This window comes from uncultured Ferrovibrio sp. (genome assembly GCF_937960835.1).
Lineage (GTDB): Bacteria > Pseudomonadota > Alphaproteobacteria > Ferrovibrionales > Ferrovibrionaceae > Ferrovibrio.
Genome location: NZ_CALGPC010000020.1, coordinates 168481 through 210640, shown reverse-complemented (window position 1 = coordinate 210640; position 42160 = coordinate 168481). Strand labels below are relative to the sequence as shown.

The 42160-nt window shown below is 62.9% G+C and carries 43 protein-coding genes (1 of these 43 cut by a window edge); 12 read left to right on the top strand and 31 right to left on the bottom strand.

From position 1 onward, the window contains the following. A partial coding sequence (locus Q0603_RS19290) for an IS1595 family transposase (RefSeq protein ID WP_298728777.1) occupies window positions 1-780 on the top strand: 780 nt, incomplete at its 5' end. Between the two features lie 81 nt (window positions 781-861). Next, window positions 862-1020 carry a hypothetical protein gene (locus Q0603_RS19285; protein ID WP_298728775.1) on the top strand — a complete coding sequence of 53 codons (159 nt, stop codon included), beginning with the start codon at window positions 862-864 and terminating at the stop codon, window positions 1018-1020. Here Q0603_RS19285 and Q0603_RS19280 read toward each other — a convergent pair. Both Q0603_RS19280 and Q0603_RS19275 read right to left on the bottom strand, forming a co-directional pair. Then, complete coding sequence (locus Q0603_RS19280) at window positions 1006-1686, bottom strand: hypothetical protein (RefSeq protein WP_298728773.1); 681 nt, start codon at window positions 1684-1686, stop codon at window positions 1006-1008. The genes Q0603_RS19285 and Q0603_RS19280 overlap by 15 nt on opposite strands. Before the next feature lie 132 nt (window positions 1687-1818). Then, window positions 1819-3366 (bottom strand): helicase HerA-like domain-containing protein, encoded by a 1548-nt coding sequence (locus tag Q0603_RS19275; RefSeq protein WP_298728772.1) that lies wholly within the window; start codon window positions 3364-3366, stop codon window positions 1819-1821. A 64-nt stretch (window positions 3367-3430) separates the two neighbouring features. On the opposite strand from Q0603_RS19275, the gene Q0603_RS19270 reads away from it, so the two are divergent. Continuing rightward, a complete protein-coding gene (locus Q0603_RS19270) occupies window positions 3431-5389 on the top strand; it encodes a hypothetical protein (RefSeq protein WP_298728770.1) in 1959 nt (652 codons plus the stop codon). 101 nt (window positions 5390-5490) lie between these two features. Here the strand turns inward: Q0603_RS19270 and Q0603_RS19265 are convergent, their stop codons facing one another. Together Q0603_RS19265 and phaZ are read right to left on the bottom strand one after the other, a co-directional pair. Further along, window positions 5491-6423, bottom strand: coding sequence for an NADPH:quinone reductase (locus Q0603_RS19265; RefSeq protein WP_298728769.1), 933 nt, complete (start codon window positions 6421-6423; stop codon window positions 5491-5493). A 411-nt stretch (window positions 6424-6834) separates the two neighbouring features. Continuing rightward, on the bottom strand, window positions 6835-8055 hold the full coding sequence (gene phaZ, locus Q0603_RS19260; RefSeq protein ID WP_298728768.1) for a polyhydroxyalkanoate depolymerase: 1221 nt from the start codon (window positions 8053-8055) through the stop codon (window positions 6835-6837). Between the two features lie 184 nt (window positions 8056-8239). On the opposite strand from phaZ, the gene Q0603_RS19255 reads away from it, so the two are divergent. Continuing rightward, on the top strand, window positions 8240-8896 hold the full coding sequence (locus Q0603_RS19255) for a glutathione S-transferase family protein (protein WP_298728766.1): 657 nt from the start codon (window positions 8240-8242) through the stop codon (window positions 8894-8896). Window positions 8897-8899: 3 nt separating this feature from the next. On the opposite strand, the gene Q0603_RS19250 is transcribed toward Q0603_RS19255, so the two are convergent. The 3 genes from Q0603_RS19250 to Q0603_RS19240 form a co-directional block, all read right to left on the bottom strand. Then, on the bottom strand, window positions 8900-9739 hold the full coding sequence (locus Q0603_RS19250; protein ID WP_298728762.1) for a hypothetical protein: 840 nt from the start codon (window positions 9737-9739) through the stop codon (window positions 8900-8902). A gap of 121 nt (window positions 9740-9860) precedes the next feature. Then, window positions 9861-11108, bottom strand: coding sequence for a Glu/Leu/Phe/Val dehydrogenase (locus Q0603_RS19245; protein ID WP_298728761.1), 1248 nt, complete (start codon window positions 11106-11108; stop codon window positions 9861-9863). Between the two features lie 197 nt (window positions 11109-11305). Beyond that, window positions 11306-11968: a hypothetical protein gene (locus tag Q0603_RS19240; RefSeq protein ID WP_298728759.1), complete on the bottom strand. Its 663-nt coding sequence runs from the start codon at window positions 11966-11968 to the stop codon at window positions 11306-11308. Window positions 11969-12017: 49 nt separating this feature from the next. Between Q0603_RS19240 and nth the strand changes: the two genes are divergently transcribed. Continuing rightward, entirely contained in the window at window positions 12018-12659 is a 642-nt protein-coding gene (gene nth / locus Q0603_RS19235) for an endonuclease III (RefSeq protein WP_298728758.1), read from the top strand. A gap of 18 nt (window positions 12660-12677) precedes the next feature. Beyond that, the gene (locus Q0603_RS19230) at window positions 12678-13070 is read left to right on the top strand and encodes a hypothetical protein (protein ID WP_298728757.1); all 393 of its coding nucleotides are present in this window, start codon (window positions 12678-12680) and stop codon (window positions 13068-13070) included. On the opposite strand, the gene Q0603_RS19225 is transcribed toward Q0603_RS19230, so the two are convergent. The 4 genes from Q0603_RS19225 to Q0603_RS19210 all read right to left on the bottom strand — a co-directional run bounded on the left by Q0603_RS19225 (window position 13067) and on the right by Q0603_RS19210 (window position 16426). Beyond that, window positions 13067-13555, bottom strand: coding sequence for a hypothetical protein (locus Q0603_RS19225; RefSeq protein WP_298728756.1), 489 nt, complete (start codon window positions 13553-13555; stop codon window positions 13067-13069). The two genes, Q0603_RS19230 and Q0603_RS19225, sit on opposite strands and share 4 nt — an antisense overlap. Before the next feature lie 12 nt (window positions 13556-13567). Then, window positions 13568-14062, bottom strand: a complete 495-nt coding sequence (locus tag Q0603_RS19220; protein WP_298728755.1) for a polymer-forming cytoskeletal protein — start codon at window positions 14060-14062, stop codon at window positions 13568-13570. 221 nt (window positions 14063-14283) lie between these two features. Then, complete coding sequence (locus tag Q0603_RS19215) at window positions 14284-14961, bottom strand: EI24 domain-containing protein (RefSeq protein WP_298728751.1); 678 nt, start codon at window positions 14959-14961, stop codon at window positions 14284-14286. A gap of 16 nt (window positions 14962-14977) precedes the next feature. Continuing rightward, complete coding sequence (locus Q0603_RS19210; RefSeq protein ID WP_298728749.1) at window positions 14978-16426, bottom strand: amidase family protein; 1449 nt, start codon at window positions 16424-16426, stop codon at window positions 14978-14980. Window positions 16427-16540: 114 nt separating this feature from the next. On the opposite strand from Q0603_RS19210, the gene Q0603_RS19205 reads away from it, so the two are divergent. Beyond that, a complete protein-coding gene (locus Q0603_RS19205; protein ID WP_298728748.1) occupies window positions 16541-17536 on the top strand; it encodes an adenosine kinase in 996 nt (331 codons plus the stop codon). A 9-nt stretch (window positions 17537-17545) separates the two neighbouring features. Here Q0603_RS19205 and Q0603_RS19200 read toward each other — a convergent pair whose 3' ends face one another. The 4 genes from Q0603_RS19200 to Q0603_RS19185 form a co-directional block, all read right to left on the bottom strand. Continuing rightward, window positions 17546-18049, bottom strand: a complete 504-nt coding sequence (locus tag Q0603_RS19200) for a HutD family protein (RefSeq protein WP_298728746.1) — start codon at window positions 18047-18049, stop codon at window positions 17546-17548. Then, complete coding sequence (locus tag Q0603_RS19195; RefSeq protein WP_298728781.1) at window positions 18046-19707, bottom strand: heparinase II/III family protein; 1662 nt, start codon at window positions 19705-19707, stop codon at window positions 18046-18048. Before Q0603_RS19195 ends, Q0603_RS19200 begins: the two co-directional genes overlap by 4 nt. Window positions 19708-19727: 20 nt before the next feature. Further along, window positions 19728-20405: a ribulose-phosphate 3-epimerase gene (rpe, locus tag Q0603_RS19190; RefSeq protein WP_298728779.1), complete on the bottom strand. Its 678-nt coding sequence runs from the start codon at window positions 20403-20405 to the stop codon at window positions 19728-19730. Between the two features lie 116 nt (window positions 20406-20521). Beyond that, window positions 20522-20944 carry a PaaI family thioesterase gene (locus Q0603_RS19185; protein ID WP_298728744.1) on the bottom strand — a complete coding sequence of 141 codons (423 nt, stop codon included), beginning with the start codon at window positions 20942-20944 and terminating at the stop codon, window positions 20522-20524. 56 nt (window positions 20945-21000) lie between these two features. Between Q0603_RS19185 and Q0603_RS19180 the strand changes: the two genes are divergently transcribed. After that, window positions 21001-22278, top strand: coding sequence for a transcription antitermination factor NusB (locus Q0603_RS19180; protein ID WP_298728743.1), 1278 nt, complete (start codon window positions 21001-21003; stop codon window positions 22276-22278). Between the two features lie 9 nt (window positions 22279-22287). After that, window positions 22288-22812: a GNAT family N-acetyltransferase gene (locus Q0603_RS19175; protein ID WP_298728741.1), complete on the top strand. Its 525-nt coding sequence runs from the start codon at window positions 22288-22290 to the stop codon at window positions 22810-22812. A gap of 20 nt (window positions 22813-22832) precedes the next feature. On the opposite strand, the gene Q0603_RS19170 is transcribed toward Q0603_RS19175, so the two are convergent. From Q0603_RS19170 to Q0603_RS19140, 7 genes are all read right to left on the bottom strand, one after another. Further along, window positions 22833-23102, bottom strand: a complete 270-nt coding sequence (locus Q0603_RS19170; protein WP_298728739.1) for a DUF2798 domain-containing protein — start codon at window positions 23100-23102, stop codon at window positions 22833-22835. Window positions 23103-23196: 94 nt separating this feature from the next. Then, window positions 23197-24051, bottom strand: coding sequence for an N-acetylmuramoyl-L-alanine amidase (locus tag Q0603_RS19165; protein ID WP_298728737.1), 855 nt, complete (start codon window positions 24049-24051; stop codon window positions 23197-23199). 195 nt (window positions 24052-24246) lie between these two features. Continuing rightward, a complete protein-coding gene (locus tag Q0603_RS19160) occupies window positions 24247-25224 on the bottom strand; it encodes a J domain-containing protein (protein ID WP_298728735.1) in 978 nt (325 codons plus the stop codon). 15 nt (window positions 25225-25239) lie between these two features. Beyond that, window positions 25240-26238 (bottom strand): tetratricopeptide repeat protein, encoded by a 999-nt coding sequence (locus Q0603_RS19155; RefSeq protein ID WP_298728734.1) that lies wholly within the window; start codon window positions 26236-26238, stop codon window positions 25240-25242. A gap of 22 nt (window positions 26239-26260) precedes the next feature. Continuing rightward, entirely contained in the window at window positions 26261-26758 is a 498-nt protein-coding gene (locus Q0603_RS19150) for an RT0821/Lpp0805 family surface protein (protein ID WP_298728730.1), read from the bottom strand. Window positions 26759-26964: 206 nt separating this feature from the next. Next, window positions 26965-28203, bottom strand: coding sequence for a glucosaminidase domain-containing protein (locus tag Q0603_RS19145; RefSeq protein ID WP_298728728.1), 1239 nt, complete (start codon window positions 28201-28203; stop codon window positions 26965-26967). 146 nt (window positions 28204-28349) lie between these two features. Beyond that, window positions 28350-28931 (bottom strand): NifU family protein, encoded by a 582-nt coding sequence (locus Q0603_RS19140; RefSeq protein ID WP_298728726.1) that lies wholly within the window; start codon window positions 28929-28931, stop codon window positions 28350-28352. A 193-nt stretch (window positions 28932-29124) separates the two neighbouring features. Here Q0603_RS19140 and Q0603_RS19135 point away from each other — a divergent pair, with 193 nt between their 5' ends. After that, window positions 29125-30393 (top strand): adenylate/guanylate cyclase domain-containing protein, encoded by a 1269-nt coding sequence (locus Q0603_RS19135; protein ID WP_298728724.1) that lies wholly within the window; start codon window positions 29125-29127, stop codon window positions 30391-30393. A 36-nt stretch (window positions 30394-30429) separates the two neighbouring features. On the opposite strand, the gene Q0603_RS19130 is transcribed toward Q0603_RS19135, so the two are convergent. From Q0603_RS19130 to Q0603_RS19105, 6 genes are all read right to left on the bottom strand, one after another. Then, on the bottom strand, window positions 30430-30927 hold the full coding sequence (locus Q0603_RS19130; protein WP_298728722.1) for a universal stress protein: 498 nt from the start codon (window positions 30925-30927) through the stop codon (window positions 30430-30432). Between the two features lie 64 nt (window positions 30928-30991). After that, window positions 30992-31963, bottom strand: a complete 972-nt coding sequence (locus Q0603_RS19125; RefSeq protein ID WP_298728721.1) for a DUF2333 family protein — start codon at window positions 31961-31963, stop codon at window positions 30992-30994. A gap of 161 nt (window positions 31964-32124) precedes the next feature. Then, a complete protein-coding gene (trpS, locus tag Q0603_RS19120) occupies window positions 32125-33135 on the bottom strand; it encodes a tryptophan--tRNA ligase (protein WP_298728719.1) in 1011 nt (336 codons plus the stop codon). Between the two features lie 85 nt (window positions 33136-33220). Then, window positions 33221-34792, bottom strand: a complete 1572-nt coding sequence (murJ, locus tag Q0603_RS19115) for a murein biosynthesis integral membrane protein MurJ (RefSeq protein WP_298728717.1) — start codon at window positions 34790-34792, stop codon at window positions 33221-33223. A 152-nt stretch (window positions 34793-34944) separates the two neighbouring features. Further along, entirely contained in the window at window positions 34945-37716 is a 2772-nt protein-coding gene (locus Q0603_RS19110) for a [protein-PII] uridylyltransferase (protein ID WP_298728715.1), read from the bottom strand. An 80-nt stretch (window positions 37717-37796) separates the two neighbouring features. Then, entirely contained in the window at window positions 37797-38585 is a 789-nt protein-coding gene (locus Q0603_RS19105) for an SDR family oxidoreductase (RefSeq protein ID WP_298728713.1), read from the bottom strand. Between the two features lie 102 nt (window positions 38586-38687). Here Q0603_RS19105 and Q0603_RS19100 point away from each other — a divergent pair, with 102 nt between their 5' ends. Then, window positions 38688-39182 (top strand): hypothetical protein, encoded by a 495-nt coding sequence (locus tag Q0603_RS19100; RefSeq protein WP_298728711.1) that lies wholly within the window; start codon window positions 38688-38690, stop codon window positions 39180-39182. 179 nt (window positions 39183-39361) lie between these two features. Further along, entirely contained in the window at window positions 39362-39859 is a 498-nt protein-coding gene (locus Q0603_RS19095) for a hypothetical protein (protein ID WP_298728708.1), read from the top strand. Between the two features lie 257 nt (window positions 39860-40116). Here Q0603_RS19095 and Q0603_RS19090 read toward each other — a convergent pair whose 3' ends face one another. The 3 genes from Q0603_RS19090 to Q0603_RS19080 form a co-directional block, all read right to left on the bottom strand. After that, window positions 40117-40746 (bottom strand): LysE family translocator, encoded by a 630-nt coding sequence (locus Q0603_RS19090; RefSeq protein ID WP_298728705.1) that lies wholly within the window; start codon window positions 40744-40746, stop codon window positions 40117-40119. A gap of 36 nt (window positions 40747-40782) precedes the next feature. After that, window positions 40783-42015, bottom strand: coding sequence for a nuclease-related domain-containing protein (locus tag Q0603_RS19085; protein ID WP_298728703.1), 1233 nt, complete (start codon window positions 42013-42015; stop codon window positions 40783-40785). Window positions 42016-42120: 105 nt separating this feature from the next. Further along, window positions 42121-42160, bottom strand: the 3' portion of a protein-coding gene (locus tag Q0603_RS19080; protein ID WP_298728701.1) for an intradiol ring-cleavage dioxygenase. It continues 641 nt past the right edge of the window; only the last 40 of its 681 coding nucleotides appear in the window; its start codon lies beyond the right edge, outside the window; the stop codon is at window positions 42121-42123.

Sequence of the window (42160 nt, the reverse complement as noted above, 5' to 3'; positions counted from 1 at the left end):
AAGTGCTACGGCTGCCGGAAGCCCTTTACCGTGAAGATCGGCACCATCTTTGAAGCCAGCCACGTCAAGATGAACCTGTGGCTTCAGGCCATCTACCTGATGTGCTCCAGCAAGAAGGGCATCAGCAGCAACCAGCTTCACCGGACCTTGGGCGTTACCCTCAAGACCGCGTGGTTTATGTCGCACCGCATCCGCGAGGCGATGAAGGTTGACCCCTCGGAAGGCCCGCTTGGTGGCGAGGGTGAAGTGATCGAAGCCGACGAAACCTTCCTCGGCCCTGGTCGCGCCATCTTCAAGACTAGTCGCGGTTGGGTTGGCGAAAGCGGCACCGGCGGCAAGATTAAGGTTCTGACCCTTGTGGAGCGCAATGGCCGCGCCCGCTCGATGAAGGCCGAACACATCACCGCGAAGCAGGCCCGCGAGTTTATCACCCAGAACGCAGATACCGCGTCGCGCCTTGTGACCGATGAAGCCCGCATGTATCCGCGCATCGGCAAGGAGTTTGCCAGCCACGAGACTGTGAACCACAGCCGCAAGGGATATGCTCGCGGTGACGTAACCACCAACACCGTTGAGGGTTATTTCTCGGTGTTCAAGCGCGGGATGCGCGGCACCTATCAGCATTGCGGGGAGAACCATTTACAGCGGTACCTCGCGGAGTTTGATTTCCGCTACTCCAACCGCTCTGGCCTTGGCGTTGATGATGTAGAGCGCACCAAGCTTGCGATCCGGGGCGTGGTTGGCAAGCGGCTCACCTATCAAACAACTCGTGGGGCGTAAGAAGAAGCGGAAGAAATACACTGAGCGCCAGATTCGCCGGTTCAAACGACTGGCGATGATCAAGCGCATGGAGAATAAGAGATGACCGATAAACCTAAGCCAAAAGAGCCGGACAAAAACCAGATAGAGCGCTTCAAGGAAGCCGCGAGAGCGGTGGAAGCAGATGAGTCTGATGGCGCGCTGGATAAGGCATTTGACCGCGTTCGGGTTAAGCGTCCAAGCACATTAGCTAAACGCTAAGTTATGGGCCGTCACGAAGTATGGGCGCAACTCTACAGTAACTATCGCTCTAACCCAGTTGTCATCAATTTCGCCGGGCTTTGGTGGGTCTAAAAGCACATCCGCTTCAGCGTCGATGTGGGAAATTAACCGGTCATCTTCGAGTAGGCAGTAGAACGGGTCTTCCCCCGCTTGGGGGACATTGTTGCCGAACTGATTTGGAACGCCCGGCATCGTCAGCCCGTCTATCAGGGTCTTAATCCGGTTGTCGATATCCCCTTTGTGAAACACGCTGCCAACCTGGTTGTCGCGTCGGAGAAAGAGTATCGAAATCGAGCAAAGAGTCTGAAGGCGTTCAGTCACCAGAGGTATGAAGTTGAAATCATTCCTCCTGTACTGACCGTACAGGGAATCGTGCAGGGTGATGAGCGATCCCTCATCCACGCCAAACATATCGTCGGACGAGAGTTTCGGCACCGCTGGGTGTCGCAGGGTGTCGGCAGTTTTCTTTGGGTCAACCATATACGATGTCAGAATCCGGTTGGTTTCCCACAACCGCTTAAGCTGCCCGTGGAACTGACGCCTCACCTTAAATTTGTGCTCTGAAAGAGGCTCCGGCTTTGGGGAGTTGGCGGGGTGTGTTTGTGACGGGCGTAAAGGCCCCTCGTAAGTAAGCCGGAAACGCATGGCCGCCTCCCCCCAGTCGGAGTCGTCTTCTGGACCACTCCTGAGAATAACCTTCCGGGGGATCATAGCCGAATACTCATCGGCCGGGTACGCGAAATATAATATGCCCATTAGCAAGAAGCGTCTCGCCCCCTACCTCTTCCACGACCCCAGCAGTCCCCGCACGATGCTGCGGGTGATTTCGCGGCCGGCGGTGCGCAGCACGCTTTTCATCGTCGTTTCCACCATGGAGTCTGAGCGCGGGCGCGCCGGCGCGCGGCTGCCTCTTTTGGCGGCCGCGCCGCTGCTGCGCTTTTCTTCCGCGTCCTTCTGACGCCCCCATGGCCCGGATGGCGGCACCGAACTGCTGCGTGAAAGCTGGGCAGCCGTCGACGTCTGCGCGCCGCTTTCCACCCGCGCCTGCAGCATCTCATAGGCTGAGTGGCTGTCGATGCTGCGGTCATATTTCCCGGCCATGGCGCTGCCAGCCAGCGCCGCCGCGCGTTCGACTGCGCTCAGCGGCTCCAGCCGCGAGGATGGCGGGCGGATCAGCGTGCGCTCCACGATGCCGGGCACGCCCTTGTCCAGCAGGGTGGAAACCAGCGCCTCGCCCACGGCGAGTTCAGTGATCGCATCCTCGGTCTTGAAAGCCGGATTGGGACGGAAGCTTTCGGCGGCGGCACGGATCGCCTTGCGTTCGGCCGGCGTATAGGCGCGTAAGGCATGCTGGATGCGGTTGCCAAGCTGCGCCAGCACCGGCTCGGGGATATCGGCCGGGTTTTGGGTCACGAAATACACGCCAACGCCTTTGGAACGCACCAGCCGCACCACCTGCGTTACTTTCTCCAGCAGCGCCTTCGGCGCATCATTGAACAGAAGATGCGCCTCGTCGAAGAAGAAGACGAGCTTCGGCTTGTCCAGATCGCCCACCTCGGGCAGCGTCTCGAACAGTTCCGACAGCAGCCAGAGCAGGAAGGTGGCATAAAGCTTAGGGGACGCCATGAGTTGATCGGCGGCCAGCAGGTTGATCACGCCGCGGCCGTCAGAATCCACGCGCATGAAATCGCTCAGCTCCAATGCCGGCTCGCCGAAGAAATGCGCTGCGCCCTCGTTTTCCAAGGTCAGCAGCTTCCGCTGGATCGCGCCCACCGATGCCGCAGAGATATTGCCATAAGTGGTGCGCAAGGCCTCGGCCTGCTCGGCGATGAAGGTCAGCATCGCGCGGAGGTCCTTCAGATCGAGCAGCAGCAGCTTCTGCTCGTCGGCCAGATTGAAGGCGACATTGATCACGCCTTCCTGCGTGTCGTTCAGATCAAGCAACCGCGACAGCAGCAGCGGCCCCATCTCCGAAATCGTCGTGCGTACCGGGTGACCCTGCCGGCCAAACAGATCCCAGTAGGCCACGGGAAAGCCTTCGAAGTGATAGGCCTGCGCAAAGCCGATCTCTTCGGCGCGTTTGGCAAGAAAGGCTTTGCCCTCGGCCGATCCGGCCAGGCCGACGCCGCTTAAATCCCCCTTGATGTCGGCGGCGAAGACCGGCACGCCGGCCGCGGAAAAACTCTCCGCCATGATGCGCAAGGTGATCGTCTTGCCGGTGCCTGTCGCGCCCGCCACCAGGCCATGACGGTTGGCATAGCGCAGTTCCAGCCATTGCGGCCCGTTCGCGCCGGCGCCGAGAAAGATCCTGCCGTCTTCAATCATGGCCGCCTCTCGTTTTACACTCTCCCTACCCCGCTGCCTGCCGCGGCAACGGCAGCCACATATTGTGACCATCCTGCCAATTGATAACTTACAGAACGTTAGTGGTGACATTAAAATGGCACAGAAGATTTGCAACGCACTTGAACTTATACGACGCAAATTGAAAGGTCGTGACCTACCGAAAATGCCGAAGAACACCAATGCATCAGATGGGCACAAGAGCCCACTCGCTGACTACCTTGAATATTTTTGCAGTCTTTCGGAACCACGATTTGCCGTTTTGGTAACAGGTGATTGGGGCACAGGCAAAACCTACCAAGTGCGCCAAGCCCTGGGCCCAAACAAGTACTATTACGTTAGCCTCTTCGGACTAAACTCCCCCGAGCGCATAACCGCCGCGGTTTATGCAGCCATGTTTCCGACTAAGGGATTTATCAAACACGTTTCGGAAACGGCAAAAGATTCGGGCGCGGAGCTGGGAGTATTTGGCATCAACTTAGGCGGCCTTCCTTCTGCACTTATGGATGCAATACTAGGAGAGAAAGTAAAAAATGATCGCCCAATAATTTTTGATGATCTGGAGCGCTGCAAAGTTGGGATGGAGGAACTGCTTGGCGTAATAAATCGTTACGTTGAGCACTTTGGCTGTCGCGTCATTATTATTGCCCACGACGAAAAAATCGCTGACCATCTGATTTCTCAAAAAGAAAAAGTTATTGGACAAACCATCCGCATAGAACCGCAAACTGAGGCCGCTTTTGATACTTTCGTTACTGAGGTACCAGATGGTGTCGCTCGAAATCTCCTGATAGAACAACGCAAAAATATTCTAGAAATATTTTTGGCTTCGGAGGTTCACTCTCTGCGCATTTTGCGGCAGGTCGTGAAAGATTTAGTGCGCCTGTTTAACTTGCTAACGCCAGAGCAGGTCGCGCATCCGGCAGCTATATCAGAGCTCACGAAACTATTTTGCGCATTTAGCTTCGAAATTCGCTGCGGCCGCCTTCAGGAGAAGGACCTTCGCAATCGTTCCTCACGACTACTTCGTTATTTTGCGAGGAAAATAGAAAGAGCTGGAGAGAAGGCAAAAGAAGATGCTGACGATAAGCCACAGCATATGATTGCTCAGGAGCGATATACCACGATCCAGCTAGATAGCGAGCTCCTTCCAGAAGAACTTTTAATTTCGATGCTGATACGCGGCCATTTCAACGGCGCTGATATACAGTCAGCGCTGCAGATCAGCCGATATTTTATTAAACAGACCTCCGGCCCGCCGTGGCGGATCGTGATGAACTTTGAAGAATTAGAAGATGACATCGTTCAAAAAGGCATCCAAGACATGGAGCGCCAATTCGAAAATCGCGAAGTCACCGATCCAGGCGAATTACTTCATATCTTTGCGCTACGAATGCTCTTAGCCACCAACGGCATCCTCGCCAAGGATGTTGATGGCGTTGTTGAAGAATGCCGCAACTATATCGACGATATCTTGGAGACTGGAAGATTGCCCCCTCGTGAAATGACCTATCGCTGGCGCGAAGAGGTTCGAGATGGCGCCCATGGATACACGTTTTGGATCCAAGAGGAGTATAAAGAACGATTCGAAATGTTGCGGAAATATCTTCTAAAGGCCCGCACTGCGGAACGCGATAGGCTGTTACCGGAATGTGGCGAAGCAGTACTCGCTGCAATGATGGAGGACGGACAGCAATTTTTCGAGGTCCTATGCCACACTCGAACAGGCAACAACACATATGCTGACGTGCCGGTCCTAGTTACGATTAATCCGGAGAAATTCGTTCAGCAATGGAAACTATCCCCGGTCCGGAATTGGCACTGGATTAGTTCTGCACTTAAGCAGCGCTATACTGTATCTATTCGAGATCCGGATTTGGCGCCCGAACAACAATGGATCCGGCAGGTCGCACAGTTATGGTCCCGAGAGGCTCACAAAACTTCAGGGATAGCGGGACTTCGCATGCGGCGGCGGATTCCTGATATACCTCTGGACGACAATTAGATAATCCTAAGTTTCTCTCAACCATACATTTGTCTGCGATCTTCCAGCACCACATTTCCATCGGCGCCCTGCTCCACCAGCTCATGCGCTTCGGCAATCTTCTACAGTGGCAGGCGGGCGGCGATGCGGGTGCTAAGCAGCCCGGTTTTGAGCAGCGCATCGAGATCGTTCAGCACTGCCTGCCGGTCCGGCTGCGTCAGTTCATAGACGACGAAGAATTTCAAGGTCAGGCTGCGGAACAGCAGGTCGCGGAACGGCACCGGCTGATCGCCCATCGCATTCGAGCCATAGCAGACCAGCGTGCCATGCGGCGTCAGCGCGCCCCTGGCCAGCAACGGCGCGGTGGTGGACAGATCCATGTCGATGATTGCATCCACGCCGCGGTTCTCGGTCAGCGCCAGCACACGCGCGGCAACGTCTTCGCTCCTGTAATCGATTACCTCCGCCGCGCCGGCTTCGCGCGCGATGGCTGCGCGTTTCGCAGATGCCGTGCCGATCACGCGCCAGCCTTCATGCCGGGCTGCGATCTGCGTCACGTAATGCCCCACGGCGGAAGCAGCACCAGTGACCAGCACGCTTGGCGGCTTGGGCCGCGCCGGTATGCCGGCAAGCGCCTGCTCGGCCAGGCGCACGGCCTGGATCGCGGTCAGCGCAGGAATGCCGAAGCAGGATGCGACGGCGAAATCAATCCCCTCCTGCAGCGGCACGGCCTGCATCGCCGGCAGCGCGATATATTCCGCCGCCGTGCCGAATGGCCGCTGCCACTGGCCGTTCCAGATCCAGACACGCTCGCCCACACGCGAAGCCGCCACGCCCTCGCCCACCGCTTCGATCACGCCGGCGCCGTCGCTATGCGGAATGACGATGGGCCCGACCAAGGGCCGGCCGCGGCGGCTTTTCACATCCGATGGATTGACGCCCGATGCATGCAGCCGCACCAGCACTTCGCCGGCCTGTGGCGCGGGCTTGGGCTGCTCGCCGACGATCAGGACATCCCGGGCGGCGCCGTTCTGCGTGTACCAAGCGGCTTGCATTGCGTTTCCTCGTGTTTGTTGTTGATGATCCGGTTGGCGTGACTCGCTGCCCATAGCTAACGGCGAATTAGGCTGACCGGAAGCGTCGGCGCGATATTCTCATCTTGTTTCATCCACCTTGCCGCTGTCGTCCATCGTGAAACGCAGCGGCCACACCGACCTGCTCCTGACTGCAGAGGGGCGGTAGGCAATCGACTGCTCAACGTCTCAATGGGATAGCTGGCGGGACTGAACCGACGGAACTGGCCCCGCTTGGACTTTGTCTTGGCGCGTCTTGGCATCCCCTTGGCGTCGAAGGGACGCATTGGCTGCAATGGCTCGCAACTGCTCTCAGCCAGTCTCTTTCCAGTATTATCAATGATTTAAGAAATTCAGATGCCTTAAGCCGCCGGAAACCGGCCTTAAACGGCTTTAATCGCTGGCCAGGATCACGTTGCGCAGGATCGGATAGATCTGGTTCTGCCATTTGCGGCCACTGAACACGCCGTAATGGCCGACGCCGGCCTGCAGGTGATGCCGCTTCATGTAGGGGCGGATGTTGCGGCACAGGTCATGCGCCGCCATGGTCTGGCCGATGGCGCAGATATCGTCGCGCTCGCCTTCCACGGTCAGCAAAGCCGTGCGGCGGATGGCGGACGGGTCCACCTTGCGGCCCTTGTATTCCAGCTCGCCCTTGGCCAGGCGGTATTCCTGGAACACCCACTGCACCGTCTCGAGATAGAATTCCGCGGTCAGGTCCAGCACGGCGAAATATTCGTCGTAGAATTCCTTGGTGGTCGCCGCCTTCTCGATATCGCCGCATGCCAGATCATTGAACAGCGCCGCATGCGCCTTCACATGGCGATCAAGGTTCATGCTCATGAAGGCCGTGAGCTGCAAAAAGCCCGGATAGACCTGCCTTCCTGCGCCCGGCAGGCCGAAGGGTACCGTCGAGATCATGTTGTGGCGGAACCATTCGATCGAGCGGTCAGTGGCGAGCTCGTTCACCTTGGTCGGATTGATGCGGCAGTCGATCGGCCCGGCCATCAATGTCATCGAGCGCGGCACGGCCTTGTTGCCGTCCTGCGACATCAGCGAGGTCGCGACCAGAGCCTGCACGCAGGGCTGGCAGACCGCCACCAGATGCGCGCCGGGGCCGATTGTTTCCAGGAAACGGATCAGATGCTCGACATATTCGTCGAAGCCGAAGCGGCCTTCATGCAGCGGAATGTCGCGCGCATTGTGCCAGTCGGTGATGTAGACGTCGTGTTCCGACAGCAGCACGCGCACGGTGTCGCGCAACAGCGTCGCGAAATGGCCCGAAAGCGGCGCGACGACCAGCACGCGCGGCTGCGCCTGGCTGGTATCCTTCCTGAAATGCAGCAGCGTGCCGAACGGCGTCTTCAGCACCGCTTCTTCCGTCACCGCCACCTCGCGGTTGCCGACCGGCACCGTTTTGATGCCGAAATCCGGCCTTCCATGCGACAGGCCCGCGCGGGCGATCATCTCCAGCGCCGCCGCCGTGCCGCGCACCAGCGGGTTGTGCTTCTGCCCGTTCGTCGCCGCATGGCTCCAGGCCGGCAGCGCATGGCGCGCCAGCGCCCGGAACGGGGCCATCATGTTGGCGTGGGTCTGATAGGCCAGATACAGCATGCGGTTCGGGCGGAACCTTGGGTGAAGACGATCCTGCAGGCGCAGGCGTCGGACGGCCGGGCACCGGCCACCCACCCCACACCGCATTGCAAAAAGGCTAGATTAATTTTTGCTGCAATGCGAGATATAAGTGCAGTAACCTGTGGCGGTCATCTGCCGCCCGGAAACGCCCAGGAAGCCCGCCATGGCCCAGGCCACGCTGACCATCAGCAGCAAGAATTATTCATCCTGGAGCCTCCGGGGCTGGCTGCTCTGCCGCATGGCAGGCTTGGATTTCGAAGAAAAAATGATGCCCAGCGACGATCCGTCCACGCGGGCGGAACTGCTGCTGCTCTCCCCCAGCTTCCTGGTGCCCCGGCTTACCCATGGCGCCGTCTCGGTCTGGGATACGCTGGCCATTGCCGAATACCTGCGCGAGCTGCATCCGGAAGCCGGGCTGCTGCCCGCCGATCAGGTCGCCCGCGCCCATTGCCGCTCGGTCAGCGGCGAGATGCATTCGGGCTTCTCGAATCTGCGCTCGGCGCTGCCGATGAACCTCAAGGCGCATTATCCGGGCTTCAAGGTCTGGGCCGGCGCGCAGGCCGATATCGACCGCGTCATCGCGATCTGGCGCGACTGCTTCGCGGCCTATGGCGGACCATGGCTGTTCGGCAAGGCGCCGACGCTCGCCGATGCGATGTATGCGCCGGTCTGCACGCGCTTTCTGACTTACGACGTGCCGCTGGATCGCGATTGCGCCGAATATTGCCGGCACGTCATGGCCTGGCCGCTGATGCAGGAATGGGTCGCGGCCGCGAAGGCCGAGCCGGAAGAGCTCGACGAGCTCGACGTCGAATTCTAGCGATTAAGCCAGCGCCTGCTGCGTCACGAAACCGCGCAGCTGCTCGACCATCGTGTTCGACATCGGATCGGTGCCGTTCAGAATCAGCACCAGCGCCGGCCGGCTGATGCCGAGCTTCACCGCCAGCTGATCCATGCTGACCTGCGCCACGCGGCAGGCATCGGCCACGGCAACGATCGCGTCGCGGTCGGCGTAATAGCGCCCGGCCATTTCCTTGATGCGGAAGACCGCGCGCGGCTTCGTCGGCAGAGCCGGCGCAGGCGCCGGCAGTTTGCGGCGGCGGCGCGGAATGGCTGGCGTGGCGGAAATCTCCGCCATCGCGGCATCGGCAGTGAAGTCTTCCAGGCCCGGCGCGCGGGCGATCTGCGACTTCAGCAGCTCGGTCACAGCCGTTAGCAGTTCCTCACCCAGAGCCGGCAGCTGATACCGCTCGCCATACTGGTTGTAGAATTCGGCAATCTCGCCAAGCCGCACCAGGCGGCGCTGGAGGAATTCGCGGCTGCCCAGCGGCCAGGGCTGCCTGCTCTGGCCGATGCACAGCAGAAAGACCTGGGTGGTATCGACCTCGACGATGACGATGCGCCAGCGGATCTCGGCCAGATGCTTGGCCAGGGCTTCCTGCTTGTCCGGGTCGAATTGCGGCAGGCGCTCCTCGACCAGGTCGATGAAGACGTAGAAATGGTCGACCTTCTCGACGAAGCGGCGGAAATCCTGATAGCGCGCCCGCCCCAGGTCGCGGCCGTTCTGGTAGCGATCGACGATGTCGATGCCTTCCTTCTCGACCTCGGCCAGAAGACGCAGCGTTTCCCGGCGAACCCTGGCTTGCTCCGTGGTACGCGCCAATTCACTACCCTGAGGTGATTTGCCCAACTCAGGATAGTATAGCGATGCCGGTAGAAAGAAGCTAGGTCAATTCTCTCACTGCAAGAATTCGCAAGAATTGGACCCGCCCGCTGTTTCCCCCTTAGGCGGTGAAGAATTGCTGGGTGCCGTGCGCCTCAATCGCCTGGGCCAGCCTTGCCAGGGCATGGACATAAGCGGCGCTGCGCATGGTGATGCCCAGTTCCTTGGACCGCTGCCAGATCGCCCAGCCTTCCGTCTCCATCACCGCCTTCAGACGCTGATGCACCTCTTCCACCGTCCAGTAATAGCCCTGGCGGTTCTGCACCCACTCGAAATAGGAGACGGTGACACCGCCGGCATTGGCGAGAATGTCGGGCAGCACCACGATGCCGCGCTGGGCCAGCAGCTTGTCGGCCTCGGGCGTGATCGGGCCGTTGGCCAGTTCCAGCACGATCTTCGCCTTCACCTCTTCCGCATTGTCCTTGTGGATCATGTCCTCCAGCGCGGCCGGCACCAGCACGTCGCAATCGATGCCGATCGCCGCTTCCGGCGGCAGCCATTCATTGCCCTTGACCTGGCCCAGCGCGGCCAGGCCGCCTTCCTTCTTGGCCGCAATCGCCGCCGCCACATCGAGGCCGGCCGGATTATGCAGGCAGCCGCGCGAATCCGAGACCGCCACGACGCGGTAGCCGTCGCCGGCCATCAGGCGGGCGATATGCTGGCCGGCATTGCCAAAGCCCTGCACGGCGACGCGGGCGCCAAGCTCAAGGCCCAGTTCCTTGGCCAGCCGGCGGATGAGGTAGAAGCCGCCGCGCGCCGTCGCATCCTCGCGGCCCAGCGAGCCGCCGAGCGCAATCGGCTTGCCGGTGATCACCGCCGGGGTGGTGGCGCCGACGATCGAGGAATATTCGTCGGCCATCCAGCCCATGATCATCGAATTGGTGTAGACGTCCGGCGCCGGGATATCGCGATCCGGCCCGATGATCCGCGAAAAGGCCTGGATATAGGCGCGCGACAGGCGCTCCAGCTCGGCTTTCGACAGGGCATGCGGATCGACCTTGATGGCGCCCTTGCCGCCGCCATAGGGCAGGTTCATCACCGCGCATTTGAAAGTCATCCAGAAAGCCAGCGTCTCAACCTCGTCGGCGGAGGCGTCGGGATGGAAACGGATGCCGCCCTTGGTCGGGCCGCGCGTGTCGTCATAGCGGCAGCGCCAGGCCATGAAGGACTTCCGAGAGCCGTCATCCATGCGGATCATCAGGCGCACCTGCGTCGTCTCGCGCGGGAATTTCAGCTTCTCCAGCACATCGCTGTCGATGTTCAGATGGGCGGCGGCTTCGTCGAGACGGGTCAGCGCATTGGCGAGCATGATCGTTGTCTTTCTACTCTCGGGCATTTCTACGGGACGGTGCTGCAGGGGCCGTGGGTTCTTATGACGGCATTACCCTGCAGGCGGAGGGCGGTACGATGCGGGTAAGGCCCCGCTTTCGCAAGCTTTACTGCCGAAAAATTATGCGTTTTGCCACTTTATGATGCAGAATCAGACGGCAATATCGCCCTCAGGCATCAGCCGCAGTTGACGGTCTGCTGCAAATTTCGGCTGAGACAGATCCGCAGTTCGGCGATCCGGCCGTCCTTGCGCACCACCCGGACATGGCTGCGCCTCAGGCCTGGATTGGCTGCTGCCACCGCCCGGCTCAAATCCGCGGCGCTGCCAGATGGTTCCGGCAGAACGAAACGGCTGCGCAGGGCCTCGATGGCAGCAAAATAGTCCGCCGGATCGGAAAAGCCGCTGCAGCTGCCATGCTTGGCCCATTGGCATTGCATCAATTGCGCGTCAGGCAGGGTGCAGAGATGCCGGCGCAGCAAAGGCGCAGGCAGCGGCGCAACGGATGCGCAATATTGCGGCCAGGGCGGCGTGACACCCCTCGCCTTTTCATACTGCGGCCATAGGCCGTGAACGACCCAGCCGAAGCGATTGTCGCGGCATTGCGTGCCATGGCGGCGCCCGGCCGCGCTGTTACAGAAGGCCGGCGACCAGCTCAGGCTGAGGATGTAATAGTCGAAATCGCCAGCCTCGCCGCGCGATGCTTCCCTCTTTGCGCAAGGCGCGGCTTCGATGCGGGCGGGCAGCCGGCAGGAGGATTGCGCCGCGGCGAACGCGCCAGCGGGCAGCGTTGCGAGCGACAGGACAAACAGCGCAATGACCTTGCCGGGCCGATGAATCACGGACTAAACATCTCCTGACCCGCCTGCTTCTGCCAAGCCCCAGCCCAAGATGAAACCAGCCGCCGTCGAACAACTCTTTGCTCGCTTTGCTGCCGCCGATCCGCATCCGAAGACGGAGCTGAACTACGTCAACGCCTATACGTTGCTGGTTGCCGTGGTGCTGTCGGCCCAGGCGACCGATGCCGGTGTGAACAGGGCGACCGATGCCCTGTTCAAGAAGGTCACGACGCCGCAGCAGATGCTGAAACTCGGCGAGGCCGGCCTGAAGGAGCACATCAAGACCATTGGTCTGTTCAACTCCAAGGCCAAGAACGTGATCGCGCTGTCGCAGATCCTGGTCGACAAATACAAAGGCGAAGTGCCGCGCGAGCGCGAAGCGCTGGAAGCTTTGCCCGGCGTGGGCCGCAAGACGGCGAATGTGGTGCTAAATGTTGTCTGGGGCGAAAAGACCATGGCGGTGGACACCCATATCTTCCGCCTTGCCAACCGCATCGGCCTGTCGAAGGGCAAGACACCCCTGGCCGTGGAGCTGGATCTTCTGAAGATCGTGCCGGACAAATACATGCAGCATGCCCATCACTGGCTGATCCTGCATGGCCGCTATATCTGCAAGGCGCGGCGGCCGGAATGCTGGCGCTGCATCGTTGCCGATCTTTGCGCCTTCAAGCCGAAGACCAAGGCGCCGGACTAAAAAGCAGGAGGCGCGGCGATGGTGTTGCGCGTGATGTTCGACACCAATGCCTATGATGCGATCCTCGCCGCCGGCGATCTGCCGCTTCTGCAGAAGAAGATCGCAGCGGGCGAATTGTCCATCGTGACGACGCCGATCCAGGAAGACGAAATCCGGCAGATCAGAAACAGGACGCGGCAACGCGCGCTGCTCGATCTTCATCGTGCGCTAAGCGCTGAGACGATCGAACCATCAAACGCCATCGAGGATGACATCACCTATATGTCGCGCGACGAAATGCTGGCGCGCATCGCGGCGAAAAGCTGCGATCTGCTGGTCACGAACGACAAGGCGCTGAGAAACGATGCGCGGCTGGGCGCCAGGGCCATCGATTACGCCGGCTTCGCGCAGCGCATCGGTCTACGCGGTTAGGAGGTCGGCGTCGGCGGCGCCGGCTCCACCGTGGGGATCGGCGTCTTCAGCAAGGCCGCGAGACATTCGGAATCATCCACGGTCTGGCCGCGCACACGGCTCAGCACCTGGGCATGGGTAACGCGCAGACGCCCGGCACGGCTGCCGTCTTCATCGGGATAGAGAAACAGCAGCAAGCTGCAGCGCGGCGATTCGGCCAGATACTGCCAGACTTCTCCCGGCGGCTCGCGCCGCAAGGTGACGGGCGAGCCGAACAGGGCACGCGCCTCCGCATCGGTCTTGCGCACCACATCGGCACTGACCGGACGGCGCGGTCCGCTGCTTTCCGGCTTGTCGGGCGCAGGACGCAGAACAAGATCGAGCGGTTCGTCAACGGCAGCCGTCTCGCCAGACTGCCGCATGCCGCAGGCGGCAACAGTCAAAGACAGCAGGATCAGAAAGAGGAAGCGCGGGACCACGGTCCCGCGCGTCGCAAAGGTCGGCAATGTCGCCTCGTCTTATTCGGCGGCCGCCGAGGTCGAGGATGAACGGCTGCCCGCCGCCACGGTCTGCACCGTGCCGGAAATCTCGCCGCCGCATTCGATCTCGATCTGGCCATAGGCGATCTCGCCCGTGACCTTGCCGCTGCCGCGGATGAGCAGGCGACCGCGCACGCTCAAGCGGCCTTCGAAGCGGCCACGGATCTCGGCTTCTTCCACTTCGGCCGATCCCTTGAACTGGCCGGACTCGCTGACCTCGACGAAACGGCTGTCGGTCAGCTGGGCCTCGACCTTGCCTTCGACGATGACCTTGTCGCAGGCGGTGATCTGACCGTTGAGCGAAATCTCGCGGCCGATCAGCAGCACCTTGGGATCAGCGGTATGGTCGCTCTTGCTGCTCGCAGACGATGGCGGCATGGCAGAAGCAGTGCCCTGCACCACGGCCTTGGGCAGATCGACGCCGGGACGCTTGGCGATTTCAGGGCGGAAGGTTGGCGTTTGCGACTCGCTCATGGTGTTGGTTCCCGAATTAGAGGGCGAATTGGAGGGCAGAACAGGCTTACCGACGCTGCGCAGATGACTGGGCATCGGCGGAACGTCGTCTTCCGCGGCCTTATTCGGGGCGGCCGTCTTCTCGGGTGGCGCCGGCGTTGCTGCGGCGCTTTCAGGATTTGGTTTCTTGCGACCAAACATTGGCAGAGACTCCTCTGTTCCCCGGTAAAAACCCCTCCGGTTTAACCCGTCGCCCGCAACCTCTTGTAGACGTGCACCATAAACGCGGTGGCTACAATCGGGACAAGGAAGTTTATCAGGGGAATGGTTAATAGAAGCACAATAATTGCCCCACATAACCATAAATCTCCGCGATGGCGCTGCCGCAGCCGATCGGCTTCCTTACGCGGCAGATAGCGCCATGCCACCACCTCAAAATATTCGCGGCTTACCAGGAATCCATTCACCAGCAGCGACAGCGCATACATGAAGGGCGGGAAAAAGATCAGCACCGCATAAATCGGCAGAAGCAGAATGTTGATGCCGAGCATAACAAGCAGAAAGCGTATACTGCCCCATAATGCAGGCCAAAAGGGTAACGGCTGGCCGCGCGCATCCTGCGGATAATATTTGCGCTCCACCGCATCGGCGATGTCGTCAAGGAACAAGCCAATTGCTGCCGTCATCACGGCAGGAAATAGAAGCAACATGCCGACGAAAAAGCCCAGGCCGGAAAGAAAACCAACCAGCCAGTCGATCCAGGTCTGTCCCGTATCCGGCAATGAAGCGACGCCGACCCAAAGACCCACGGCCAGGACCGCAAAGATCGCCGCGCTGATCAGCAGCGAGCGGATCAGAACCCGGCGGAAAGCCGGATCCGGCAATTGCGCCAGCGCCAGACGTAGCGAAGAAGCGATCATGGCCGTGGTCCTCAGCTCATACGCTGCCGACGATGGGATCGATCGGCAGACGCGCAGCCAGCCCCAGATCAGCTTCGAGGATGGCCGACAATGCCAGCAGTTCCGCCTCCGCGCGCGGGCGACCGACAATCTGCAGACCGACCGGCAGACCGCTTTTGGTGAAGCCCGCAGGAATCGAAATGGCCGGCGCGCCGGTCAACGTGATCGCGAAGGTGATCACGATCCAGGAGATATAGGTGTCGAACTTGCGCCCGCCGATCTCGTCGAGATAGCGCTTACGATGATCGAAGGGCGGCGAAACGGCAGTCGGCAGGCAGAGGAAATCATGTGTCTCGAAGAAAGCCGAGAGGCGGTTATAGATTTCGCCGCGCAATTGATTCGCCCGCGCCACTTCGACACCGGTCAGCTTCAGGCCCTTCTCCGCATTCCAGATCACCTCCTGTTTCACCAGTTCGGTCTTGCCTTCAATTCTGGGCCAAACTGAGGCAGCGAAATTCGCCGCACGCAAAACCTGGAAGGCCTCCTCGGCACCGGAGAAATCCGGCGCATCGTCGCTGACATGGGCGCCGAGCTTGGCAAGACGCTGCACCGCTTGGGCGCAGATCTCCACCACTTCCGGATCCACCGGACAGATGCCAAGATCGGGCGTCCAGCCGATGCGGCAGCCGCCGGCAAAGCGCGAGGGCAGCACGCCGGCAGTCAGCGCGCGGTCGACTGAGTCGACGAAAGAGGTGGGCGGCGCGGCGAAGCTGATCGGATCGCGGGGATCGAAGCCCGCCATGGCATCCAACATCAGCGCGCAGTCGGCGACGTTGCGCGCCATCGGCCCATAGACCGACATCGTATCGAAAGGCAGTGCCTTGGGCCCAGCGGCAACGCGGCCCGGCGACGGACGCAAACCGACCGTGCTGGTGAAGCTGGCCGGCGTGCGCAGCGAGCCGCCGAGATCGGAGCCATCGGCCAGCCAGACCTCGCCGGTGGCCACCGCAACGGCAGAGCCGCCCGAGGAGCCCGCCGGCGTCAGCGCGGTGTTCCATGGATTGGTGGTGGTGCCGAAGACGTCATTGAAGGTCTGGGCGCCGGCGCCGAATTCGGGCGTGTTCGACTTGGCGATGATGGCAGCACCGTTGGCCTCCAGCCGCTCGACCGAATAGCCGGACCGGGCCGATACATGCTTGTCGAACACCCGGCTGCCCCAGGTGGTGCGCACGCCTTTGACTTCCACCAGATCCTTGATCGCGATCGGCAGGCCATAGAGATAGCCAGGCGGTGCCGGATCGGGCGCGACCAGGGTTTCGACGAAGGCGCGGGCGCGATCCAGGCACAGGGTCGGCAGCGCGTTGACCAGAGGCTCGACAGCGGCGATGCGCTTGGCGGCGGCATCGATCAGTTCCGCCGGGGTTACTTCGCGGTTCTTCAGAGCAGCCACCGCCTGGCGGGCCGTCATCCGGATCAACTCATCCATGGATCATCCTCGTTTGCCAAGATGGGGACGAAAGGTTACAGAGAAGCCGGGAATCGGCCAATCCGGCCCCCGCCCGATACCGTAAGTTACTTTTGCACCAAGGGACAATCGTTCATGACCGCTGACCGGGTAGACGTGATTTGCATCGGCAATGCCATTGTCGACGTGCTGGCCAAGGTGGACGAGGAGTTCCTTGACGAGCATGCCATGGTCAAAGGCAGCATGGCGCTGATCGACGGCGGCCGGGCCGAGGCGATCTATGCCGCGATGGGCGAAACGATTGAAACCTCGGGCGGATCGGCGGCGAACACGGCGGCCGGCATCGCCGCCCTGGGGGGCAAGGTCCAGTATATCGGCCGGGTGCGCAACGACCCGCTGGGTTCGGTATTCCAGCGCGAAATCCGCGGCCTGGGCGTGATCTTCGAAAACGAGCCCGCCACGGAAGGGCCGTCCACGGCGCGCAGCATGATCGTGATCACCCCGGATGGTCAGCGCACCATGAACACCTATCTTGGCGCCTGCGTCGACCTCTCCCCGGACGATGTCGACCCGGCGGCGGTGGCGCGCGCCGAAGTGGCCTATCTGGAAGGCTATCTATGGGATCAGCCCAGCGCCAAGGACGCGATGCGCAAGGTGATGCGGCTGGCGCACGAGGCCGGGCGCAAGGTGGCGCTGACGCTGTCCGACAGTTTCTGCGTCGACCGCCATCGCGCCGAATTCCGCCACCTGGTGGAGAACCACATCGATATCCTGTTCGCCAACGAGGCGGAGATCAAATCGCTTTACGAGGCGCGCGACTTCGACGAGGCGCTGCAGCATGTGCATCATCATGTCGACATTGCCGTGCTGACCCGCTCCGAACGCGGCTCGGTGATCCTTGCCGACAATCATGTGCACATCATCGACGCGGTGCCGAATGTGAATGTGGTGGACACCACCGGCGCCGGCGATCTTTATGCGGCCGGCTTCCTTTATGGCTTCACGCATCAGTTCGACCTGCATGCCTGCGGCCGGCTGGGCAGCCTCTGCGCGGCGGAAGTGATCGCGCAGATCGGGCCGCGGCCGCAGAAGGCGATCAAGCCGCTGGTCGAGCTCGCCCTGAAGGGCTGATTTCTTTCGTCAATCCAAGGGCAGCGCCACGTTCAGCACATGGCGCTCGTCCAGCCGTATGCCGACGCCATGATCGGAAATCAGGGCATGGCCAAGCGAAGGCAACGGGGCGTGGCTGGTTACGACATTGACCCGCAGCGCAATGTCTTCGCGTGCGATCACGTTGAGCACGCTGCACGGACCTGCCTGCAGCCGGCATTGCGCCAGTGCAGCGCCGGGAAACTGCTCCGGATGATGGCGGCGGATGACATGCAGCTTGGCGCGATCGGAAAATGACAGCGTGAAGCCCTCGCCGTCCAGCAGCAGAATCCAGCGCGTCATGCCGGGAAACACCGAAAACGGACCGTCGCGCTCGATCAAGGCGCGGCTGATGCGCCAGCGAAAACCCGCGAAAGCCGCTTTGGTTTCTGGATTGCTGGGCGGATCGGCGGCGATTTCGTAGGTGATGCCGCCGCCATTCTTCCATGGCTGGGGCGGGATATCCGCCAGTCTTATCAGGCGGCTGCCTTTCATCCGACCTTCGTCAGCGCCCATTTGAGCACCAAAGGCTGAGCACCAGCAAAGCCGCTGATGACGATCTGCTGTGTGCGCCGGGCCTCGCCGCCAGAGCCGAAATACACGCTTTCCTCCAGCCGCAGCACGCCGCCGGAGCTTCGGAAACGCCAGCCCTGGCCGCTGCCGCTTTTCAGGATCACCGCATCGCCGCTGCCGAGCGCCGAAGCCTGCACACTGGGATGCAGATGCAGCCGCAGCACCGCTTCGACAGGCATGCCATCCGAACGCGGCGGCGTCACCGTTTCCTCGCCGCGCAGATCCTCGCCCGAGGCTGAAAGATAGAGCCGCCGGCGATGCAGCCGGCCCTGGAAAGCCTCAGACCAGCCGTCATGCTCCATTTCGAACCACACGGCGCCGTCCTGCTCGTTGCGCCGGGTGCTGACCTGCGCCAGCGGCGACGGCTCGAGCTGACCGAGCATCAAGGTCGAATGCGCAGCAATGCCGCTCAGCGCTGCGGCCCAGCTGCCGCCCAGCCGGCGCGGCGAACCGCAATTGACGACCAGGCGGTCCTTGGCATGGCTGAATTCGAAAGCCAGCAGTCCACGGTGCGGGCGTGCGCCGATGACGGGCGGCGGCGGGGAGCCGACATCGATCAGCAACAGGCTGCGCCGCGCGGTGGCGCGCTCGAAACGGCTGAGGCTGGCGGAGCTGAGCGGCTTGCCCTTGGCTTCCGACAATTCCAGCACCTGATCGATCTGCGCCGGGTTCGCTTCCTCGCTGCCATGGAACAGCGCAAGCCCGCCATCGCCGTGGCGGAAGAAGCGCAGCATCGGCGCCATGCGGTCCAGGAAAGGCTGCAACAATGCCGCGCCTTCCGGATCAATGGCACGCAAGAAGCGCCACAGAGCGACCACATCCCGCAGGATTGTCAGCACCTGTGCCGGATTGCGCGAGACATGGCCGCCATCGGCAAGGATCTGGCTTTCCAGCGTGGCACAAAGATCACGGATCGCCGCACCCTTCTTGGCGTTTTCCTGCGGCAGGCATTCGGCCGCATAGGCGAGCGCCAGCAAGGCCGACAGTCGCGGCAAGCCGGGCGGCGCAAGGGGAGCTGCATATTTCAGATAGGCCGCATGCCGGGCGATGCCGAGCAGGAAATCATGCGCGAAGCGCTCATCTGCTGCCTCCAGCAGAAAATGGCCATGGCCGAGCCAATGCATGAGGCGGCGCCCGGCGATGTCGGCGCGCCAGGCCAGACCGTGTATGCGCTGATGATGATCAAGCCAGGACTGCACCAAAGAGCGCGACATGCGCTGCGCCATGTCGCCGCCCTGCGCGGCAAAGTCGCGCAGCCAGGCGAAACCATGCAGCTCGGCCGCCCAGGCGGCAAAACTGTCGCGATCGAGATTGAGCTGCTCGGGCGTCAGGGTCGCCGGATTGCTCCACGGCGCGGCATGGGGCGAGAGCACCTCGACACCGGCAAACAGAAAACGGCCCTGGAACAGACGATCGGCATTCGCAGTGCTGCCGGGCCAGGGATCGTCGGGCAGCACCGGCAGTTCCAGCGGCGCCTGCCGTGGCAGCAGCAAGGTCGATAACCGCGTCGCAAAAACGGCACCGCCAAGACGCCGCAGCAGACGAAGCTGGAAAGTATCCTTCAGCGAGGCTGAAGCCACGCCCAAGACCGCACCTCGGCTCACACGGTTGCGCGCACGGCACGGACCCGCGCGATGTTGCTGGCATAAGCCGACGGGCCGCCCTGGAAGGTGGCCGTGCCGGCGACCAGCACATCGGCGCCGGCATCAACAGCCAGCTGCGCCGTCTCGGCATTGATGCCACCATCGATCTCAAGGTCGATCTGGCGACCGGACCTGTCGATCGCCTGGCGCAGCACCTTCACCTTCTCAAGCTGGGTGGCGATGAATTTCTGCCCGCCAAAGCCCGGATTGACGCTCATCACCAGAACGAGGTCGAGCATATCCAGCACGGTCAGCGCGACTTCCACCGGCGTGCCGGGATTGAGCGACAGTCCGGCCTTCTTGCCGAGGCTCTTGATGAGCTGCAAGGTGCGATGCACATGCGGGCCGGCTTCCGGATGCACGGTGATGATGTCGGCGCCGGCTTCGGCGAATTGCGGCACGAAGGCATCGACGGGCGAGATCATCAGATGCACGTCGAAGGGTTTGGCCGTGTGCTTGCGCAGGGCCGCCACCACGCCGGGGCCGATGGTCAGGTTCGGCACGAAATGCCCGTCCATCACATCAATATGGATGTAGTCGGCGCCGGCCTTGTCTATGGCGGCGACCTCCGCGCCCAGCTGGGCGAAATCGGCGGACAGGATGGATGGAGCGATTCGGGTCGGCTGTTGCGGCATGGCGGCAGGATTAGCAGGTTCCAGCGCCCGCGCCAAGCAAGCGCCCTGCCTTCCTTTTGCCACGAATTCCTTGCGAATACAGCGGATTAGACCGGGATCAGGCCCAAATCACAGGATCATTTCCGCACCAGCAAGGCATAGGTCAGGCTGGCCTGGGCGAAGGGATCCTCGCGTTCGACACTGCGAAACACGGCCTCTCCGAAAGCAAGGCTGCGGCCCAGCCGCAGGAGGCGGGCCTCGCACAGCACGTCGATATCGGCCACGGCGCGGAAGAAGCTGGTGGTCTGGGTCACGGTCGCCATGTCAGTGAATTTCTGCAGCGACGATGAAACCGCAAAGACCATCGCCGTATCCGCCACCGCCATGATCGCCTGCCCGCATAAAATACCGCCCAGCCGGGCCAGTTTGGGGTTATTGGGCAGGCGGACCACGACGCGGCCGGGCTCGATGCTTTCAAAGCGCAGATTCAGCTCGCGGATCCAGGGCGGAAAGTTCTCCGCCAGGATGGCTCGCGCTTCGTTCAGGCCTAGCTTGGTCATTCCGCTTCCCCCGCTTGCCCTCGACTATAACCGAAGCGAGGTCTAGAACAGCGACAATGTCAGTCTCGCCCAATTCAAGAACGGTCGCGGCCGGCCTGCTCGGCATGGTGCTGGAGCGGGGACGCCCCCTCGACGAGGCCCTGGCCGATGCCAAAAGCGGCTTCCGCGACTTGAGCGACCGCGACCGCGCCTTCGTGCGCCGGCTGGTCGCCACCGCCCTGCGCCGCCGCGGCCAGATCGATGCCGTGCTGCGCGGCTTCCTGTCGTTATGGCCGAAGGGCCGGCCGGGGCAGGCGCTGCGGGTCGGCACGGCGGAATTGCTGTTTCTGGAAACGCCACCGCATGCCGCCGTGCATGGCGCAGTGGAGACCTTGCCGCCGGATCAGAGCAGGGCGCGCGGCCTGGTCAATGCCGTGCTGCGCCGGGTGGCAAACGAGGGCAAGAGCGTGACGGCCGCGCAGGACGCCGCCAGACTGAACACGCCGGGCTGGCTGTGGCAAAGCTGGACTGCGGCCTATGGCGAAGCAGCAGCGCGCGCCATCGCCCAAGCGCATCTGCAGGAAGCGCCGCTCGATATCAGCGTGCAGAGCGATGTGCATGGCTGGGCCAACATTCTGGAGGCCGAAGTGCTGCCGACCGGCAGCCTGCGCCGGATGGCGCCTGGCGCGGTGGATACGCTGCCCGGCTATGCCGAAGGCGGCTGGTGGATACAGGATGCCGCCGCCGCCCTGCCGGCGCGGCTGCTGGGCGATCTCCAGCACCGCACCGTCGCCGATCTTTGTGCCGCGCCGGGCGGCAAGACGATCCAGCTGGCCGTGGCAGGCGGCGCGGTGACCGCCATCGACCGGTCGGAGGCGCGGCTGGACAGGCTGCGGCAGAATCTGGAGCGGATGCGCGTGATGGCTGCCATCGTCACCGCCGATATTGAGACCTGGCTGCCGCCGGAGGCCTTCGATGCCGTGCTGCTGGATGCGCCCTGCTCGGCGACCGGGACGATCCGGCGCCACCCGGACCTGCCGCATCTCAAAAGCGAAGCCGATGTGGCCAAGCTCAGCCAGCTACAGCGCCGGTTGATCAGCCAGGCCTGGACCATGCTGCGGCCCGAAGGCCGCATGGTTTACTGCGTCTGTTCGCTGCAGCCGGAAGAAGGCGAGCAGCATCTGGATGCTTTGCGCGCCCTGCCCGGCGCGAAGCTGCTGCCGGTCGATGCCGCCAAGCTCGGCCTTCCGGCGGAAGCCGTCACAAAGGATGGCTGCCTGCGCACCCTGCCCTCCATGTGGGCCGAACGCGGCGGCATGGATGGCTTCTTCGCCGTCTGCCTGCAAAAAACATGACAAAAAAGCATGGCCGAGGAAAAAAGAGCTGAGGCCATCCAGACCGAGCACCTTCTTCTGCTGCCCTTCGCCGCAGACGATTGCGACGAATTACTCGCCCTGTTCCAGCATCCGGCCGTGCGCCGCGATCTCTGCGACGACAAGATCATGCCGCGCGAGTGGATGGAGCAGGAGATCGCCGCCAGCGAAGCGCGGTTTGCCCAAGGCGCCTTAGGCCTGTGGAGTCTGCGGCTTCGGAGTCTGCGGCTTCGTGCAGCGCAGAACGGAGCCTTTAGGATCATCGGCATCGCCGGATTTCTTCCCGTCCGCGGCGTGCTGCAATTGATGTACGCGCTGCTGCCCGACTACCGGCGCCGCGGCTATGCCACCGAAGCCGCCACGGCCGCAATTGAAATAGCGAAACGCTGCGGCCGCCATACCGTTGTTGCCGCCACCGACATTCCCAATGTCGCTTCCCAGCAGGTCCTGCTGCGCCTTGGCTTCAGGGAAACCGCGCGTAACGACGGATTGGTGGCGTTTGAGAAACGGCTCTGACGAAAAACCGATCTGAATGCTCAGCGGCCCGGCTGCTCGACCAGGGCGGCGACGATACGGCGCACGAGGGGCAGCACCAGCAGCAGCGTCGGGAAGGCAATCATCCAGGAAATGCCCCAGGCGCCCAGCCATTTCTCCCAGAAGCCCTCGACGAGGCCGATGCTGGTAAGTGTCGAGATGGCCGAGACGATGCAGGTCATCAGCACCGAAAGGATCAGCGGCAGCACAATGGCGTTGTAGCGGGCCGGAAGCTTCTTGCGCGCGGGCCGGATGCTGGCTGACACGGTCATCGAGAAAAAACCTTCGTTGGATACTGCGGCGGCCGGAATTTATGGCGCTGATCGTCGCGATGCTGTGCTGCCGGTCACAAGCGGTCAAGGCCGCTTACGCCTCGCGCAGATCCAGCGTCACCGGTGCGATCTGTTCAGCCAGGAAGCGTGCCAGCTCGGCGCGGCTCTTCGGATTGCGCAGGATGCGCTCGTCCTGGGGATTGCTCAAAAAGCCAGTCTCGATCAGCACGGACGGAATGGCGGGCGAGCGCAGCACGGCGAAATTCGCCGCCCGCATCGGATTGTCCAAAAGCTGCACGCGCCGGCCAACGCCGGTGACGATGCGGCGCTTGGCCGAAAGCGAGGCATTATGGCTATGGCGGCGCGCCAGATCGATCAGGATCGCCGCCGTCTGCTTATCGGTATGGGAGGTGTCGAACCCATAGATGGTGTCGACCTGGTTTTCGCGGTCAGCCAACTGGCGGGCAAAATCGTCCGATGCCTTATCCGCCCGCGAATAGGCGGACAGGCCGCGCGCATAGCGGTTCGGCGCCGCATCGGCATGGATCGACACGAACAGGTCGGCGCTCTTTTCATGCGCGAAGGAGACGCGGCCCGGCAGGCTGATATAGCTGTCGCTGTTGCGGGTCAGATAGACCTTGAGGTCTTTGCGGCCGCTCAGCAGCCGCTGGATGGTCTGGCAGATGGAGAGCGTGACGTCCTTCTCCAGCGTGCCGGTCACGCCAATGGCGCCGGGATCGCGGCCACCATGACCGGGATCGAGCACCAGCACCGCGGGCGGGCGCGGCGGAATTGCGGCGTTGTTGGGCGGCGTGGGCTTGCTGCGCGGCAGCGGCACCCTGCCCTTTTTGGCCGACTGGGCATGCGCGGGCAGAGCCGCTGTTCCCAGCAAGCCGAGCAAGGAAGTGATGACAATCCGCCGCGTATACATCTGCCTGGTGTCGACCAAATCGAATCCCTACCCGAATCGATTAGGCGAATCGGAATGGTTGCGGGTCACGATAGAGTCCCGCCTGACTCTCCCGCAAGCGCGTAAAATGCCTGCGGCGATGCCCATATAGGCTGAGCCGAAATGGTGAATGCTTCGTTAATTCGCCTATATGGCCCGTGCCTGGAGGCGCAAAGCGGACGGAATAGCGCCAGATCACTCTACCGTGTACTTCGCCCGCACGTCGTATTTGTTCGACTTGACCCAGCCCTCGATCAGCTTTTCCAAGGCAGAGTTGGGCTTCTCCGGCAGCACGATCTTCAGCTTCACATATTGATCGCCGCGCTGGCCCTGGGCGCCGCCGCGCAGGGGGAAACCGCGGCCTTTCAGCCGCAAGGTCGTGCCTGAACTGGCACCCTTCGGCACCGTGACCGCCACCATGCCGTCGATGGTCGGCACCGCGATCTTGGCGCCGAGCACGGCCTCGTCGAGAGTGACCGGCAATTCGAGATGCACGTCGTCGCCCTGACGGGTGAAGAAGGCATGCGGTTCGACATTCACCTCGATCAGGGCATCGCCGGCTTCGCCGCCATTGCGCCCGGGATCGCCCTGATGGCGCAGACGGATCTGCTGCCCATCCGCCATGCCGGCGGGAATGGTGACATCGAGCTGCTTGCCCTCCGGCAAGGTCAGGCGGCGCTTGCAGCCGCGCGCAGCGTCGAGGAAGCCGATCTTGAGATTGAAGCGGCGATCCGCGCCGCGCTGCGCTGCCGTGGTGCGTCGCGCACCGCTGAAACCGCCGCCCGCGCGGCCGCGCCGCATCTGGCTGAATATCTCGTCGAAAATATCCTCAGCCCCGCCCGGACCGAAATCAAAGCCGGAGAAGCCGCCGCCCGCCTGCTGCCCGGCGCCGAACGGACCGCGCGGGCCGCCGCGAAAGCCGCCCTGATAGAAGCCGCCGCGCGCGCGCGGCTGACCCGCGGCGTCGATCTCGCCGCGGTCGAACTTCGCCCGCTTGTCGGAATCGCCGATGATGTCGTAGGCGGCGGAGATTTCCTTGAAGCGCTCTGCCGCCTTCGCATTGTTCGGATTGCGGTCCGGATGGAATTCCTTCGCCAGCTTGCGGTAGGCCTTGCGCACCTCGTCCTGGCTGGCGCTGCGCGGAACCCCTAATACCTCGTAAGGATCACGCATGGGCAGGATTCCACGTCATGGCTGGGACCCCTTGCCGCCGGACTGGCCGCCTTCGGGCTTGGCATCCGTCTGCGCCGCATCATCGCCCAGCGAGAACAGATCTGGCAAGGACACGCCGCCGCCGGAGGTGATGGCGGAATAGAAGCTGCCGAGCAGGCTGCGCCCCTCCCGGGCGTCATCTCCCGCCTTCTTTTCCTTCGCAGTATCCTCCACGGGGACCCTGTTTTCGACGGTTGCAGGCTCGACCTGCAGCTGCGGCAGAGGTTCTTCAACCATGCGCGGCGCTGGCTGCGCGGATTGCGAAGGTTCGGAGGCTTGCGCGGGCGGGGCTGGCGCGGGTGCTGGCGGCACTGGTGCGGATTGCGCTGGCGCCGGCGCGGCCTGCGGTTCGATTTTCGCAGCAGCCGGGTCGGGCTTGTCGGACGGCGCCGCCTCGCGACGCATCACCAGCAGCGACAGGCGTTCCAGCGCGTCGGGCTGCCCGGCCTTGGCGGCATTGTTATACCAGCCGAGCGCAGCGGCTTCGTTCTTCTCAACACCCAGCCCCAGTTCATACATCAGGCCAAGATTGTACTGCGCCACCGCATGGCCCTGCTTCGCGGCGGCATCGAACCATTTCAGCGCCTCGGCGTAGTCGACCGGCACGCCGCCCTCGCCCTGCAGATAGATCGCGGCGAGATTGGCCTGAGCGCGGGCGAATCCCATTTCGGCGGCCCGGCGATACCAGGCAATCGCCTGGTTCATGTCCTGCGGCACGCCCTGGCCCCAGCGGTAGAGATGGCCGATATTGCGCATCGCGGCGACATCGCCATGCTGGGCCAGCGGCAGCCAGGCCTGATAGGCGGCTTCATAGTTGCCGGCTTCGAAAGCCTGCACGCCGGCGGCAAATGCGCCCGTGGGCCTGGCATCCTGCGCCCACGAGACAGCAGGCAGCAGCGGCAGCGCCAAAGACGCACCCAGCAGCAAGGCCCGCAGGGATTTCCCGGCGGACTTCGCAAAAAGGGAGGCTGTCATGCTCTGGCGCTGCATCGCTCGATCAGCTGACGATCTTCCAGCTGCCGTCCGGCTGGCGGCAGGCCGTGCCGTAGGCCTGCTCGGTCTTGTTGTTGACCGTCACGGTCTGCTGGAATTCGCGGCAATATTCGCCCGTTGCCGCCGTGCCCTCGCGGGTCGGCGTCACCGTGCCGGAATTGCCGCTATCGGGATTGCGCCAGGAAATCGTCTGGCCGATGGGTGCCGTGGTAGCCTGCTGGCTGGCGCGTTCCATCGCCGCCCGGTCAGCCTTGTCCAGCGAAGAGCCAATCTGGTTGCCAAGCCAGGCGCCCGCCAGCGCGCCGGCGGCAACGCCGACCAGCTGGCCGGTGCCTTTGCCGAACTGTGCGCCCAGCACGGCGCCGCCAATGCCGCCCAGCACAGTGCCTACGGTTTCCTTGTTCAGTTGCGCATTGCTGCCTTCGCAACCGGCCAGACCGAGCGCAGCGGCCATTGCCACGGCGAGCAAAGCACGCGGTGCAGCCACAAAACGGATTGTCATGTTGGAATTACCTCATCGCCTTTCGCCCTGATCGTCACCGCCGGGCCGGCGGAATCGGCGCGGCGTCGAATCACGCGACCGATCTGACAAGTATATTGGTCGCATTCCTTCGGCTGCAAGGAGGGGGAATGGCTCAAATACCGCCAAAAAAGCGCGGCACCATGCCGCATGCAGAACGCGGCATGGCGCATGCGGCAATGGAATGGTCAGGATTTGCCGAAGAAATCGATATTGCTGAACAGCGGCGCGGGCTCGTCCATCAGGCGGGCGGCATCGAACAGTTCGAGGTTGTTCGAGCGCATGATGGAGCGGATCGTGCGGATGTAATCGGCGCCGCGGATCGAATAGCGCTGCAGATGACCGGCCAGCTGATAGCTGTCCATGTCGCCCCGCTCGCGCATTGCCGCGCGCCGGTCGCGGAACTCGCGATAGCTCGTCTTGGTATTCAGGTTGCGCATATAGGCGGCCACCGAGTTCTCCAGACTGGTGAAGCGCTGCACCTCGTAGGTCTCACCTTCCGGGCGGTTCTCCGGCACGATGCCGGCGCCCGGCGTCCAGGTCCATTGACCGAAGACGGCGTTGCCCAAGAGGGCAAAACGCGACGTGCCCCAGCCGGATTCCTCGATCGACTGCGCCAGCGCAAGCGCCGGCGGAATCACATCGACGCGCGTCAGCAGCTCCGCGGTATCGACCTCATCGAGGCCATAGCGCGAGGCAAGCTGCTCAAGCCACTGGCGGTCGCGCGCGCTCAAAGCGCGGCCAAGCTGCAGGCGCTCATGCAGGCTGATGAGGCGCTCGCGGTCTTCGGTGATCCGCTCATTTTCGCGCAGGATATGTGGCAGCATCACCTTCACGAAGGCGCGCTTGCGCTTCTCGGTGAGGGTGACGTCCGCGATATCGATCGGCAGCGAGGTCAGGAAGATGCGCGGCACTTCGAGCTGGCCGGAGATCGAGCGCAGATCGGCCAATTCGAAGCCCTGCTGTTCGAAACGGGTCAGCATGGCATCGACAGTGCGGCTCGGATCGGCACGCAAGGCCGTACGGTGCGGCGAGAGGCGGCGGCCCTCGGCAACGCGGCGGGCAGCCTCTTCCGGCGAGACGGTGGCGACCGTTTCCTCAGGCGGCGCGGAACTGGCGGTATTGGACTTGGCGCGCTCAGCCAGATTCTCGGCCAGATTGCGGGCAGGCTCAACGACATGGCGCCAGTCGATCTGGGCGATCTGGCGCAGGCGGTCCCAGGCATCCTGGACGCTGCTGCTCAGCGACGCATTGTCGGCAGTGGCCGGCAGAGAGACTCCCGGCACGCGGGTCAATTGCTGGCTGGAAAGCAAGCCGACGCCGATCCCGGAGCCGAGGCCTACAGCCAGCAGCAGACCGAAGCCCGACAATACAAGACGCACGTCAGAACCGAGCGCCAATAATCGACGGTCGCGACTTGCCGCCATGGGTCAAACCTCCACAGTTCTCAACGCCGTAACGAGCAGCGTAAGCCGACACAGCTGTCAGGCTCACGCAGGGCGTTGCCCTTGTGCGATCCCCCACCAGGAAACGCGTGAACCGAACGGTCCCGAACCTGGACCGCCCGGGGTGACTACTGAACTGCCCTCACTTCGGAGACTTCCGGCACGTAATGCTTCAGCATGTTCTCAATGCCGTAGCGCAACGTAGCGGTCGAACTGGGGCAACCGGCGCAGGAGCCCTGCATATGCAGATAGACAACACCCCGCTCGAAACCGCGGAAGACGATGTCGCCTCCATCCTGCGCCACGGCGGGCCGGACCCGCGTGTCGATCAATTCCTTTATCTGCAGCACGATCTCGCGGTCGGCGGGATCATACTGCTCATCGGCAGCCGGCGCCGAAGTCGCATCGGCATCCGCATTCATCACCGGCAGGCCGGCCATGAAATGCTCCATGATCGCGCCGAGCAGAGCCGGCTTGAGCTCGGTCCAGTCGCGCGATGCTGCCTTGGTCACGGTGATGAAGTCGGAGCCGAGATAAACCCCCTCCACGCCGGAGACGGCAAACAGCCGGGTCGCCAGCGGCGAAGCCTTGGCGGCCTCGGCATCGGGGAAGTTCGCCGTGGCGACATTCAGCTCCGCCGGCAGCACGTCGCGGCCGGGAAGGAATTTCAGTGTCGCCGGGTTCGGCGTAGTCTCGGTCTGGATGAACATTGGCTGGTTCCGTGAAAGCCTCTGGAAATTGGTCAGGGGGTTCTCAAATATCAAGGGCGACGAGTGGGGCTAAAAAGCGGCGACGCAACTTCCTTGCGCCAGCGGGATAACGGTTGAAAGATTTTTAACCGATGTGGATAGAATCCAAGGTTTTCCCCAGGAGCGGGGACCGCTCCCCAATAGGTAGGGGACGATGAGCGGGGAACTGGCGGAGGTCGAACGGCTGTCGAGCTGGCCCGATTCGCGTAACGTTCTCACGCCTGCGGCGCGGTGGCTGATCGACCATGGCGGCGAGGTGATGCCGATCAGCGATCTGATCGAGGGTTTTTGCCGCCATCTGCTCCAGGAAGGCATCCCGCTGCTGCGCGTCAGCACCGGCCTGCCCTCCATGCACCCGTTGACGCTGACCCGCGGCTTCTCCTGGACCCGGGGACAGGGCGTCACCATGGCGGCGCGCGGCCATGAGGTGCGGCAATCGCGCGAATATCTGGAAAGCCCGATCTACACCATCCATCAGGGCGCAGCAGCGATCCGCCGCCATATCGAATTGCCGGACACGCCGATGGATTACGGCGTGCTCCACGATCTCAAGGCCATCGGCGCCACCGATTACCTGGCCCTGCCGATGCGCTTCACCCAGGGCCCCGGCATGAGCGCCGATGGCAGCGCCAATATCTCCTTCATGAGCTTCGCCACCGACCGGCCCGGCGGCTTCCGGCCGGAGGAGCTGAGCTACCTGATGGAGCTGATGCCGCTGATCGCGCTGCGCCTGGAACTGGAGGCCGGCCGGCGCATGACCCGGGACCTGCTGGAGACCTATCTGGGCCATGGCCCGGCCAAGCGCGTCCTGGCCGGCAACTTCCGCCGCGGTCAGGGCTACGAGGTGGAGGCGGCGATCTGGCTGTCCGACCTGCGGGGCTTCACCGCCTTTTCCGACCGCCATACGGCGCAGGAGGTGGTCGCCACCCTGGACAGCTACTTCGACGCCATGGCGGCGCCGATCCAGGCCCATGCCGGCGAAGTGCTGAAATTCATCGGCGACGGCCTGCTGGCGATCTTCCGGGTGGAGGAGAATCGCGGCCGGGCCGATGCCTGCCGCCGCGCCCTGCAGGCGGCCCAGGACGCCTTTGCCGGGCTGCACGAGATCAACCAGGGCCGTGCCATCGGCGGGGCGCCGCCGCTGAAAATCGGGATCGGGCTGCATGTCGGCAAGGTGGTCTTCGGCAATATCGGCGCCAAGGACCGGCTCGACTTCACCGTGATCGGCCGTGCCGTCAACGAAGTGGCGCGCGTTGAAACGCAGACCAAGGTGCTGAACCGGCCTTTGCTGATCTCGCCAAGCTTTGCCGCTGAGGTGAACGACTGCCCGATCCTGTCGCTCGGCTTCCACGGCCTGCGCGGCGTGCAGGAGCCGCAGGAACTGTTCACCCTGCCCGATGAATGCTTCGCCGGATATGAATGAGCGGCGGAATGAAGCGACGGCTCAGGCCAGACGATTTTACGTCAGCCGGTCGATCTGCTCGTCGGTGAGATTGCCGGGCAGGATGGTAATCGGGAACTTCAGCGTCCCCGCCATCTGACTGAAGGCGGCGACCAGAGGCCCGGGACCTTCGCTTTCCGGTGCCGCAGCCAGGACCAGCATGCGGATCTCCGGCTCTTCCTCGATCAGCTTGAGGATTTCCTCGCGGGCAATGCCCTCGCGGATCACCAGTTCGGGCATGATGCCGGATTCCTGATTGACCTGCTCGGCCAGCTTCTGCAGCAGGGCTTCGGCTGCATCATGCGCCTCTTCGCGCATGATGTCCGCAACACCGGCCCATTGCTGGAAATCCACCGGCTCGACCACGCGCAGCATGACGACGCCGCAACGGATGTTGCGCGCGCGCCGCGTGGCGTAGCGCACGGCGATCCGCACTTCCGGCGTGTCATCGACCACCACCAGAAATTTGCTGCGCCGTTTGGCTTCGATTTTTGCGGCAGCGGCCGTCTCGCTCATGAACACAGGTTGCCACTTCCCGCCCGCTTTGCGCAAGCGTGCAGAATTTTAAGAAGTTTTATCGCTACTTCTGCAGGATGTTGACGATCTCGTAGATCTGCGTCCGGGCACGCTCGACGTAGAAGCCCATTGAGGCGAGATGATTCGGCAGGATCACTGCATCGGGTTTCGCATTGGAGACGACGAGCGGCTTCAAGCCCGCGCCCGCTGCGAAGGATGCCAGCATCTGATCCCAGGTATTGCCAAGTTCGCGGTCGCGCACGACGTTGCCATAGTCATGGCGCAGTTCGCGCAGCAGCATGTAGTAGGCATAAAGCTGCCCCTTGACGCTGTAGAAGACGTCATCGCCTTCCCAGTCGATCAGCATCACGCTGCCCTCGCGGATGCGCCGGTCGATGGCTGCCGATGAGGACCCGATATCAAGCGCGATCCGTTCCAGCGTCGCCTGCAGATTGTCGCTGCGGCGTTCGAACACGGCCTGGCCCTGCGCCAGCCGGCGATTGTAATCCATCAAGGCCCGGCGGCCCTTGCGATACTGATCCTCCGACTTCGCGGTCGGCAGCAGCGAAGTCGAGAAGTCGAAGATCCATTTGGTGCCGGAATATTGCAGCAGGCCGGCGGCTTCCTGCAGATCGCTGTCGGTCTGGCTGGAGCCGCGGGTACGGCCGATCTGATCGACCAGCTGGAAAGCGAAACGCCCCAGCGCATGGATCATGCCGAGCTGATAGTTCGGCATGTTGTCGAGCATCGAGCCAGGCATGAAAAAGGGATCGTTGGCCACCCAGCCGTTGCGGTCGACTTCGCGCGCAATCAGCGAGGCCGCCATGGCCACGGTGCGGCTTCCGGATTCGACCTGATCGCTCGCCGCCACCTCGTAATTCAGATCGTCGTCGACCTTGTGCGCGATCAGCATGCCGACCGGATAGTAGAGGCCGAAGATCAGCACGATCGCGGCAATGGTGATGATCAACCCGTTGCTGCGCAGGCGGGCACGCCAGGAAGTATCGAATTCGTCGGAATAATCGGGATCGGTCATGGCGGCGGCCGCGTTGCGGAAGGACCCAAAGGATGTGGGCGCGACGTGCTGAGTATTCAAGGGCAAAGGCCGCAAAGACGCCATCACCCTGGCCAGGTCATGAGCCTGGCCAGGGTGATGCGCCGTTTGTTCAGCCGGGCAGGCGGCGCAAGCGGTTCGATTTACGGCCGCAGGAAGCCGATCGTGTCGTAGACTTCCGTAATCACCGGCGCCGACAGCGCCCGGGCGCGTTCGCCGCCGTCGCGCAGGATGCCGTCGACATAGCCCGGATCGTCCATCAGACGCCGCATTTCCGCCGTGATCGGCCCAAGGACCGACACTGCGACCTCGGTCAGCATCTTCTTAAACTCGGCAAAGCCCTTGCCGGCGCATTCGGCAATGGCCTGGTCCATCGTCTTGTTGGACAGGGCGGCATAGATGCCGAGCAGGTTCTGCGCCTCCGGCCGGCCTTCCAGACCTTCCTTGCTGTCGGGCAGCGGATTGGGATCGGTCTTGGCGCGCTTGATCTTGTCGGCGATCGCATCGGCCGTATCGGTCAGATTGATGCGCGACTGATCGGAGGCATCCGATTTCGACATCTTCTTGGTGCCGTCGCGCAGCGACATCACGCGGGTCGCCGTGCCGAAGATCTGCGGCTCGGTCAGCGGGAAGACCTCTTTCTGATAGTCGAAATTGAACTTCTGCGCGATGTCGCGGGTCAGCTCGATATGCTGCTTCTGGTCCTCGCCGACCGGCACATGGGTCGCCTTGTAGACCAGGATGTCGGCCGCCATCAGCGCCGGATAGGCAAACAGGCCGAGAGAGACATTCTCGCGATCCTTGCCGGCCTTCTCCTTGAACTGCGTCATGCGGTTCATCCAGCCCATGCGGGCGACGCAGTTGAACACCCAGGCCAGGGTGGCGTGGTCCGGATTCTGCGACTGGTTGAAAAGAATGTTCTTCTTCGGATCGATGCCGGACGCGATCATGGCGCAGGCCAGTTCGCGGGTGGAGCGCCGCAGCTCATCGGGATCGATGAGGCTGGCGGTGATCGCATGCATGTCGACCATGCAGAAGATGCATTCGAAATCATTCTGCAGCGCGACCCAGTTGCGGACCGCGCCGAGATAATTGCCGAGATGGAGATTGCCGGTGGGCTGGATGCCCGAGAAGATGCGCCGTTGGAAGGCCATGAGTAAGTCCCTTTCGGTGGAGCGGTGGAAGGCTCCGGTTGTGGGAAGATGAGCGCGCGGGTTATCGCGCCGCGCGGGGAGCGCGTCAACTGCCGGCGGGCTGTGATTTCGGCGGCTTGCGCAGCATCGCCTTCCATTCCGCCGGCCGGGTGGCCTTGAAGGCGAGCGCGGCCGCCAGATAGACAGCGATCCCGCCCGCCACCAGCACGACAAGGGCGGCCAGCCGCGGCACATCGCCGCCGGCATACCAGCCAGGCAGCAGGAAGCGATCCAGCACGAACAAGGCTGCCGCCATCACCAGTGTCGCGGCCAGGATGCGCCAGCCGCGGCTTTTCAGGCGCGCATCCATATGCCAATGGCCGCGGCGGCGCAGCACGATGCCCAGCAGCAGCGTGTTGACGATGGCCGCCACAGCCGTGGCCAGCGCCAGGCCGACATGATCGAGCCACTGCATCAGCAGGGCGCCGCCGCCGAGATTGACCGCAATGCTGACCAGGGCCAGCCGGACCGGCGTTGTCGTATCCTGGCGGGCGTGGAAGCTGGGCGTCAGGCTGCGCGCCAGCACATAGCCGGGCAGGCCGATGGCATAGGCGAGCAGCGCATCGGCGGTGGCCTGCGCGGTGGCGATATCGAATTCGCCGCGCTGGAACAGGATCGAGATGATCGGAAACGGCACGGCGATCAATGCCGCCGCAGCCGGCAATGAGAGCAGCAGGCCGAATTCCAGCGCGCGGTTCTGGTTGGCAATGGCCGCTTCCGTCTCGCCGCGGGCAAGCTGCGCGGCAATGGTCGGCAGCAAGGCGGTGGCAATGGCGACCCCGACCACGCCGACGGTGAGCTGATTCAGGCGATCGGCATAGAACAGATACGACACCGCGCCAGTCGGCAGCAGCGAGGCAAGCATCAGCCCGACGATCAGATTGACCTGGGTGGCGCCAGCGCCGATGGCGGCCGGCAGCACCAGGCGGAAGAGCTGACGCACCTTCCCCGACAGGCGAGGCAGCCGCAGCGGCAAAGACAGGCCAACGCGGCGCGCCTCATTGGCCAGCCAGAGGAATTGCAACATGCCGCCGATCAGCACCGACCAGGCCAGCGCCTGGCCCGGTCCGCCGGCATAGGGCGAGAGCAGCGGCAGGCCCGCGATCATCGTCAGATTCAAGAGGATCGGTGTCGCCGCCATGGCGGCAAAACGCCCGACGCTGTTCAGCATCGCGCCATAGAGCGCAGCAAGGCTGATGAAGACGAGATACGGGAAGGTGATGGTGGTGAGCAGCACCGCCAGATCGAAGCGGTCGGCATCATCAGCAAAGCCCGGCGCCAAGATGAAGATCACCGCCGGCATCGCGATCTGCGCCAGGGCGCTGAAGATAAAGGTCACAGGCAGCAGGATGCTGAGCGCCTGTTCGGCGAATTCCTTGGCCGCTGCGCGGCCCTCGGCGGCTTCCGTCTTGGCGAAGATCGGCAAAAAGCCGGCGGTGAAGGCGCCCTCGGCAAACAGCGAACGGAAGAAATTCGGCAAACGCAGGCTGACGAAGAAGGCATCGGCCAGAACGCCCGCACCCAGATAGCGGGCGATCAGCAGATCGCGCACGAAGCCGGCGATGCGGCTGAGCATCGTCAGGCTGCCGACAGTGGCGATGGCGCGGAATAAAGACATGGGCGGGATTAGTAACCGGACGGCGAAGGATTTGCACCGTCATGCCACAGCAGAATCATGGCATCCATGTGTTTTTCCCTCATCCTCCCGGCTTCTTTGGACCCCTCCCTCTTTCGCTTGTCAAAAAAAAGGGACCGGGGGTGAGGGCAAAATCAAGCCGCCTTGGCCTTGGCAGCCGCCGGCTTCTCCTCCGGCGGGGCAAGCCGCTTGAGCAGGTTTTTTTCGATCTGCTGCAGGCGGCGCTTGTCGGTCAGCTTCATGCCGGTCAGATCCTGCACATAGAAGACGTCGACCGCCCGCTCGCCATAGGTCGCGATATGAGCCGAGCCGATCGTCAGGTTGAGGTCATAAAGCCCACGGGTGACGTCATAGAGGAAGCCCGGCCGGTCGCGCCCGTTCACCTCGATCACCGTCCAGCGGTTGGAGGCGATATTGTCGATCAGCACGCGCGGCTCGACCTTGAAGACGCGCGCGCGGCTCGGCAGGCCCGGTTTCTCCGGCGCGATGGCCGAGCGCAGCTTCAGATCGCCGGACAGCGCGCGCTCGATGGCGGTGTTCAGCTTCTTCAGCCGGTCCGGTTTGTCAAAGGGCGCGCCATCGAGGTCCTGGATCACGAAAGTGTCCAGCGCCATGCCGTCATTGGTGGTGAAGATCTTCGCGTCCACGATATTGGCGCCGCTGGCCGCCATCGCGCCGGCAACGCGGGCGAACAGGCCCGGATGATCGGGCGCGTAGAGCGTGAATTCCGTCACCGCGCGGAAGCGGTCTGCAATCGTGTCGGTGGTCAGCGCGCGCTTCTCGGCATCGGCAGTCCGCATCAAGCGGGCATGACGCGCGATGGTTTCGGCGTCATTGGAATACCAGTAATTCTCATAATGGCGCTTCATCAGGCGGTCGATCTCCGCCTTCGGCCAGTCGCTCAGGAGCGCCCGCACCTTCTCCTTGGTATCGGCGATGCGCTGATCGCGGCCGCGGCCGGTGAAGCCGCCGGAGAGATATTCCTCGGCGCGATAATAGAGCTCGCGCAGCAGCTGCCCTTTCCAGCCGTTCCAGACGTTGGGTCCCACCGCGCGGATATCGGCCACCGTCAGGCAGAGCAGCAGGCGCAGCCGCTCGGGGCTTTGCACAAGCTGTGCGAAGTCGATCACCGTCTTCGGATCGGCAATGTCGCGCTTGAAGGCCGTCGCCGACATGGCGAGATGCCAGCGCACCAGCCAGGCCACCGTCTCGGTTTCGGCCGGCGTCAGCCCGAAGCGCGGACCGAGCTTCTGGGCCACTTTTTCGCCCAGGATGGAATGATCGCCGCCGCGCCCCTTGGCGATATCGTGCAGCAGCACGGCGACATACAGCACGCGGCGCGAGACGACTTCCTTGATCACATGCACCGAAAGCGGATGATCCTCCTTCAGGGCGCCGCTTTCGATATTCGACAGGATGCCGATGGCGCGGATCGTGTGCTCGTCCACCGTATAGGTGTGATACATGTCATGCTGCGTCTGGGCGACAACACGGCCGAAATCAGGCACGAAGCGGCCTAACACGCCTGCTTCGTTCAAGCGCCGCAGGGTTGTCTCCGGATCGTTCACCGAGCAGAGCATCTCCATGAACAGCCGGTTGGCGTCTGGATCGTTGCGCAGCTTGGCATCGATCAGCTTGAGGCTGCGGCGCACCAGCCGCAGCGCCTCGGGGTGGATGTCCAGCCCCTGCTCCTGCGCCAGATGAAACAGGCGCAGCATCTTGATCGGCTGCTTCTCGAACAGCGCCTCGCTGCGCACATTGACGCGGCCGCCTTCGATCTCGAAGCCATCCAGCGTCTTGAGACGCTTGATCTTGGCGCGGATCGCGGCCAGCGGCTTTTTCTTCTTGTGGCGCTCTTCCAAAGCGGCCGCAAAGATGCGGGTCAGATCGCCGACCTCTTTGGCGATCAGGTAATACTTCTTCATGAAGCGCTCGACATCGCGCCGGCCCGGGCGGTCGGCGTAATGCATCGCCTTGGCGATCTCGGTCTGGGTATCGAAGGTCAGACGCTCTTCGGCGCGGCCGGTGATGTAGTGCAGATGAATCCGCACGGTCCAGAGATATTCCATCGCCTGGTTGAAGCGGCGGTATTCTTCCGCCGTCAGCAAGCCGCGGCCGACCAGCTCACCGACATCGTCGACGCTGTAGACGTATTTGGCGATCCACACCAGGGTGTGCAGATCGCGCAGACCGCCCTTGCCTTCCTTGATGTTGGGTTCGACCACATAGCGGGAATCACCCATGCGGCGATGGCGGTCATCGCGCTCGGCCAGTTTCTTCTCAATGAAATCCGGACCGGTCTTGGCGCAGATTTCCGACTGGAAGCGGGCCTTCAGTTGCTGCGCCAGTTCCTGGTCGCCCCAGATCCAGCGCTGCTCCAGGATCGCCGTGCGGATGGTCACGTCGGCAAGGCTCAGCCGGATGCATTCATCGACGCTGCGCGTCGCATGGCCGACCTTCAGGCCCAGATCCCACAGCAGATAAAGCATGTATTCGACGACCTGCTCGCCCCAGGGCGTCTGCTTGTAGGGAAACAGGAACAGCAGATCGACGTCGGAGAAAGGCGCCATTTCACCGCGCCCGTAACCGCCCACGGCAACGATCGACAGCTTCTCCGCCGCCGTCGGGTTGGGCAGGCGATAGACGCGGTTGACGGTGAAGTCATGCGCCAGCCGCACGATCTGGTCGGTCAGGAAGGCAATCGACTGCCGCGTGGCCAGCGCCGGCGTGCCGGCCTCGAAGCGCTGGCGGATCACCGTCCGGCCCTGGGCCAGCGCGCCCTTTAGGAGGGCCAGCACCTGATTGCGCTGCTCCTGGCCGCTGCCGCTAAGCGCCTCGAACTGCAGGGTCAGCGCCTTGCGGTCGATGATCTCGCGCGGGTTCTGGATATTCGGGCGGGCAGGCATGGCTTTATATATAAGTCACGGCGCGCGCCGCGTCGTCACTTTGGGATGCGGCCTGACAAGAAAATCCGGCCCAACCGCCCTCACGCGCTTTGGAAATTCACCAGACCGCCGCCGTCGATCACCATGGTCTGGCCGGTCATGAAACTGCCGGCCCGGCTGGCCAGAAAAACGGCAGCGCCGGCGATCTCGTCCGGCTCGCCCACCCGCTTCAGGGCATAGCCATGGGTCGCCTTCTTGGCGATGTCGGGATTCTCCCACAGCGCGCGGGCGAAATCGGTCCGGATCAGGCCCGGGGCGATGCAGTTGGCACGGATGTTGTGCGGTCCCCATTCGACGGCGAGATTGCGGGCAAGCTGCATGTCGGCCGCCTTGGAGATGGCATAGGCGCCGATCAGGTTGGTGCCGATCAGGCCGCCGACTGAGGAGATGATGATGATGGCGCCATCGCGCCGCGCCGCCATGTCGGGCGCCACCATGTTGCACAGCCAGTGATTCGACTTGATGTTGACGGCCATGATCTTGTCGAAGGCATCGTCGGGAATGTCCTTCATCGGACCGAAGAAGGGATTCACCGCGGCGTTGCAGACCAGGATGTCGATCCTGCCCCAATGCCTGATTGTGGCATCCACCAGCGCCTGAAGCTGCGCCTTGTCGGAAACGTTGCAGGGCACGACAATCGCCTCGCCGCCTTTCTCCCTGATCTCCTGCGCGACTTTCTCGCAGGCATCCGCCTTGCGGCTGGAGACCACGACCTTGGCGCCATGCTGGGCCATGCGCAGCGCGATGGAACGGCCGATCCCTCGGCTGGAGCCGGTGATCACCGCCACCTTGCCGCTCAGATCGAAAAGATTGTCGCCCGTCTTCGCCATGTGGTTTCCCCGTTTCGCATCCCTATCGTGATTTTCTGTCGGGGCAGCAGCTTAGCCTCCCGGCGCGGCTGTGAACAGGCGGCGGCGCGCCTATATACTGCCGTGATGATGCACCGCCTGTTCTGCTTCCGCCTGCTTGCCACAAGCCTTCTCGTTGCCCTGACCGCCTGCGCCGAGCCCGCTCCGGCACCGCCGCGGGCCGCAGCCTGGATCGGCAGCGAAACCGGCCGGCTGTTCATCCGTGTTCTGGCGGTGGAGCCCTTGGGCGACATGGAGCTGATCGCGCCCGATGGCCGCAACTACCTGCCACAGCGCTTCATCGCCGCCGAGGCAGGCAATCCGCCAAACGACAGCTGGCGGCCCGGCTTCGGCCTGGGCGGCGTCGCCGGCTCGAGCGGCGAATTCGGCGCCGGGATCGGCATCACGCTGCCGGTCGGGCAGTCGACGCCGCGCCAGAGCTATCGCTCGAACCAGGGCGAGTTCGCCCTGCCGGCTGAGGCGCTGAACAGCTACCGCCAGCAGCCGCAGGCTTGGCGGCTGCTGCTGCGCTTTAAGCAGACCACAACCAGCATGGCCGCGCCGCCCCTGAATCCCTGATCGCTGAATCCCTGATTGCTGAATCCCTGACTGCTGAAGCCCAGTTCACTGCTGCAACCCGGCAAAAGCTGCCGCCCGCGAGTGCTGTTCCCTTAGATTTTGCTGATAAACCGCCAAAGCAGGATTGGCATGGCGCTTGCTCCTGTCCTGCTGCCACGTTTTGCATCGGGAGTAGTGTCATGGCGATTGCGTTGCTGTCTTTGCGTCAAGCCGAGCGGGTCGAGCCGGAACTGAAAGCGGCCTTGAAGGCAGGCCAGGCCACCGCAAAATCCGCCAAGGCGCAGGCTGCCGCGCCTCTTTCTGCCCGCGAACGCCTGGCACTGCGCGAGGCCGGTCCGGAAGCAGCCGCGGCCGCCTTGTCCGCCCGTCAGTTTGTCCAGCAGCTCAGCATCAAGGAGCAGGAAGCCACCCGCGCGCAGATGATCTGGGCGCTGGGCCGCATTGAGCCGTCTGAGATCGACACGATGATCAAGGCGCTGGCCAAGATGCGCGGCCGCTATGCCAGCCTGGTTCTGGAATACAGCCAGAGCGAACGCCCCATCGGCAATGTGGCCCTGGAAGAGCTGCGCGGCCTGCGCGAGCGGATCGAGGAATTCGAGCGCGGGCTCGAGACCATCAAGGCGGCGATCCTCGATGGCACGGCGGAAGTCGCCGGTGTGAAGACCGCGGCTCTGTAAGACCGGTTCTGTAAGGCCACGGCGGCAACGGCGGCTGAAACAAGTTGTAACGAAAAGCGGCGGCAAATCCCTGCCTGATCACAGCGCACAGGTAGCCGAAAAGTTACGTTACTTAAACCGTCAATCTTTTATGTTGTGGCCCATGTTGAACACGCCACTTCACGCCGCCGCTTTCGCTCTGCTGGTGATCATCGCCGGCCTGCTGCTCGCCATGCCTGCGCGCAGCCTGCCTTTCTGAGACGATCAGCTCAAGACGATCAGCGCTTATCGAAGGCCAGCCGCAATGCCATTGCGGCGAAGACGCCGCCGAGCAGTCGATTCTGCCAGCGCACGAAGCCTGGCCGCGCCGCCAGCCACTCCCCCAGCCGCCCCGCCACCAGCGCAATCCCGCCATTGACCACGCCGCCGGCGAAGCTGAGCACGCCGGCAAGGACCAGGGCCTGCCACACCGCCGTGTCGGGATTGGGCCGCATGAATTGCGGAAACAGCGCCAAGAAGAAAAGCGCCACTTTCGGATTGAGCAGATTCGTCATCAGTCCCTGACGGAACAGCGCCCATAAAGGCAGCCGCGGCGCATCGGGGCGCGGCGGCTGGAAACCGCCCGCGCCGCGGAAAGCCTGGATGCCGAGAAAGAGCAGATAGGCAGCGCCGGCCCAGCGCACGATCTCGAACATCGTCGGGGCAATCAGCAGCACGCCGCTCAGCGAAAAGCCAGCGACCAGCGCATGCCCGTAGCATCCCACCGTGATTCCGGCGAGCGTGATCAGTCCTGCCGCGCGGCCCTGGGCGACACTGCGCGTCATCACCAGCAGCATGTCCGGACCTGGCGTGATCGCCAGCGCGAAAGCAGCGGCGGTGAAGGTGAGAAGCGTCGGCAGATCGAACATGGCGGAGCCTCTGGATGGCAGGCCTATGGGCGTGGGCTACGGGCAGCGGCGAATGAAATCCAGACCGATGGGATCGGTATCGTTTCGGGTGATTCTATAGCGCCGGCATCCCATTGGTTCCACCGCCTGCAGCGTGGCAAAGCCATGCATGTCGCCGCTATGCCAGGGCACACTGCGGTCGTATTCCCTGGCATGGGACAGGGCCAGCTCCACGGCGGCAATGGCGCCCGCGGGAATGAAAGCCGGGAAATACCCCGGCTCACGGGGTTTGCTCTGCCCGGATGCCGCGCGGTTTCGGCCAGCCTTTGGCCCTGCGGATATGCGCGGCGCGCCTTGCGGCTCGCTTCGGGGCTGGTCTGCCTGCGCCGCCGGGTTTGGATCGGCCTGAGGCGGCGCTTTGCCCCGTTCAGGCAAGAACACCGTAATCGCCACGGCCAGCAGAATTGCGATAGCGGCAAGGCCGCGCCAGATGCAGAACAGCTTTCCTATACGCAGCCATCCCGCTGCGCGGTCAACGCCGATCGGCTGCGGTGCGGCAGAGAGTGGGATGGCTGGAGCAGCCATGGGCGGCACATCATTCGCAGGCTGCCGCGCGCAATGGCTGGCGTCGAACGCAATGGATTTTAGTGCAGTCAAGGCCTGCGGCTGGTCCTGATGCAGCCAATGCCTACCGCTTTTGACGACCATGGAATCCAGGCTCTGGATGATGGCATCGATCCATTCGGGCTGAACGAAGATGCCTCTTTCCGACTGGATGATCTCAAACAGCCTCGCAGGGAACTGCGCGATGTCTTCCGCGAAGACGTAATGCACTTTCTTCCGCTCGACGCTGCGCCCCTGCAGCACCGCGCGCGAGGTGTGCGGAAACACGTAGAATTCATGTTCCAGATAGCCGAGATCGGCTGGAGATTTCCCCGCGATCTGCGAGATAGCGTTGCGGAGCGCCTTTTTCGCATCCCAAAGCTGCGTCGGATCGACCGGTTTGAGGCTGGCACCGCCTCGTGTCGTGCGGGGCCAGCAAACGCCTGGCCCCGCCGGCTGATTGACCTCGACGATTCCGCCTTTGACTTCGATGTAGAAGATCCGGTTGTACCAGATCAGGATGAAATCGACTTCGCGATTGAAGCCGCTCGAACTGCTCTCGCGGGCGGAATAAAAAACATGCCAGGTGTCGTCCAGTTTCTGGAAGACATCCCATACGCTCCGTTCCGCATCGCGATGTGTTTTGCCGAGGAAATCCGGCTGAAATGGCGGATGAAATACCGCCATGCTGCACCCGCCTCCGATAGAACCCCCTTTGGGGACCTATATCAGGAAGTGCATGTGAATCAACCCGAGTAACTTCCGATTGGCAAAAGGATCACGCCTGGCGGATCAGGCCATGTCGAGCACGAAGTCGAAGCGGCCGATCTGG

Bases quoted from the DNA above. Each gene is read 5' to 3' on its own strand.
- Q0603_RS19285 (WP_298728775.1), top strand. From the start codon at position 862: ATGACCGATAAACCTAAGCCAAAAGAGCCGGACAAAAACCAGATAGAG.
- Q0603_RS19280 (WP_298728773.1), bottom strand. From the start codon at position 1,686: ATGCGTTTCCGGCTTACTTACGAGGGGCCTTTACGCCCGTCACAAACA.
- Q0603_RS19275 (WP_298728772.1), bottom strand. From the start codon at position 3,366: ATGATTGAAGACGGCAGGATCTTTCTCGGCGCCGGCGCGAACGGGCCG.
- Q0603_RS19265 (WP_298728769.1), bottom strand. From the start codon at position 6,423: ATGCAAGCCGCTTGGTACACGCAGAACGGCGCCGCCCGGGATGTCCTG.
- phaZ (WP_298728768.1), bottom strand. From the start codon at position 8,055: ATGCTGTATCTGGCCTATCAGACCCACGCCAACATGATGGCCCCGTTC.
- Q0603_RS19255 (WP_298728766.1), top strand. From the start codon at position 8,240: ATGGCCCAGGCCACGCTGACCATCAGCAGCAAGAATTATTCATCCTGG.
- Q0603_RS19245 (WP_298728761.1), bottom strand. From the start codon at position 11,108: ATGCTCGCCAATGCGCTGACCCGTCTCGACGAAGCCGCCGCCCATCTG.
- nth (WP_298728758.1), top strand. From the start codon at position 12,018: ATGAAACCAGCCGCCGTCGAACAACTCTTTGCTCGCTTTGCTGCCGCC.
- Q0603_RS19230 (WP_298728757.1), top strand. From the start codon at position 12,678: ATGGTGTTGCGCGTGATGTTCGACACCAATGCCTATGATGCGATCCTC.
- Q0603_RS19220 (WP_298728755.1), bottom strand. From the start codon at position 14,062: ATGAGCGAGTCGCAAACGCCAACCTTCCGCCCTGAAATCGCCAAGCGT.
- Q0603_RS19215 (WP_298728751.1), bottom strand. From the start codon at position 14,961: ATGATCGCTTCTTCGCTACGTCTGGCGCTGGCGCAATTGCCGGATCCG.
- Q0603_RS19210 (WP_298728749.1), bottom strand. From the start codon at position 16,426: ATGGATGAGTTGATCCGGATGACGGCCCGCCAGGCGGTGGCTGCTCTG.
- Q0603_RS19205 (WP_298728748.1), top strand. From the start codon at position 16,541: ATGACCGCTGACCGGGTAGACGTGATTTGCATCGGCAATGCCATTGTC.
- Q0603_RS19200 (WP_298728746.1), bottom strand. From the start codon at position 18,049: ATGAAAGGCAGCCGCCTGATAAGACTGGCGGATATCCCGCCCCAGCCA.
- rpe (WP_298728779.1), bottom strand. From the start codon at position 20,405: ATGCCGCAACAGCCGACCCGAATCGCTCCATCCATCCTGTCCGCCGAT.
- Q0603_RS19185 (WP_298728744.1), bottom strand. From the start codon at position 20,944: ATGACCAAGCTAGGCCTGAACGAAGCGCGAGCCATCCTGGCGGAGAAC.
- Q0603_RS19180 (WP_298728743.1), top strand. From the start codon at position 21,001: ATGTCAGTCTCGCCCAATTCAAGAACGGTCGCGGCCGGCCTGCTCGGC.
- Q0603_RS19175 (WP_298728741.1), top strand. From the start codon at position 22,288: ATGGCCGAGGAAAAAAGAGCTGAGGCCATCCAGACCGAGCACCTTCTT.
- Q0603_RS19170 (WP_298728739.1), bottom strand. From the start codon at position 23,102: ATGACCGTGTCAGCCAGCATCCGGCCCGCGCGCAAGAAGCTTCCGGCC.
- Q0603_RS19160 (WP_298728735.1), bottom strand. From the start codon at position 25,224: ATGCGTGATCCTTACGAGGTATTAGGGGTTCCGCGCAGCGCCAGCCAG.
- Q0603_RS19155 (WP_298728734.1), bottom strand. From the start codon at position 26,238: ATGACAGCCTCCCTTTTTGCGAAGTCCGCCGGGAAATCCCTGCGGGCC.
- Q0603_RS19150 (WP_298728730.1), bottom strand. From the start codon at position 26,758: ATGACAATCCGTTTTGTGGCTGCACCGCGTGCTTTGCTCGCCGTGGCA.
- Q0603_RS19145 (WP_298728728.1), bottom strand. From the start codon at position 28,203: ATGGCGGCAAGTCGCGACCGTCGATTATTGGCGCTCGGTTCTGACGTG.
- Q0603_RS19140 (WP_298728726.1), bottom strand. From the start codon at position 28,931: ATGTTCATCCAGACCGAGACTACGCCGAACCCGGCGACACTGAAATTC.
- Q0603_RS19135 (WP_298728724.1), top strand. From the start codon at position 29,125: ATGAGCGGGGAACTGGCGGAGGTCGAACGGCTGTCGAGCTGGCCCGAT.
- Q0603_RS19130 (WP_298728722.1), bottom strand. From the start codon at position 30,927: ATGAGCGAGACGGCCGCTGCCGCAAAAATCGAAGCCAAACGGCGCAGC.
- Q0603_RS19125 (WP_298728721.1), bottom strand. From the start codon at position 31,963: ATGACCGATCCCGATTATTCCGACGAATTCGATACTTCCTGGCGTGCC.
- trpS (WP_298728719.1), bottom strand. From the start codon at position 33,135: ATGGCCTTCCAACGGCGCATCTTCTCGGGCATCCAGCCCACCGGCAAT.
- murJ (WP_298728717.1), bottom strand. From the start codon at position 34,792: ATGTCTTTATTCCGCGCCATCGCCACTGTCGGCAGCCTGACGATGCTC.
- Q0603_RS19110 (WP_298728715.1), bottom strand. From the start codon at position 37,716: ATGCCTGCCCGCCCGAATATCCAGAACCCGCGCGAGATCATCGACCGC.
- Q0603_RS19105 (WP_298728713.1), bottom strand. From the start codon at position 38,585: ATGGCGAAGACGGGCGACAATCTTTTCGATCTGAGCGGCAAGGTGGCG.
- Q0603_RS19095 (WP_298728708.1), top strand. From the start codon at position 39,362: ATGGCGATTGCGTTGCTGTCTTTGCGTCAAGCCGAGCGGGTCGAGCCG.
- Q0603_RS19090 (WP_298728705.1), bottom strand. From the start codon at position 40,746: ATGTTCGATCTGCCGACGCTTCTCACCTTCACCGCCGCTGCTTTCGCG.
- Q0603_RS19085 (WP_298728703.1), bottom strand. From the start codon at position 42,015: ATGGCGGTATTTCATCCGCCATTTCAGCCGGATTTCCTCGGCAAAACA.